Source organism: Dokdonia sp. PRO95 (assembly GCF_000355805.1).
Lineage (GTDB): Bacteria > Bacteroidota > Bacteroidia > Flavobacteriales > Flavobacteriaceae > Dokdonia.
Window position 1 is genome coordinate 1,105,764 of the sequence record NZ_CM001837.1, and the last position, 57,671, is coordinate 1,163,434.

Consider the following 57,671-nt stretch of genomic DNA (forward strand, 5'->3'; position numbering starts at 1 on the left):
GCTCCACTTGGCTCACATTAGAATCATTGTTATCAAAACGTAAGACATAAAAACCGTCTTCTATTTCAATCTCTTTAAGCAAACCTTGAGCGTTACTTTTTTTATTTAATTCCATTTTATTGATCTCTTTTTTATTTAGAATCACTCTAAATTAAGATGAGGGTATTCCTTTGCCACTAGCAGTCATAACGATAGCTTACACAAATTTACGGTTTATTACAGACGTGATAAACCGCTCTCGACACAAATGATTCTTCTAGCGTTATTTTTTAAGGAGAGTGACCTTTATTTTTGCACTCCCTCATATTTGGGATACAAATAGAATTATACTTTTGAATAGAGAGCAACAGTTTTATGCCATAGGTCTGAGTTACAAAAAAGCAGACGCGACCACGCGTGGGCATTTTGCAATATCAGAAACAGCACAAGCCGCCATTCTTAATGGCGCTCGCGATGAAGGCGTTACGGCTCTTACCGTAATATCTACTTGTAACCGTACAGAGTTATACGGCTTTGCACCAGACGCGATTACACTAGTAAAAATTTTATGCGAGCATACGCACGGAACTATAGAAGAGTTTCTAGACGTAGCATACTTGCACAAGGGAGATGACGCGATTGCCCACCTCTTTAAAGTAGGTACCGGTCTTGATAGCCAGATACTAGGCGATTTTGAAATTATAGGTCAGCTTAAGATTGGTTTTAAGCGTTCTAAAAAACTGCAACTTATTAATCCTTTTATGGAGCGATTAGTAAACGCCGTTATACAAGCCAGTAAGCGCATTAAAAATGAAACCGAGATTTCAAGTGGTGCAACTTCGGTGAGTTTTGCAGCAGTACAATATATAATGGCACGTGTGCCTTATATGTCAGAAAAGAATATTCTTCTTTTTGGTACTGGTAAAATAGGTCGCAACACTTGTGAAAACTTAGTGAAGCACACTAAAAATGAGCACATCACCCTCATTAATAGAACTAAAGAAAAGGCAGATAAAATCGCTGGTAAATTTAACTTACTAGTAAAAGAGTATGCCCAGATAGAAAGTGAGATTGCACAAACAGATGTACTCGTTGTAGCCACAGGAGCTCAAAAACCTACGGTAAGCAAAGAGATTATCCATTCTAAAAAGCCACTTCTTATACTAGATTTATCGATACCTAAAAACGTATCTAATGATGTAGAAGAGCTAGAGAATGTCACACTCATACATCTAGATCAATTATCAAAAATGACAGACGCCACACTTAAGCGTCGTCAAGGATATATCCCACAGGCAGAAGCCATCATAAAGGAAATTACAGATGAGTTTAACGCCTGGTTACAAACCAGAAAGTTTGCTCCTACCGTAAAGGCTCTCAAGGCTAGACTTAAAGAAGTACAAGCCGCAGAGCTAGAAAATGTACGCAAGAAAACTCCAGATTTTAGCGAGGCGACGGCAACAGCTATGAGTGATAAAATCATTCAGAAAATTACAAACCAGGTAGCACATCACCTGCGTCACGCAAATGGAGAAACCGAAGAAAGCATTGCCTTAATTTCCACTATTTTCCAACTAGATCAACATAATGTCTAAAACGATACGAATAGGCACTCGAGACAGTGAGCTCGCTCTCTGGCAGGCAAAAACAGTTCAAAAACAACTAGAAGATCACGGCTATACCACAGAGCTCGTACCTGTAAAATCTACAGGGGACCTCATACTTGATAAGCCGTTATATGAACTAGGTATCACTGGCATTTTTACAAAAACACTAGATGTTGCAATGCTCAATGGTACGGTAGATATTGCCGTGCATAGTATGAAAGACGTCCCTACGGCATTACCTATAGGGATTGTGCAAGCTGCAGTATTACCTAGAGCAGAGACCGAAGATATTTTAGTACACAAAGGCGCGCCAGATTATAAGCAAGCCTGCACCATCGCGACAGGTAGTTTAAGAAGGCAAGCCCAGTGGCTCAATCGCTACCCTAACCACAAAACCACAGATATACGTGGTAATGTAAACACACGCTTACAAAAGCTAGAAGAAAGTGACTGGACGGGCGCCATTTTTGCAAAGGCAGGCCTTAAACGCATTAATGTACTTCCAGAAAATTATGAAGTACTTGACTGGATGATTCCTGCGCCGGCACAAGGAGCTATGCTCGTGGTAGCAATGGAAGAAGATACATTTTCTAAAGAAGCTTGTGCAAAGCTTAACGATCGCACGACAGCATTGTGCACCCATATAGAACGCGAGTTCTTACGCACGCTAGAAGGCGGTTGTACCGCACCCATAGGTGCACTAGCACAAGAAATAGATGGAGCCATACGTTTTAAGGGAGTCCTTTTTTCACTAGACGGCGCGACAAAGATTGAAGTTGAGCAAGTAGTCTCAACAGAAAATGCACTAGGTTTTGGTACAGACTGTGCGCTAGAGGTTCTTGATAATGGTGGTAGAGCATTAATGAAGGAAATCAAGAGTAGCTTGAAAAAATGACCGTGCTATCCACAAAAAAACTAAAGCCTAACCAGCGAGAGCTACTTCTCAATGCAGGCTTACAATTTGTGGAATATGATGCGATACGCACACAAGAGGTTGCTTTTACGCTTTCGCGAAAGCTAAAAAATATCATTATCACCTCTCAAAATGGAGTACGCGCTTTATGTACGAACCTTTCTAGTGAGCAAGTAGAAAGTATAAAAAGTTGTTTTGTTGTTGGCATAAAAACAACAGCACTTCTAGCCGAAAATGGCATAAAAGTGACAAAAACAGCTCAAAATGGAGAAGAATTGGCTCATTTTATAGCCAAAAACCATAAAAACGAATCGTTCACTTACTTCTGCGGGAGACAGCGCAGAGATGAGTTACCTACATTACTCAAAGAAAATAATGTAGCGTGCGAAGAAGTGATGGTTTATGAAACTCATCAAATAACACAGTCTTTTGACCGTACATTTGATGGTATATTGTTTTTTAGTCCGAGTGGTGTGAACGCTTTCGCGAAAGCGAACAAAAACACACGAGCAATAGACAGCACAGCGTTTTGCATAGGCGAGACCACTGCCACAACGGCAAGATTACACTTTAAAAAAGTAATCGTGTCTAATGCAACAACTATAGAAAGCACCATTGCTAAAGCGGTGAAAATATTGAAAGAATAATCTAGAACATAAGCATCTAGAAAAACATAAAATTGTCCCCTCGAGCGCAGTCGAGAGGTTCATTATAAGAGTACAATTAAGTTCTCGACTGCGCTCGAACAGACCTAGAGATATGAGCATAAAAAACGACCTATTTTTAAGAGCACTTAAAGGAGAAACTGTAGACCGTCCACCAGTATGGATGATGCGTCAGGCTGGGAGATACCTTCCAGAATTTATGGAAATCAAAGCAAAGTATGACTTCTTTACACGCTGCCAGACTCCTGAGCTTGCGAGTGAGATTACCGTACAACCTATACGTCGTTATGGGATGGATGCTGCTATTTTATTTTCTGACATCTTAGTGATCCCACAGGCAATGAATATTGATGTAGAAATGAAGCCTAATGTAGGACCGTGGCTACCTAACCCTATACGGTCTGCAAAAGATGTGGAGCAAGTAATTGTTCCAGATATCGATGAGACGCTAGGCTATGTGATGGATGCCATTAAGATGACTAAGGAAAAACTCAATGACGAGATTCCGCTTATAGGTTTTGCAGGATCACCGTGGACGATACTTTGTTACTGTGTACAAGGTCAAGGGTCAAAAAACTTTGACAAGGCAAAAGAGTTTTGTTTTACACAACCACTAGCCGCGCACGCTTTACTTCAAAAAATCACAGATACTACCATTGCTTATCTTAAGAAAAAAGTAGAGGCTGGTGTAAATGCAGTACAAGTTTTTGATAGCTGGGGAGGAATGCTCTCACCAGTAGATTATCAAGAATTCTCGTGGCAATACATACAGCAAATTATAGACGCACTTAAAGATGAGGCTCCCGTAATTGCCTTTGGAAAAGGGTGCTGGTTTGCACTTGATAAAATGGCAAAATCTGGAGCATCTGCACTAGGTGTAGACTGGACGTGCTCTGCACGCAACGCTCGCTACCTTACTGGTGGTAATATCACGCTGCAAGGTAACTTTGACCCTACTCGATTATTCTCACCTCCTAGCGAGATCAAGAGAATGGTGCACGAGATGATTAATGAATTTGGCAAAGACAAGTATATTGTAAATCTTGGTCACGGTATTTTACCTAACATTCCTATAGAAAATGCTGGTGCATTTATAGAAGCAGTAAAAGAGTACAAAGCATAATGAACGTCTGGGCTGTTGTCAAATCTATGGATTTTAAACAGCTGTGGAGCCTTTTTTGGCTCAGTGCACGCCACCCTAGATTTGTGATTCCTACTATAAGAGGAACTCGCAAAACGGTTGCTATATGTAATAAACATTATGGCAAAAAACAGCACCTCAACGGCCCAGAAAATGCTTTTAGACACGCCCTGTGGAATATGCTTATCGTACACCTTAGTGTGCAACGAGGCTTGCCACTGCAGCGCTCGCTGGCGTGGGCAAAACGGTTTACAGACTGGCACGAAGATTTCTCTCCTAACGCACCTTTAGAACGTGCGATGGACTTGCATAATAACCGCGTGGGGCGCGACCTCATCACTAGTCTTTGCGGGCAAGACGAAGAGCAACTGGTGACACAATTGCTGGAAATGGTCCCGCTTTCGCGAAAGCGTACTACTCTAAAAGAAATCAAGCGTTGTGATACAGTACTAGTTCACTTAGGGTGATAATTTAACCATATGTAAACAGGCTATGGAGGGCAAAACAAATACTTTTGAGTATAATTTCTAGCTATGAGAACATTCTACAACAAGCTGAGTTTACGATACACCGCACTTAAAAGGAGTTGGACGCCGCAGCAAAATTTATTTTATGGTTTTCTCACATATGTTTTAGTAGGAACTTTACTCCTGAGCTTGCCTTGGTTACAAAAGACGAGTGCCTCAATACTAGATCATCTATTTATTGCAACCTCTGCAGTGAGTACTACGGGGCTGGTTACGATGTCTATTTTTGACTCATATAACATAGGAGGACAATTTGTTATAATGGCACTTTTCCAGCTGGGAGGTATAGGTTACTTGACCTTTACTACATTTATGCTGCTATCTACTACCCATAAAATAACACCCTGGCATAAAAGTATTCTCAATACAGAGTTTACATTACCCGTTACTATACGTATCAAAGACTTTTTAAAATCTGTAGTACTATATACGGTAATAATGGAAATTCTAGGTGCCATATTATTCTTTATTGCTTTTAAGTCAGATGGTATGGGAACGGGAGAGGCAATCTGGTCATCTATTTTTCATAGTATAAGTGCTTTTTGTACCGCTGGTTTTAGTCTTTTTAATAGTGGATTTACACCTTACGTAGATAATGGACTCATAAACTTTACCATATCAATGCTCGCTATTTGCGGTTCTCTAGGTTTTATTGTGATTACAGACGTGGGCTTATGGTTAAAAAACAGAACACACTCGCTTAGCTTTACAACAAAGATTGTCGCAATAGGTTCGCTTATACTTCTAGCTTTTGGATACTTATTTTTTTACTTCTTAGAGCCGTCCATCTCAAGCCTGAGTGGGTCAGCTCGAGTGAGTGCTGCATTTTTTCAATCTATGACCGCAATGACTACAGTAGGTTTTAATACTGTTGACTTTGGTACTTTTGTATTACCTATGTTACTTGTAACTATATTTTTGATGTACATAGGTGCCTCTCCTTCTGGTACAGCTGGAGGTATGAAAATTACGACACTTACTGCCGTATTTGCCATAATGAAAAGCCGACTCAAAGGACCTAAAAACATCACCTTCTTAGGAAAACGCATTCCTTATGAGCGACTATACGTGGCAACATCATCTTTTATATTTTATACAACACTTATTTTTGTAGGGACGTTTATACTCACATTTTCAGAAGATTTTGATTTTGAAAATATTTTATTTGAAGTGGCCTCTGCACTTGGTACTGTGGGTGTGAGTACTGGGATTACTGGAGATTTAAGCAGTATAGGTAAGATTATTATCATAATCCTTATGTTTATAGGTCGACTAGGTGTACTTACCTTTGGCCTCGCCATTTGGTCAAAAGGAATCACAAAGGAAGATAGAGAAGTTCTCAAAGAAGATATAGCAGTATAATATGATAAAAGGCATCTTAAACGGATTACAAACGTATAGAACATCATTTGGGTTAATCTCAAAGCTGGGGCTTTGGAAGTATTTTGCCATCCCAATGGCTATAAGTCTTATTACTGCCTCGATGATTGCAGCATCTGCCTGGGGTTTTTCTGATAATATAGGTCACTGGGTAGAGCAAATCTGGCCTTGGGAAACGGGAAGACACGCCTTCTTTATATTTGCAGAGATAGTAAGCGCACTACTCATTATCGCCATAGGCCTTATCTTATATAAACACATTATAATGGCACTGAGCGCTCCATTTATGAGCCCTGTTTCAGAAAAAATAGAAGCTCACCTTAAAGGAGAAAATCACACCCATAGAGACACCTCAAACACCGAACAACTTATACGAGGCATACGCATAAACGTGCGTAACTTGGGACTAGAATTGCTTATCACACTACCTATCTTACTACTCAATTTTATCCCAATTATAGGGAGTATTGCTGCCACTATTTTACTATTTCTCACGCAAGCATACTACGCAGGTTTCGGTAATATGGACTACACACTAGAACGTCATTTTAAGTATAGAGAAAGCGTAGATTTTGTAAAAAGAAACAAGGGCCAAGCCATAGGTAACGGTATTGTATTTATGCTGTTTCTTATCATCCCTCTTGTGGGAATTATACTCGTTTTACCCATATCTGTAACTGCAGCGACGGTACAAACCATAAAATTACTTGACAAGGATCATCACACTAGCCTGACTGCATAGGTCACCACCTAAAAAACATATAATGAAAGAACAATTTGTAAACTACATACTCAACCTTCAAGATCAAATTACTAGCACACTAGAGCAACTAGATGGTAAGGCCAGCTTTCAAGAAGATAACTGGAAACGCCCAGAAGGTGGTGGTGGTCGCACACGCGTGATTGAAAACGGAAATATCTTTGAAAAAGGAGGTGTAAACACCTCACAAGTACACGGTGAGTTACCAGAAGCAATGCAAAAATACTTTGGTGTAGAAGATGCAAACTTCTTTGCCTGCGGTCTATCTCTAGTGCTTCATCCTAAGAGCCCTATGGTGCCTACGGTGCACGCAAACTGGCGTTATTTTGAGATGTATGATAAAGAAGGAAACATTGTAGACCAATGGTTTGGTGGAGGGCAAGACCTCACTCCTTATTACCTTTTTGATGAAGATGCAACGCACTTTCACCAGACGTGTAAAACCGCTTGTGATGCACACGATGCCGATTTTTACCCAAAATACAAAGCACGTTGTGATGAGTATTTTTACAACACACACCGCAATGAAGGTCGCGGTATAGGAGGTTTATTTTTTGATTACTGCAAAGCTACCGAAGAGCGCTCTATGCAAGACTGGTACAACTTTGTGACCACTGTGGGCGACAGTTTCTTAGAGGCATACGTTCCTATTGTGGAGCGTAGGAAGGATACCGCTTTCGCGAAAGAACAAAAAGACTGGCAAGAGGTACGCCGTGGTCGTTACGTAGAATTTAATCTTGTACACGATAAAGGAACCCTCTTTGGGCTAAAAACTAATGGCCGCATTGCAAGTATTTTAATGAGCCTACCACCCGTAGTACAGTGGAAATATGATCACCACCCAGCACCTGGAAGCGAAGAAGAACGATTAATTAAAGTGCTGCAGGAGCCGAAGGAATGGGTTTCTTAATAAAACTATCCGAACTATTTAACGGACAACAAGATAATTATAAGAAAACAATCTTAAGAAGATGATTCAAAACATTCAGAAAATCCTATTTCTACTATTAATATTCTCTTTTAAAGTACATTCCCAAATCACAATAGAACAGTTAGTAGACAATTCGCTTTATTCATCAAACGTCGGGGTTGGCCAAATATTTACTGTTTCACAAGAAGCAGCAATTACTAATTTAACTATCTACTCAGATGAAGATCAATCTAAAAATTTATTTTTTAAACTATTGCAAGGTCCTAACTCTGATATTATTTACGAACATGACCTAGTGGCTATAAATAGTAGTCCAAATGAAACTTCCATAAGCATAAATGAAAATATAATACTCCAACCCGATAATCAATATGCTTTCCTCTTCTGCCTGAATCAAGAATGTGAAATAGCCGGGAGTAATACCATTAGGTTTAAAGCAGGGTGCATAAACCCTACTGGTGAATTTTATCAAAACGGTTACGCTATAAGCTCAACTGATCTAGATGAATTTGACGCTAATGCAAGTTTTAACCATTGTGACTTAACTTTTATAATAAATTTAGAAGAAACAATTTTAAGCAACAATAATGGGGTTACTTTAAATACTAAGAGCATCTTTCCTAATCCAACGTCAGGCTTTTTAAAATTACCAGAAAATATTGAAAGTATAGTTTTAATATCAATGACCGGTCAAATAACAAAAATGCAAGCAATTGATAACGAATTAAATATTTCTTTTTTAGAAAGTGGACTGTATTTTATACGTTATAAATATCAAAATTCAATTATAACAAATAGGATAGTTAAACTTTAAAAAATTAAAAAAATTAAAATTTTTATTAAGCCCATTTTCGCGAAAGCGAAAAACCTCTTATCTCCAGATAGCAGACGTTTTTGTCTTGAGGCCATTCTCGGTATTCAAATAGTGAAAACGTGCTTTGAGTAATCGCTTACGACCATCGCGGGTTCTTGTAAAGTTGAGTGTTGCCTCTTCACTCACAAAAATCTTCCAGTACTTGAAAAATAAGGCAGCATCTTTCTTGTTGGTTGTAAATATAGAAGGCACACTATAATAACTCGCTAACCCAAATTTCTCTTGAAACCAACCCGATTGTTCAATCATATAGCGTGCATTATCTACGGGTTCTAGAAGTTCTTGCAGGCAGTTTACAAAAAGTATTTCCTCCTTTGCCGTAGCGCCTGTGAGAAAACAAGCAATCTCTCCGTTTGGTAAATACTCTACGCCAAGCTTCAGTTGTTGTAGTTGGGTGGTAATGAGCAATTGCTCTCTCAATGACTTTAATACCACTTGCCCCATTTTATACACTTGCTTATCGATACGCCCAAATTTAAGATACTTGACAATCGCCTTATAAGTTTTAGGTGCTAACACGAGAACAATGGAGCCAAGAGTAGCGTAAATAAAAAACAGCATCCCTTTAGAAAAATAGCTTCCTACATTGTTAATAATCACCTCTGGAATAGTCATAGTTATGACAGCCCCCAGCTGCATGAAACTATACTTTACAGCATCTTTGTAATAAACCTTTTGTGTTTGGGCTTCTTTCTTCTTGCTACTTGGGCTAAAATCAAACTTTAGTTCTCTCACAAGTAACTTTCCAGTCCCTATGGCTTTATTCCAGCGCTCTTTAATATGGCTTCTGTTTGCTGCTAGCTGAAGCATTTTTTCATTAATCGTCTCCTTGTTGATTGTGGTTGCAGGAAGTGCAAATCGGTCGGCGCCATTTTCTATAAAAGGATCATTTTCAAGGGACACTCCACAAAAGGCGTCAAAACGTTTTACGAGTTTTGCCACGTCTTCACCACCGCCATCTATGGTAGGATCTATACATGCGAGATGCCAGATGGACGCCACTTTATCAGGATTACCAGATTGCACGCGTATCGCACGACCACGCATCTGATTAGACATTACAAAAGAGCTCACGTAAGAACCAAGTACTAAAGTATTAATAGCGGGAGCATCCCAACCTTCCCCTAGCAGAGCTGCGGTACCTACTAGAATTTGTATGTGACCATCTGTAAATAACTGAGTAATCACACTCACAATTACATTTTTTGCACGCTCCTTTGTTTTTACAACAAGAAATTGAGTTCCATCAAGAGGCGTGATGGTATAATCATCATTTGAAAGTACTTTGATGATTTCGCTTTCTAAGCCTTTATGTATAATAACAAGTGTACCTGTGAGAACAGCCAGTTTATCTAATTTGTTTATTCCGTTAGAGCTTTCTACTACTTGTGCAAGCGAGTGTCGTAGGTGATGAAAAATAGGAACTACACCAAGTTTATTTACATCTGCTAAGTCTTCATTTACGCTTTCTAAGAATTCTTTACGTACATAATCCGTGAGGATTACTGCACGTAAATCTTCACCCATTTCTTGGGATTCAAAATCTATAATCTCACAAATACTTTTAAGCTTGTTAGGACTTTGCGCAAGTGATTTATAGAGCTGTCGCTCTCCTTTAAAATTCACTCGGTCATTATCAAAGGCGCCAACTCTACGCAGCTGCTTTTCTACATCCATTAGCATCTCCTCATCTTCTAGAAAAAGCTCTCTGTCTGTAACAAGTATAGGCTGCAATAATCGCTCTGCCCATTCTTGATTAAAAAGTGGTAATTGAGCCTTCTCGGTATCTACTCCCAGTACCTCTATTTTCTCTTTTGGGATCTCATGACCACGCGCTTGAAGATACACGAGAATGGCAACGTAAAAATCTGGTTTCTCATAAATAGGATCTAGTAATCCATCTGTCAAAGTGTACAAAGTATGTTCTAAAACGAACGTTCCAAAATATTCGTTTTCAACTAGAGAATCAATGAAACCCTTTGATTTTACTCGGTATTTGAGAATATATTGAATTTGAGCTTCGTCTGGTTCGGAGAAATAAATGTAATCTTGATGTGCACATAGATTTCCTTCTCTCACTAATTCTGGAACGCTTATTTCAATATCTATCGGGCCGCATAATTGGAAGTATTTGGCTATTTCTCGTTGCTCACTATCATAGGGTGGTGTGGCGGTCAATGCGGTGAGCGTTCCTTCCAGTTTTTTGAGTGCAAAAAGTGGTTTCCACCACTCATTTTTAAGGTGATGTGCTTCGTCTAATACAATATGTTTGATGCCCGCTTCCGCGAAAAAAGCTACCAGCCGATCCATGTCGCCTTCCATTTCATTTTTTGAAAAAGCATGTAGTGATTGATAAGTAGCAAAAGTGATGTGTGCAGGCTCTTTTATATTTCGCGAAAGCGGAATAGTACAATCTTCCTCGCTCACAAAACACTCAAACATACGTTGCTCCCACTGGTTTCTTATTGTAATTGTAGGTGCAAGTACAAGCGTCTTCTGGTTAACACGGCGCATCATCTCAAGGCCAAGCACCGTCTTTCCAGAGCCTGGAGGTGCGACTACGTGCAAATGATCATCTGAAGCATGGCTTTTAAAATCCTTTAAAAATCGCTCCTGGTAGGTGCGCCACGGGTATATGAAATGAAAGGCTTCTTTAAGCAAAGGGAGTGGAAAATTAATTGGTAAATTTGTTTAAATATAAGACACACTATTCGAAGTACGAACGACTATTTGTAAAAGAGTTGTGGTCACCTAACGAGACGATTATAAATCTATATACCTCTTTTTTTATGCTACGCAGAAATCGCAGACTACGCACCTCAGAAGCTATACGTTCTATCGTGCGTGAGACATACATCACTCCTAATGATTTTATTGTTCCACTTTTTGTGGTGGAAGGCAAGGGTGTGAAAGAAGAAATCAACTCTATGCCTGGATATTATAGGTACAGCTTAGAGCTCATAGCCAAAGAAGTAAAAGAGCTGTGGTCAATGGGATTAAAATCTGTACTGCTTTTTGTAAAAGTGCCAGATAACCTTAAAGACAACTCTGGAACAGAGGCTCTTAATAGTGACGGACTTATGCAGCGTGCAATTAAGACGGTTAAGGATGCATGTCCAGAAATGGTTGTGATGACAGATGTGGCATTAGATCCCTATTCGTCTTTTGGCCACGATGGGATTGTAGGAAGCGGAGAAATTGTAAATGATGACACCGCCGCTGTTCTTGCCGAAATGGGACTAAGCCACGCTCGTGCAGGTGCAGATATTCTTGCGCCAAGTGATATGATGGATGGTCGTATTTTTGAAATGCGCACATTGCTAGAAGATGAAGGTTTTTATAACACTGGTATTATGAGCTATAGCGCAAAGTATGCAAGTTCCTTTTATGGCCCTTTCCGCGATGCACTGGATAGTGCCCCTGTTGATCTCAAAGATGTTCCAAAGGATAAGAAAACATATCAGATGGATTTCGCAAATCGTGATGAGGCGATTAAAGAAACGCTCATGGATATAGAGGAAGGAGCAGATATAGTGATGGTAAAACCAGGCCTTTGCTACCTAGATATCGTGCGTGACCTACGAGAAGCAGTAAATGTACCTATTGCCGTATATCAAGTGAGTGGCGAGTATGCAATGCTCAAAGCCGCTGCCGAAAAAGGTTGGTTAGATCATGATAGCGTGATGATGGAGCAAGTAATTGCCATTAAACGTGCTGGAGCAACCATGATGGCGAGTTACTTTGCAAAGGATGTCGTGAAGCTGATTAGTTAATTGTTAGGTTAAAACATACTCAAACTAATGTTGAAATTAAGGGCTATATCTTTTTTGGTAGACTATCTTATTATGATAGGTATAGGAGGTCTAATCATGTTGTTAACCTCAGACTTAATTATAACAATGCTCCTTATTTATCCAGCTGCAATTAATAAAGATTTTCTAAACGGTAAAAGTATAGGAAAGAGGATTTTTGGGATACAAGTCCAAGATTTACAATCTAAAAGTACCTCTGAATGGAAAGGCGCACTTAGAAATATATTACCAATAATACCGATAGATCTTTTGTTTACAATACTCAATCCAATGCGAAGAATAGGTGATTATATAGCCAGAACTCAAGTTGGATATAATGATCAATTCACACTACGCACAATCGGTTCAGAATTAAAAAATTATAGCGTAAACAAGGAGCTTATATTTGGTTTAATTTTCGGGATTATAAATATCTATGCTGTTTTAAGTCTTTACGCAATGATATTACCAATATGATTACAGTTTACCACCTCGCTCAAGTAAACGTCGCCCGAATGAAAGGGGTCTCTATAAATGATCCTGAGATGAAGGATTTTAGAGATCATACAGATGAGGTAAACGCGCTTGCAGAACAATCTAAAGGTTTTGTTTGGCGGGATGTTTTTGATGAGAATGCCGATCCTAAACCCAATGCGCTGGCAGATGAGCAGGTACTTATAAATTTCTCCGTGTGGGAAGATGTTGAGTCGCTTAGAGCGTATACTTATAAGACGTTCCACACGGCTATTATGAAACGCCAGAAGGAATGGTTTCAAAAGTATGGTGAAGCACATTATGCGCTATGGTGGATAAAGGCTGGAATTACTCCCACAGAAAAAGAAGCGATCGAAAGACTTGCTTATCTCCAAAAAAATGGTGCTAGTGAGCATGCATTTACTTTTAAAGAAGTTTTTGAAAAGCCTCATTTTTAATGAAAAGTAATACGTCTGTAATATATGCTGTAGCTCTTCTAGGATTTTTCTTACTAGGGATTATTTTATGGAATATAGATTACGATGAAGAAAGTTATGTAGAATGCTCAACACCGCTACCTCCTGTGCTATTTTGCGGCACTGTGAGTCCGTACAATAAAGATCTTTCAGACCAAGAGCTTGCTGGAGAGGCTATTTATCACGCAAATTGTGCCGCCTGCCATAAAGTGCAAAAAAGGATGACTGGACCTGCTCTTTCAAAAGTATTGCAGGCCTATCCTTCTGATTCATTATTTCACAAATACCTGATCAAATCTAAACCGTTAGAAGGCAAAAGGTGCTTTCAGTTTGAAAAACTAACCCTAGAGAATGCTTCTCAGTTGAGAGATTTTATCGCCGCTTATAAATAATTCCGCTTCCGCGAAAAAATGAGTTTCTAGAAAGAAAAACGCGATTCAATATGTGCTCGTGCTTCTCTTAAATCTGTGTAGAGTGAATCTGCTCTTTGCAACCTCTTATGTTGTGTAATGTCGTGTTGTACTATTAAACACTGCAATCCTGCGTCTTTTGCAGAAGTCATACCGCTATGTGTATCTTCTATAGCGATACAATTTTTTGGCTGGAGACCTAGATCACTAAGTGCTTTGAGATAAGATTCTGGATTAGGTTTTGTATCCTTTACATCTGAGGAAGTCACTGTAATCTCAAAAAAGTGTGCGAGATCTTCCTTACCAAAAATAATATCTACCATCTCACGATCACTCCCTGTGACAAGTGCTAGGGTAATCCCTTTGTCTTTATAATAATTGAGCGTCTCTATTGCATGAGGCATAAATGTAACTGGTGAGTTACGAAGATTTTTATAAGACAACGCTTCTTTTTTCTTAAGCGTTTCTTGAAAGGGAACATCAAGGTTATGTTCTTTGATAATTTGTTCTAATGCATAATACGCTGGTTTCCCAGCCATAGTAGCCGCATATTCTTCCCAAGTATATTTGATATTAAACGGCTCAAGAAGCTCATTAAATGCATCAAAATGAAGCGACTCCGAGTTTACTAAGGTTCCGTCAAAATCAAAAAGTACTGCCTTTAATTCTTGCTTTTTCATATCTAATTATAAGAGATGCGAACCTACCCAAAAATCAAGTGTTTGGTCTTAAATTATTGTTATGATTTGAGGGCGGTTTGATTAATTACGCTTTCGCGAAAGCGTAACTACCTATAAAGTACGTCTCACACCACTAAAGTATCGTCGCTTTTTCCATACATTTACATAAAACAATTACATTATTATGGGTCAATTACTGTTGTGGGCAACTATCTCAATCTTTTTTTCATTCTTGTGTTCTATACTTGAAGCTGTTCTTCTAAGTGTGACACCTACATTTATAAACATCAAGAAAAACGAAGGAAAAGCCTATGCCGAAACTCTTGAAGAACTTAAAAAAGATGTAGATAAACCGCTTATCGCAATCCTTACCTTAAACACACTCGCACACACAGTAGGTGCAATGATGGTAGGTACTGTAGCTGCAGATTTATACCCAGAGTTTGTTATCAACTTAGGCTTTACAGAGATTAATTTTCTTGGTTTTGTCTCTGCTATAATGACGTTACTTATCTTAATTGCTAGTGAGATTATACCTAAAACTATAGGTGCAAAATTTTGGAAGTCTCTGGCCAACTTCTCTGCAAAGACACTTAAAATAATGGTCTTACTCTTAAAGTACACAGGTATTTTATGGTTACTACAGCTTTTTACGCGCATGGTAGGTGGTGGCGGTCATCACGAGAGTGTGTTGAGCCGTGAAGACTTTACTGCAATGGCACAAATGGCGGGTGAAGATGGTGTTTTTGAAGAAAGCGAATCAAAAATTCTTAACAACCTTCTCACTTTTAAAGAGGTACTTACTAAAGATATTATGACGCCACGTACGGTGATCAAAATGGCAGATGCAAACACCACCGTTGCAGATTTCTTTGCCGAAAATCAATCATTACGTTTTTCTCGTATTCCTATTTTTGAAGGAACGAGAGATCATATCACTGGCATTGTTTTAAAAAGTGAGGTATATCGAGAGATGGCTTTAGACAAGCACGCCACCACATTGAAGGAGATAGAACGTCCTATTCTTGTTACTAAACGCAATTTGCCTATTCCAGATCTTTTTGACCAGCTAGTTTCAACTAAAAATCATGTTGCACTAGTGGTAGATGAGTATGGAACTATGAGTGGTCTTGTTACTATGGAAGACGTGATTGAAACTTTATTAGGTCTTGAAATTATGGACGAGAGCGACAGCGTGGCTGACTTACAAACCCTCGCTAGAAAGAACTGGCAAAAGCGTGCAAAAACATTAGGCCTTTATGATGATTCTGACTCAGAAAATAAGCCTTCTGATGTTTAAATTAATTTAGAAACTCTTCACTTTCAGGCAATACTGTTTGTGCCTTCTTATTTTTAATATTACGGAGTATCACACTTAAAAATTGAGATACATCATAAGGTTTTACTAGGATATCATCCATGCCTGCTTTGTAAATTTTATGACGTATCTCATCAATCTCCACAGCTGTAAGTGCTATTATCGGGATGTCTGTATCAAACTTTCTAATGTCCTTAGTTGCTTCGACACCGTCTTTTTTAGGCATATGAATATCCATAAGGATTAAATCATATGCTTCCTTTTGAGCCATGGTTACTGCTTCTATACCGTCACTAGCGAGGTCACATGTAAACCCTTTGTTTTCAAGAAGTTTTTGGGTGATCTTTTGGTTAATGCGGTTATCATCTACTACTAGAAGATGTGCTCCTTGCAATGTATGAACACTTTCTATAGCGTCTAGTTGTTGTTGCTCTATAGCAGCAATTCCCGTAGCTTTCTCTAAATTAATTACAAATGAGAATGTCGCCCCTTTACCTTCCTCACTTACTAGTGTAATATCACTTCCATAAAGCGCTAGTAGTTTTTTTACGATAGGTAATCCTAATCCAGTACCCTGATAATTATAATTTTTATTTTCTACTTGAGAGAATTCTTCAAATACACTTTTCTGGCTGTTTTTAGGGATACCCATTCCGTCATCTTCTATAACAAAGGCTGTTCTATACAGTCCATCTGGGGTAATAGATTCCTTTTTAATACGAACCCATATATTTCCGTTTTCATTGAATTTGATAGCGTTTCCTATAAGATTCATTAAGATTTGTGAGAGCCTCACTGAGTCACCCACAAGTTGGTTAGGAAGGTCTTTGTCTATCTCTAAGTGTAATTTATTATTATTTTGCTCTAGACTAAATTCAAATGAATGCGTGATACTGCGCAAGAGTGTATTAAGTTTAAAAGGAGTATGCTCAAGCTTAATGTTTTTTGCCTCCATTTTACTCATAAGAAGCACATCGTTAATGAGTGCCAGCAGATAATCGGCAGAGAATTTGAGTGATCTTAAATCATGTCTATGTTTATTTACTTCTGTGTCTTCAAGTAAAATTGATGCAATTCCTATAACTCCATAAAGTGGTGTGCGCAGCTCGTGGCTTATAGTTGAGAAGAATTGTGTTTTAAGCTTTGAAAGCTCTTCGGCGTCATTCTTTGCTTTTTCTAGTTGCTTATTTTTTTCGCGTAAGCGTAAAAGGTTTTGCTTACGAGCTCTATACAATGTAAAAATTATAAAAAGCGCTACAAGTAATATCGATGAAGCAAAAAGGAGTGCTGTGGTAGTTTTGAGCGAGCTCTCGGCTACTTGATCCAAGAGTTCCTTTTCCTTTGTTGCTATCTCAAGATCTCGTTCATTCTCTCGAGAGTAAAACTGAGCACTCGCTATCTGTAGTTCTTTCTGGCTTTCATTTTTAAAGACTTCATTTGCGAGCTGCAATTGTCTTTGTGAGTGATAATATGCAGCCTCAAAATTTTCATTGCTTTCATAGTATTTTGCGAGATGTTTTTGGGCCTCCTCCTCTTCGGCTACTAATCCTTCTGAGAAGCTTATGTCTATCGCTTCCATAAAAGCATCTTCGGCGAGTGTTTCTTGTTTACTGCTAGTGTAGTATCTTCCTAACAATGTGAGTACTCGTGCACGACTTTTACGATCTAAAGAATCTCTTAAACTGGCAAATTTTGCTTGCATTAAAGCAGGGTAAGCTTCTTCAAAATTTTCTTGTTTTAAGTACAGTGTTGCGAGGTTTATGCGGGCTGCAAGTGACTTATCTGAGCCATCTAACTTCTCTATGAGTTCGATGTTTCTTTGCAAGTAGTTAATTGCCTTTTCTTGATATTCCTCAGAGGATGCATATAACTTTCCTAAATCGTTGTAGGAGGATGCTAGTAGTGTATCATTTTTAAGCTCTTGAGCTATCACTAATGCCTTCTCAAAAACATTACGTGACTTTGTGGTGTCTTGTAATGATAAATACACATTACCTAGAATGGAGTAACCACTATACTGCTTGTTTTTATCATCTTGATTTTGCGCTCTTTTAAGAACCTCATCGAGCGTTTGGATAGCACTTTTATATTCTTGATTCTGCAATTGGATAGCAGCAAGATCCAGAGTATTGCTTTGATAATTTTCTATGTTTTGAGATGGCGTTTGCGCCATTATTATGAAAGAAAATAAGCTGAAAATAAGATAAGTAAGGTGTTGCGCGAGCCGCATATGTAGTTATTATAATCCATAAAAGTACTGATTGGCAATAAGATAAACAACACCTTAAGTGGTATATTTGAGATAATGGAAAATGTAATCATAGCTACACCCATAGGTTTATTAGAGTTAAAAGGCTCCAGCAGCGGACTGTGTTCTGTGCTATTTATAGAAACAGGTGTAACGCCTTCTTCTATAGTTCCAGAAGTGCTTGAGGATGCTGTTACACAACTTCAAGAATATTTTGCTGGAAAACGAACTACCTTTTCCCTTAAAATAAGTCCGTTAGGCACAGATTTCCAATGTCGTGTATGGAAAGCACTAGAGGCGATTCCTTTCGGGAAGACAACCTCTTATCTTGCTATGGCGAAACAACTGGGTGACCCAAAAGTAATACGTGCAGCAGCCAGTGCAAATGGTAAAAATCCTATTTCTATCATCATCCCTTGTCATCGCGTGATAGGTAGTGATGGCTCTCTCACGGGCTACGCTGGTGGATTGCATCGTAAAAAGTGGCTCTTAGAACACGAGAGCCCAGTGACGCAAGGTTCTTTATTTTAGATGATAAAAATTAGATATAATGCAGTAAATAGAGCAGATAACATTCCGTAATGTGTTTTTCAACTATATACAAACAGAGCTTAAAATACGACTCAAAACACTGATTAACATAGAGTTCTATTAATTTATTGTATTTTTCAATACATTCAATCATCAATCAATGCGATTATTTTCCCCTTCAGAATTCATCATCAAGGCGCTTGCTGCCTTTAAGAGATTTCCGGTTACACTCATCTGGGTTATATTATTTACACTACTGCTAATAGTACTTGCCGAAAGAGATGTAGACGACATATTTGAAACCTATAACAACATTTCACTCACAGCAATATTAGGTGTGAGCTGGCTTATAGGGACTCAGTTTTACATCGAGCAGTTTAAAAGAAAAGGACTCTGGTGGATTAAAGTTATTATCATATTACTCCTTGTTGCATTCTATTTTACATTACCTGACTATGACTTTCAAAATAATAATGAGACCCCATATATAAGGTGGTTTGTACTACTTATAGTAGGGCATCTAGCGCTACTCTTTGCTCCTTTTATTACTGTATGGCACCCTAAAGCCTACTGGAATTATCTGGCAGATATGCTTATGGCAATCGCCAGGAGTGCCTTGTTTTCTGGAGTGTTTTATCTAGGTATTGTACTTGCGTTGCTAGCCATAGAGTATCTTTTTGATGTAAAAATAAATGGTAGGCGCTACTTCCAGTTGTTCCTGCTGTGTTTAGGAATCATAAATACGTGGGTATACCTATCAGATTTTCCTAAAGAGATACAACATAACATACACCTGCACTTTCATAAAGCTATTGAAGTTTTCGTAAAGTTTATACTCATACCGCTTGCCGCACTCTATATCACGATACTGTATGCCTATGCGCTTAAAATCTGTATACAGTGGGAATTACCTAAGGGCTGGGTGAGCTACCTTATTATCGCACTTGCTGGGCTTCTATTTATCATTCAGTTTATTATTCACCCATTAAAAGCAACTCATACCTCTAGGGTCTTTAAAAACTTTCAGCCGCTAGCATACTGGTTATTACTACCCCTGCTCATATTGTTTTATGCTGCGATTTATAAAAGAGTATCAGATTACGGCATCACAGAGCCGCGATATTTTCTTATTGTAATTGCGATTTTTATAACAGGCGCTACGCTTTATTTACTCTTCAGTCGCAAGCAGCAGCTTCGGTTTTTACCTATGGCTCTTGCGGTTATGGGTTTATTGAGCACTTTTGGGTTTTGGGGAGCCTTTTCTGTGAGTAAGCGCAGCCAGATGGACGAATTTGAAAAGATGTATACCGCTTTCGCGAAAGCGGAAAATAAAAAAAACTCAGACCCCGAATCTAATAGAAGATTTTCATCTATCACAAGCTACCTCGTAGAACACGATGCCGCAGAAGATCTAAAACCCATCATAGGTTACAACCCGGCAGAAAAACATACCGATGTAAACACCTGGAAGTTGTCTAACTATATTTTAAAAGACTTAGGGTATAAAATGACGGCTAGTGATATAGAGAAAAAACGCGTACACTTTAACAACGCCTCTAGCGCAGCATATAATATACGTGGCTATGACTGGAAGCAGGACTTTCACTTTAACCTCAACGGCCAGTCAGAATATATAGAAGAAGGCTTTTCTATGATGCTTAATGGGAAAGAAATTCTTATCACAACACAAGACAGCACAGCACTCACGATACCCACACAGGCATTTTTAAAACAACTAGAAGGTGAGGATATAAATAAACCCATTAACGACCGAGATAAACTTACACTCCGTAAAACAAATGATTTTGTGGATGTAAAAATAATATTCAACTCCATAAATTTAAAGGTTGATGGTGGTGGTCAACGTATTATAAATTATGCGAGTGGTAGTGTACTTTTAAAAGTAAAAAAATGATACAAAGGCTTCAACTAGAACATATCCTTTTTTTGGATATTGAGACGGTACCTCAACATCCAGATTTTTCTGATCTAGACGATGTAGAAAAGGCACTTTATGCAGATAAAACAAGATACCTACGCAAGGATGAGTTTACACCAGAAGACTATTATGAGCGTGCCGGCATTTGGGCAGAATTTGGAAAAATAGTGTGTATCTCTGTGGGCTATTTTAATACCAGTACAGATGGTAAACGCTTTAGAACCACCTCCTTTTTTGGTGATGATGAGACCAAGCTACTTAATGAGTTTAAAAATCTACTTGAAGATCATTTTAACCGCCGTGAGCACTTACTCTGTGCGCATAATGGTAAAGAGTTTGACTTCCCATATATCGCGCGACGTATGATTATAAATGGAGTTACGCTACCACAAAAGCTAAACCTTTTTGGTAAAAAACCTTGGGAGATTCCTCATATAGACACCCTAGATTTATGGAAGTTTGGAGACTACAAGCACTACACCTCTCTCAAGCTTATGACCAAAATTTTGGGAATCCCTTCTCCAAAAGATGATATAGACGGCAGCCAGGTGCGCCAGGTATATTATGAAGAAAATGACATTGATCGCATAGTCGTATATTGTGAGAAAGACACCGTTGCCGTGGCTCAAATTTTACTCAAGCTACGCAACGAGCGCTTGCTTGATGAAGATGAAATAATATCGGTTTAACAAATCCATAGTTATGAAAGTAAAACATATACTCGCTCTTTTTATTTTAGGTTTAATTTGTACCGTTCTGGGCGCATTATTTAAAATTATGCACTGGCCAGGAGCCCCAGAATTATTAACAGCTGGGACCTTCTTACAAGTTATCGCTGGCTTTTTGGGCATCTGGAAACTCTTTACTAACAAGGAGTTTAAGAACTTCTTAAATAAATAGTATTGCTTTATTTACGCTTTCGCGAAAGCGTAATAACCACAAAAAATCCCGACCTCATCTGAAGTCGGGATTTCTTATGTTTATAAATGACTGGCCTTACTTTTTGATAAAGCGTTTAATCATTTTTGAACCTTCAGCCTCTACTTGAATGACATAAACGCCAGCTTCAAGTCTCGACACATCAATTGTGTTTTCAAAATTACCTTTATGAACCGCTTGACCTAGAAGGTTAAATATAGTTACAGAGGTTGCTTCTGCTCCTTGTAAGCTTATATTTAATTCTCCACGAGTAACCGGATTAGGGAAGATTGAGAATTCTCCACTTCCCGTCGCTTCCGTAAGGCTGCTCTGAGCATCATTTGCTCCAAATCCAGCACTACTCACTACATTTACAATATAATCCTCTACTTCTCCATACTGGAAGCTTTCACAAGCAGTAGGGATACCATTATACTTCATAGAGACTCTCATTCTCGTTAGTCCTTGAGATGCTCCTGAAGGCACGCTAAATGTTCCCGTTATAGGAGTAGCAGAAGTTGCTGCTCTCGTGTATACGGTCTCTCCTGCATCTGTAAAATCTCCATCACGATTCCAGTCTACAAATACTGCATAACCTTCGTTGTATATAGTCCCTGTCCATCTTGGAGTAATTGTTATGGTATTACTACTTCCTAGTGTTGTAGAAAGGTTTGTAAAATCACCATAACCTCCACCAGATGCTCCGGTTGCATTATTAATGCTTCCTATTTGCACTCGTTGTATATACTCGTCATTTGTATTATTTCCATTTGATGCACAGTATCCAGATGGTGCTCCTGTATCACCTCCATCACTTCCGGCAGATAGCGTAATATCATCGATAGCAACGTCAGATTGCCATGTACCACCGGTGATACGGTTAAAACGTAATTGCACTGTCCCGCCAGTGTAACTATCAAGATTGATTGTGACAGCATTCCACTGGTTGCCTTGGTTTCCTGTCTGGTTCCATAGGCTTGTCCATGTCGTTCCACCATCTGCACTTGCTTCAAGATCTATGCGACCACCGTCTGTAGATCCAAACATATGATAATCAAAAGTGAAGTTTGCCTCTGTTTCTCCTGTTAAATCAAAACAAGGTGAGTTTATAATCGCTCTTTTATTAGGGAAACCTGTTCCATTACCTGACGCTTCTACATATAAATAGAAAGATCCATCAGCTCCAGAACTTGGCCCTGTATTATTAGATGGCGTTCCTGAAGCATCACGTGTCCAATTTATATCATCTCCTGTAGCTTGTGACCACTGGCCTAGTCCTGACTCAAAACTCTCACTGTATGGAGCACTCGCTGTGCCCACACAGCCACTAGGTGGTGCAGTAACATCAGTTGTCGCACTCACCGTATTACTATTCCCTGAGGTATTACCTGCTTCATCTTTTGCACGAACCGTAAATTGATAGGTAGTTCCTTCTACCAATCCAGTAATATTTGCCGAAGTAGCTGTTACCTCTCCTAGGTTATTAGTTCCTTGGAAGACATCATATGCAGTTACTGCTACATTATCTGTAGCTGCTGTCCATGATAAAGCTACAGATGTTGTAGTAACATCTGTTACTGCAAGATTAGTAGGCGCAGTAGGCGCTTGTGTATCTGCTGGAGCAGTACCATCAATAGCAAAGCCATCAATAGCAATATCCCCCTGCCAAGAAGTTCCAGTAGTAGCACGGAAACGTAATTGTGTAGCGCTATCATAAGATGCAAGACTTACGGTTGCATCTAACCACGCCGCTCCTTTATCTCCTGATTGCACCCATAATTCATCCCATGTTTGAGATGCATCATCTCTTGCTTCAAGGCGTACCGTTCCCACAGCATTACCCGTCATCTGGTAGCTAAATGTAACTTCGGCTGCGTTTACTCCTGTTAAATCAAAACAAGGAGAATTTAAAATTGCAGTTTTAGTCGGGAATCCTGCACCGTCACCAGATGCTTCTACATAGATGTAAAATGATCCTTCATTTGCTGCTGCTGGTCCTGTACCAGAAGATGGCGTACCAGACGAGTTTACTGTCCAGTCAATATTATCTGATGTGTCTTGAGACCAAGATCCAATAGTATTTTCAAAACCTTCAGAATATGGGAAAGAACTCACAGTAGAGTTACAAGATGCTGGCGCTGGTGGTCCAGAACATCCACTTGTAAATGATACTACTTGATCTGAGTTAGTATTTGTTCCTCCGTTGCTATTTTCTACTGCATCTACACCTACTCCACGTCTAGCAAAAGCATCCCAAATTAAACAGTTGTACTGCCCTCCATAAAGATCTTGGTCTGCTTGTAGGATTCCATTACGACCAGAAACGTACCCTGGATTATTTGCAGTATTTTTAAGTCCTTCTATTACTAGTGACATTGCGATATTATTACCACCATTACCACTGTATTGGTTAGGATCATATCCCTCTTGATCGATAAGATCCCAAGTCATGTCCCAAAGAATAGTAGCAAATCCATATCCCACTCCGTGTGGTGCTACTAGACCTGGAACGTCGCTATATGTTGTACCATTTACCGCAAGGTCTGTAGCATATCTAGTAGGGCGTATTCCTGCACCTGTGGTAGGCTGTCCTATAGCATATGTTCCTACTCCTCTCGCAGTATCTCTGGTATCTCCTGGGCGTATAGTCATCACTAGACCTAACCAGTCTGACCATCCTTCACCCATTTGTTCTGAACCTCCTAATGCGTTTGTGCTAGGACCACCTACAAGACGTGTAGAAATACCATGACCATATTCATGTGCAATAATTACATTGTCAAAGTCACCATCACGAGTAGGATTTGTAAATAAAAACATTTGCATTCTAGGGTTTTGACCATCTGGTGGTGTTGCAAAGTTTGCATTATTTGTACCACTTCCATCCTGAGCATCTGCATTTACAGAATCACTTCCTGCACCCCCTTTACCATAGTTATTTTCTTGAAAGTTACCTGCTGCCTCTGTAAAACCGTACTGGTACCATACATCATGCATAATATTATTCCAGTAAAATAAATTTGTAGTAGCTGCTGGTAAGAAAGTAGATGGGCTATTATTTAAATTAAGGCCAAAATCAAAATTAAGAGCGCTCCCACCATTAGGGCTTGTACCTGATCCATTATTACCATTAGTATCATCTTGCGCGAGTACATTATTACCACGCGTTGTTGTAAACTCTGCACCAGCAGATCCGTTTGTGTCATGCCACCCATAAGGAGAAGCATTAGCATTTGCTGGATCTGTTACTACAACACGGCTACCGTGACTAGGGCTTTCAATCCCTAGCGGAAATACGTTATAAGAACCACCTCCTACTGCAGCTGCTGTATAGCTCGCTTCAGTAGCGCTACGCGGTCCAAATACTTCTACTGGTTCATTTGTAGCCGCATGACCATGCTCTGTGTGATTAGGATCGTCAAAAGAGCAAGAAATCACCCAGTCTGTGGTTTTAAGAATTTCTCCAGTAGATGCATCCACATTTACATTCCACCAGTGCTTTGCATCCAGTTGATAAAGAGATACATTCCAAGTGAGATGCATTTTATCACCTATTGCTAGAAAAGTTTTTTCAACTTTAATAGGCTCAAGGCTTATCCCAGAATTTGCATATTCGAGAAGGTTTCCAGCAGATCTTGTAGCTCTTAGATTGCTAGGAGTCTTAAGACTATGAGCATTTACAACCTTGAGGATTGCGTTTTCTGGAGATACTGATAGTGATGTTTTGGCAGCTTTCTGAGCAACGTCTTTTGCAAATTGATTTATCTCGTAGGTTACTTTACCATCTTTTACAGTCAGTTTATAAGTTCCGTTTTGAATTGGGATACCTTGATACATTTGCTTTACATAAACGTGTTGTATCTCAGGATTTAAAGAAGGTACGACATCTGTAATCTTCCATTGTGCAACGTCTGTTGATTTTAAGCCAACTTCTTCTGCATTGCCACTTAGATATTTTTGGACGATTCCGTCCACACTGGTCTGTGCATAAACGGTGGTTCCTAATAGAAAGGTCATTAGGAGAAAGGAGTAGATTTTTTTCATACTGTAGTTTTAAATTATTTATAGGGAAATATTAATAAAACATATTTTTTATCAGCTATTATGCTAAAATTATATGCTTACACAGTAAATGACGTCATTTCATTGAAGAAAACATAATTTATTCGACGAACTACACAAAAGTTTTTAAGATTTTTTTAAGAAATATAATTTGTGTGAAGAACTGGACAAATGCCTAAACAAGAACTACGTATTTTTAATGCTAATTACATTTAATGATATTTAAAATATTATGACCACGCATCATTGCAAAAAAAAAGACTCCAATAAAGCCCGCTTTTTACGTGAAAAATTGAAATGCCACCCTGTAAAAACCGACCGTAAGAAATCGTATTTTTGAAATATGCAGCCACAAAAAATCCTTTCTGTAAACCAACTATCTATATCCTTTAAACAGCAGGGAGAGGTACAAGAAGTTATACATGACATTTCATTTGATCTTTATAAAAATGAAATTCTTGCCATTGTGGGTGAGTCAGGCTCTGGGAAAAGTGTATCATCACTCGCCATTCTAGGGCTTTTACCAAAAACAAATGCGCTCATTAAAGGCTCCATCATTTTTGAAAATCAATCATTACTAGAAGCGAGAGAAAAGGATTTTCAGAAAATACGAGGTAATGAAATCTCTATGATTTTTCAAGAACCTATGAGTAGCCTCAATCCATCAATGCGCTGTGGTGAGCAAGTAGTCGAAATTCTTTTGCAACACACTTCACTCAACCGAAAGTTTGCCAAGGAAGAAACCCTACGCCTATTTGAAAAGGTAAAACTGCCTACGGTGGAGAAGATTTTTAGTTCCTATCCTCATGAGATTTCCGGAGGCCAGAAACAGCGCGTGATGATTGCGATGGCTATTGCTTGTAAGCCTAAAATCCTTATTGCAGATGAACCCACAACAGCGCTAGATGTTACCGTTCAGCAGGAGATTATATTATTACTTAAGGAATTGCAGTTAGAAAATCAGATGAGTATTATTTTCATCTCTCATGACCTTTCTTTGGTAAGCGAGATAGCAGACAGGGTTGCTGTGATGTATAAGGGAGATATTGTTGAGTACGCTTTCGCGAAAGCGTTATTTTCAAATCCACAACATGAGTACACAAAAGCATTGTTAAGCGCAAGACCGTCTCTGGATGAACGCCTTAAAAAGTTACCAACGATAAAAGATTACCTAGATAAAAAGCCACTCTCTAAAGCCGAAACAAAATCTGAAAGAGCCGAACATCTAAGAAATCTGTATGCTCATCCACCTTTACTGGAGGTTATTAATGTAGAAAAATCATACTTCTCTAGTGCCGGTATATTCGCCGAAGATATTGCCTTTAAGGCCGTAGATGATGTTTCATTCTCCATTTATGAGGGAGAAACTCTTGGTCTAGTAGGCGAGTCTGGTTGTGGTAAGTCTACCTTGGGAAATGCCATCTTGCAATTAGATAAAGCGACTGCAGGAACCATTTTATATAAAGGAATGGCTATTAATAAGATGCGTGGAGCAGCGCTGAGAAGTTTAAGAAAGGAAATACAAATTATTTTTCAAGACCCTTTTGCCTCTCTTAATCCCAGGCTTACTGTAGGTCAAGCCATTATCGAGCCCATGGAAGTCCATAAACTTTACGATTCTAAATTTATGAGAAAGCAGCGCGTGCTAGAGTTGCTAGAACGCGTAGGTCTAGAAGCATCGCATTATGATCGTTATCCTCATGAGTTCTCTGGAGGGCAGCGACAACGCATAGGGATAGCGCGTACTATCGCTGTAAATCCAAAATTAATTATTTGTGATGAGTCTGTAAGTGCCCTAGATATATCTGTACAAGCACAGGTGCTTAATTTACTTAATGAACTTAAAACAGATTTTGGCTTTACCTATATTTTCATCTCGCATGATCTTGCGGTGGTAAAATACATGTCTGACCAGCTAGTGGTTATGAATAGAGGGAAAATAGAAGAGATAGGTGATGCAGACCGTATTTATGAACAGCCAGAAAAAAAGTATACTCAAAAGCTTATTCATGCCATTCCAAAAGGAATGTAAGCGTTACTAGATCATAAATAGAAACACTTTCTTTGCTAGTCTAGCACAATTTGTAGTAAAATCTGCAGCATGTTTTACACCAGAAACAAATGATCTCGTGGAGTTTGTTATTTTTTCCATAGTAGGGATGAAAGACAAATGAGGTTTAAAACAAAATCCGCAGGGCTCCCCCCGCGGATTTCTAACAAATCATAACTTAAAACACTCTTATACGTTTAAGTCATACTATAAAACTAAATTACAACGTTAGTTAACGAACTTACTTAGCATTTAATCGAAATCAATTACTTGATTTGGGGGACTGCTAAAGTACTATAAAATTATACATCTGCAAGCATTTTGATTGGGAAATTTTGTGTGAATGTTAAAATTTAGTGTATTTCATCGAAATATTATGTTTTTAAACGTCGCTAATTGATGTTTTTAAATTTTCGCGCAAAAATCCTCTTGCTAATTTTGATGAATATAAGACGATTCATATTGTAGGATTTTTCTTTATATGTATTAAGTCCAGGAAGAAGTACCCTCTTTTTATGACAACTAATAAATAGAAAAAGAAAAGCCCAATAAAACCTTTTTGAAAGAAGCGTTCTACAAGAGTATATTAGTTATTAGAGCCCCTATATGTCCACCACAAGACAGAAGATGGTATATGAGGCGAAAACAGAGCGTAAAAAGTGTAAAACATGTATAATCTCAACCAGAGAGTATCACCACAAGGTATCTTAAAAATAAAAATCTCCAACTACCACAAAAACCATTTTTACTGGCTTGTGCGATAGTTGGAGACTATGTTTTACTCGATTAAAGTATATTAAAACTTCATTTCTGGGATATCCCCATCTACGATTAGTGTTCCTTCGGTGGCTGCTTGAATCTCTTCTACAGAAACTCCTGGAGCTCTCTCAAGTAGTTTAAAGCCATCATTAGTGACTTCTAATACCGCTAGGTTACTTACTATTTTTTTTACGCATCCTACACCAGTAAGCGGCAAGCTACATCTTTTTAAAAGTTTTGACGCACCAGCACGATTGGTATGCATCATGGCTACAATAATGTTCTCAGCACTAGCCACGAGATCCATTGCTCCTCCCATACCTTTAACCATTTTACCTGGAATTTTCCAGTTTGCGATGTCACCATTTTCTGCAACTTCCATAGCACCTAGAATGGTAAGGTCTACATGTTTACCACGTATCATACTAAAGCTAGTAGCACTATCAAAAAAGCTAGCGCCAGGCAAAGTTGTGATGGTCTGCTTTCCAGCATTAATAATATCTGCATCTTCTTCTCCATCGTACGGAAAAGGTCCCATACCTAAAACTCCATTCTCACTTTGAAATTCTACGTCAATGTCTTCTCGTACATAGTTTGCAACAAGTGTAGGGATACCTATTCCTAGATTGACATAATATCCATCTTGTACTTCTCTTGCAATGCGTTGTGCAATTTGATTCTTATCTAAAGCCATAATTAATCTCTTGTTCTAACGGTGCGTTGTTCTATTCTCTTTTCATACGTTTCTCCTTGAAAGATACGTTGTACAAAAATCCCTGGGATGTGTATTTGATTAGGATCTAGCGTTCCTACTGGCACAAGCTCTTCCACTTCTGCAACAGTAATGGTAGCTGCACCGCACATATTAGGATTAAAGTTTCTTGCAGTTCCTTTAAAGATTAAGTTACCAGCAGCGTCACCTTTCCAAGCCTTTACAAAAGCAAAATCTGCTTTAAAAGCATGTTCTAGCACATACATTTTCCCGTCAAATTCTCTAGTTTCTTTTCCTTCGGCTACTTCTGTTCCGTATCCTGCTGGTGTATATATTGCTGGAAATCCTGCTTGTGCAGCCCTGCATCGCTCTGCGAGAGTTCCTTGTGGTATAAGCTCTACTTCAAGCTCACCACTAAGCATCTGGCGTTCAAACTCGGCGTTTTCACCCACATAGCTAGACACCATTTTCTTTATTTGCTTTTTCTGTAATAACAGCCCTAGGCCAAAATCATCCACACCAGCATTATTAGAAATACAGGTAAGATTATTAACGTTAAGAGCTACTAGTTTAGCTATAGAATTTTCTGGAATACCACTGAGACCAAAACCTCCAAGCATCATTGTCATTCCACTTTCAACACCTTCTAGTGCGGCATCTACTCCAGTCACTTTCTTTGTTATCATATTCTTAGTTTATAAGTACTAAAAATACGGATTTTGTATTGAATTACGCTTTCGCGAAAGCGTAATTGAACATCTAAAAATGATTCCAAAAAAAAGAGTGCGATTGCTCGCACTCTTTTTAATTATATATGTACAATATTCTTAAAAATCTAACTCATCTGGCAGCTCATCACTTACACCAGAACTTTTATAATCATCACAATTTGTAGTTATCGTTAAGTTACTTGGCTTTGAGAATTCACTTTTTGAGATTTTTAGATCTTCATTTTTATATACTTCTTTCATATACATTCCCCAGATAGGAAGTGCCATGGTTGCTCCCTGACCATAACCAATGCCTGGGAAGTGTACAGCACGATCATCTCCTCCTACCCAAACTCCAGTTACAAGATTAGGTACAATACCCATAAACCATCCATCACTTTGATTTTGTGTAGTACCCGTTTTACCAGCAATAGCATTATCAAAACCGTATGGGTAACCCGTTACGGCATTACGATAGACAGCATCTTTATGCCATGTATGACGCAATCTTGCACCAGATCCTGAGCGCGTTACACCTTCCATTAATTGTAAAGTTACATATGCACTCTCTGCACTTAAGACATCCCTAGTCTCTGGTACATGCTGGTATAAAATAGTTCCATTTTTATCTTGTATTGTACTTACAATTTGTGGCTTTACATAAACCCCTTGGTTTGCAAAAGCGCCGTATGCAGATACCATCTCATAGACGCTTAGATCTGCTGTACCCAGAGCGATAGAAGGCACTGCTGGAATATCCTTTGTATCAACACCTAATTTACTTACAAGATCAATAACTGGTCGCGGCCCTACCTTATCCATAAGCCTCGCAGAAATTGTATTTATAGACCGAGCAAGTGCTTCCTTCATAGTTAACATACCTCCCATCTCTCCTCCAGAATTTTCTGGAGTCCAGTTTTTTGTATTACCGTGAGCTCCCGCAGGTATTGTGTAGAGCGTATTAGGCAAAGTATCACATGGGGATAAATGTAATTGATCTACTGCTGTTGCATATAAGAAAGGTTTGAAGGTAGATCCTACCTGGCGTTTTCCTAATTGTACGTGATCATATTGAAAGTGGTTCATATTAATACCACCTACCCATGCGCGCACTTCCCCAGTTTGAGGTACCATAGACATCATCCCTGTACGTAAAAATTTCTTATAGTAACGTATAGAATCGCGCGGAGTCATTAATGTATCTACCTCTCCAGCCCATGTAAAAATGGTCATGTCTGTTTTTACATCAAATGATTTTCTGATTGCATCTTCTGTTTTCCCTTGCGCTTTAAGTTTGCGCCAGCGAGATGAGCTTTTTATAGCATTATTAAAAATGCGCTCCACATCTTCCTCTTCAATATCTCTAAAAGGAGCTGTTTTGTTTTTCTCGTTTTGTCTATCAAACTCGGCTTGCAACCTTGGCATATGTGCAGCAACAGCATCTTCTGCCATTTTCTGCATACGAGAATCTATAGTTGTCGTTATCGTAAGGCCGTCACGGTAGATATTATAATACGTGATATTACCCTCTGCATCTTCTCCTTTAGGATTCTCTTTAATCCATGAAGCCATGAATTTCTTGAGGTTTTCTCTAAAGTACGTTGCCGTACCATCTGCATGCCCTTCTGGAGTAAATTTTACTTCCATAGGTAATGCTGTGAGGGAATCTTTTTCGGCAGTAGTAATCATACCGTTTACTTCCATCTGTTTGAAGACTTGATTGCGTCTACTTAAAGATTTCTCCTTAGAAATCTCACGATGTGGATTATATTGCCTTGGATTCTTAAGCATAGCCACAAAGACTGCGCTCTCATGCAAATCAAGATCTTTTACATCTTTATTAAAGTAAATACGAGCAGCAGAGCTTATACCAATGGCGTTAAATAAAAAGTCAAATTTATTGAGATACATCGCAATGATTTCTTGCTTTGTATACTGGCGCTCTAACCTTGTTGCAATTACGTACTCTTTTGCCTTTTGAAGAAGACGCTCAAATGTAGAGCTAGGAGGGTTTGAAAATAACAATTTAGAAAGTTGTTGTGTTACCGTACTTGCCCCACCATTTTTACCCAAATATGCAATGGCTCTAGCCGTCCCTCTAAAGTCTATGCCAGAGTGCTCATAGTAACGCTCATCTTCTGTAGCGACAAGAGCATCTACAAGGTTTTGTGGTAGTTGCTCATACTTGATAGGTGTTCTATTTTCGTTGTAATAAGTACCCAGCTGCTTTCCATCTACAGAGATAATTTTTGTAGCAAGATTGCTTTCTGGATTTTCAAGTTCTTCAAAGGTGGGGAGCGTTCCAAAAACATTCCAACTCGCAAGTAAGAATAATAGAACTACTAGTGTGACTCCTCCTGCAAATAGTCGCCAAAACCAAGAAATATATTTACTGTAGTCTCCTTCGCTTTTTTTTGTAGCTTTTTTTGGAGGTGTTTGTTTTGCCATTATGATGTGTTTATTCTTGCTTTTCAATACGTAATCCTACTTCGGTAATTCCTTCTAGATAAGCATCTCCAGCTATGTTTCCGTTTTTTCTAACTGCATGTTTTATAGTAAAGGTATAGGTTCCGCTTTCGCGAAAGCGTACTCCTTCTCTATACAACAATTTACTTTCTTTAATATCTCCAAAACCAGTACCCATCCACGTTCCGTCTGGATTTGCCATTTCGTACTCGAGTGTATCTGTGTATGTACGCCCCTTCGGAAACTGCATCTCTGTAATCAAAAACAGATTACTGTAAGGATACTGATTGTTATTACGAACGGTGATAAATGCGTCATACAAAGGCACACTATCAAGCTCGTTAACCTCTAAAACCACAGGTTCATTTATATCCCATGAGCTACCTAACGAAGTATATGAATGATACACTTGTTTTGAATCACATGAAATACATACTACAATGAGTATACCTAGTAATACGTTACGCATTAGGTTTTGGTTTTTGAGGACGCCTTTTATTTTTATTTGCTGGTTTTGATCCCCCACCTTTTTGACCTTCTTGAGCTGGTTTCTGACTAGCACTACCTTTTGTGTTATCACCCTTACCCTGCGGCCTTGGCCCTCTCTTTTTTGGTCTAGGACCCTTACCTTCTGGTCTTGGTCCTTTACTTTCTGGCCTAGGTGCCTTGGCCTGTGGCTTTTGACCTTTCTTTGCTACGGGTCTTGGACCTTTTACACCATCTTGATTGGGTTTTCTAGGTGTGCGCCCTTTAGATTTTGATCTATCTCCTTGAGGCTTGTTTCCGTTGCCAGAAGATTTTCTTTTACGGTTATTGCGGCGCTTGTTTGTAGTTTTAGGCTTATCAAAACGAGTAAGACTATCCTGCCCTACCACATTCCCAAAGTCTATTACTGTTTCTTCTATAAGTTCGGCAGCAAATTCTTCTAGGCTGGCTACTGGTTCTTTCTTTTTATTTGCAGCAATAATCTCGTTTGCATGATCTGTAGTAAGCTTGTGCCAGTTCATCCATTCCCCCTCGTAGGCATACCATAAGTGTCCTTGAAAAATGTCAATTTTCTGGCAAACTGCAGTTCCTTTTTGAGTATATAATTTTGTCTCACTTTTTGGAAAGCTTTTAAGCGCATCCATGTAAGCATCTAGCTCATAATTGAGACAGCATTTTAATTTCCCACACTGTCCAGCGAGCTTTTGTGGATTAAGAGACAACTGTTGATATCTAGCTGCGCTCGTAGTTACAGATCTAAAATCTGTTAACCACGTAGAACAACATAACTCACGACCACAAGAACCTATACCACCTAGACGAGCAGCTTCCTGACGTAGCCCTATCTGTCTCATCTCAATACGAGTACGGAAATCTTGAGCAAATTCTTTTATGAGTTGACGAAAATCTACACGATCCTCTGCTGTATAGTAAAAAGTTGCTTTAGATCCATCTCCTTGAAATTCAATATCAGAGATTTTCATTTGTAGGTTGAGACGTATCGCTATCTGTCTAGCACGCACCTTCATACTTTCTTCCTTCTCACGCGCGGTGGTCCAGATATCAATATCTCTTTGTGTTGCTTTACGGTAAATTTTGAGTGTATCTGGGGTGTCTGGTTTTACCTTCTTGCGTTTCATTTGTACACGCACAAGCTCACCAGTAAGTGTTACCATCCCGATATCGTGACCAGACTCTGCTTGAGTAGCTACAATATCACCTATGCTTAGCGTAACGTTTTCTGCGTTTTTATAGTAGTTCTTACGTCCGTTTTTAAAACGTACCTCTACGTAGTTAAAAGCTTCTTGTCCATCAGGAAGGGACATATTAGAAAGCCAGTCAAAGACTGTAAGTTTATTACATCCGTCGGTTCCGCAGGTTCCATTGTTCTTACAACCTTTAGGAGATCCGTCTTCACCTGTGCCACAACTGCCACATGCCATATTTTGTATATTTAAATGTACATCGCTCTATATCAATCGTTAAGAGAGTAACAGCCGCGTGTACGCGTTATATTTATGTTCAAAATGAACTATCGATAAAGATAGGTAATCTATAGCGCCTTTTCCAAAATCAAAAATAACAGATTCTTTTTCTGCTGTTTACTTCTTAAAAGCCAGCTTTTCTGATCTACCTTTCTTAAAAATCTTATTACTATTTCCTTTACCAGAACGTAATTTCTTTTGCTCTTCGTATGGCAATGCATTAATCTCTGCGCACTCTGTAGAGCAGCAGTTTTCATTAGCCTTTGCACATTCCTCACATTGTATAAAGAGTAAATGGCAAGCTTCATTTGCACAGTTTACATGCTCATCACAAGGAGTTCCACACTGGTGGCAGTTTGAGATAACATCGTCTGAGATACGCTCCCCACGACGGTGATCAAAAACAAAATTCTTTCCCTTAAACTTATTATCAAGCTTTTCTGCTTCCACCTGACGGGCGTACTCGATGATTCCTCCCTCTAGCTGGAAAACATTTTTAAAGCCTTTATGTTTAAAATAAGCACTTGCCTTTTCGCAACGTATTCCACCTGTACAGTACATCACAAGTTTTTTATCCTCCTTATGATCTTTTAGATCTTCTTCTATAATATCAAGACTATCTCTAAAGGTATCTACGTCTGGAGTAACTGCGTTTTTAAAATGCCCTATCTCACTCTCATAATGATTACGCATATCAACAAGTACTGTATTCTCGTCTTCTATAAGTTCATTAAAAGTAGAAGCGTCTACGTGAACTCCTTTGTTTGTTACATCAAAAGTATCATCTACCAGTCCATCTGCCACAATCTTCTTACGCACTTTTACCTTGAGTTTTAAGAACGACTTATCGTCTTGCTCTCTCGCAATATTGAGGCGTACATTCTCTAGGAAGTTTATACCGTCCAGAAATTCCTTAAATGCTGTAAATTTTTTGGCTGGAACAGACATTTGGGCATTTATACCTTCATTTGCGACATAAATACGACCCAAGGCTTCCATTTCATCCCAAGCTACAAAAAGGTGGTTTCTAAAAAGTTCTGGATTTCCAATCTTGTGATACTGGTAAAAAGAGAGTGTAAGACGTTCTTCTCCCGCCTCTTCTATAAGCTGTGCTCTCTCTTTTGCGCTTAATTTGTTGTACAGTTGCATGCTATACTTTCGTTTTAAGTTAAAAGAATTATTTCTTCCGGCAAATATAAGTCTTTGAATTAAGGGCACAAAAAATGCCCGGAGGTCTATCCTGCGGGCATTTTTTTGTGAATTTTGGCTAATTCAGGTTTACATTTTATTTAATGTCGTCGTAATTTTTTTAATACTTTGTAGCTGTGGCCTTCCTAATTTTAGTAAAGATTCCAAATTTTAGTATCTTTGACAAAACGTCGGGAATAATGTGTTTGGTGTGCGTTAGACTTAATCTCGTTGCTAAGATGCAATAATAATTAATTGGTTGCGTCTACATCGATAAGAATTATGTTAAAATTTTTACGCTTTCGCGAAAGCGCACCTTGTTTACCCATTATTTAACAATTAAATTTACAATACAAAACTGAAGATATGAGTAGTGAAAAAGATGCAAAATTAAAAGCCCTTAAACTCACCCTAGATAAGCTAGACAAGACTTACGGTAAGGGAGCCGTGATGAAGATGGGAGATCAAGCTATCGTGGATGTAGAGTCCATACCAACAGGTTCTCTAGGGCTAGATGTTGCTTTAGGTGTAGGAGGATATCCTAGAGGTCGTGTTATTGAAATTTATGGCCCAGAATCTTCTGGTAAAACCACCTTAACGCTACATGCCATTGCTCAAGCACAAAAAGCTGGAGGTATTGCTGCATTTATTGATGCAGAGCACGCTTTTGACCGTTTTTATGCAGAAAAGCTAGGAGTAGATATTGACAACTTAATTATATCACAACCAGATAACGGTGAGCAAGCTCTAGAAATTGCAGACAATCTTATACGCTCGGGAGCTATTGATATTGTTGTAGTCGATTCGGTTGCAGCACTTACTCCTAAAAGTGAGATAGAAGGCGAGATGGGAGACTCAAAAATGGGACTTCACGCTCGTTTAATGTCTCAAGCGCTTCGTAAACTTACTGGGTCTATAAGCAAGACTAACTGTACGGTGATCTTCATTAACCAACTCCGCGAGAAGATTGGGGTAATGTTTGGAAACCCAGAGACTACAACAGGTGGTAATGCTCTTAAGTTTTATGCTTCTGTACGTTTAGACATACGACGTTCTACACAGATCAAGGATAGTAATGCAAACGTGATAGGTAACAAAACTCGAGTTAAGGTTGTAAAAAACAAAGTTGCACCACCGTTCCGCATGGCAGAATTTGATATTATGTATGGTGAAGGAGTATCAAAAGTAGGAGAGATTATTGATATAGGTGTCAACTATGAGATTGTAAAGAAAGCTGGATCATGGTTTAGCTATCAAGATACTAAGCTAGGGCAAGGAAGAGATGCTGTAAAGGCATTATTACTAGATAACCCAGATCTTATGGACGAGCTAGAAACGAAAATTCATGAAGCAATCAAGTTATCAAACCAGTAAGCAATTATATCATATTGATAATAAAAACCTCCTTTATGGGAGGTTTTTGTATTTTAAACGCAACCTTTTTATTATTTAAGCATCTGTAAAGAGTTAACTAAATAAAAATTAAGGCATATAATATACGTAAACATCCATCTTAGATATCGAAAGCTTGCATAAGCAAATTTCATAGTTGATATCTGTTCTTATTTTAGAATAAGAATTTAAAAACGAACCAACGGTTGAGTCAAGACCAACTTATAAAGAACTGCAAGAAGAAGCTACCTAAAGCTCAAGCAGAATTATACAATCGCTACGCTAGCGTTTTGTTTTCTGTATGCTTAAAGTATGCTCCTAATTATGCAGAAGCAGAAGATATTCTGCAAGATGCCTTTATAACCATCTTTGACAAAGTAAATCAGTATAAGAATAAAGGTTCTTTTGAGGGATGGCTTAAAAGAATAGCTATAAATACGGCCTTACAGCGCTATCGAAAACCAGGTGTTTTTAATCTAGTTAACGAAGAGAATATAAAAGAAGTAGAAGTTGAGATAGAAGAAGAAAGTATTCCTCTTGATTTCTTACTTAAGATTATACAAGAGCTCCCAGATAGATACAGAATGGTTTTTAACCTATATGTGATGGATGGGCACTCACACAAAGAAATATCAACATTGCTTGCAATTTCTCAGGGCACCTCAAAATCAAACCTTGCACGCGCCCGAGGAATATTAAAAGAAAAAATTGAGATGAGCCAGTTTAACCCCAAAAGCAAATCTCACATACAATAATGAAGGAGAAGAAGAACATAGATAGATTATTTCAAGAGAAATTCAAAGATTTTGAATCGCACCCTAGTGATCGTGTGTGGAATAACATTCTTGCAGAACAAGAAGAAAAGGAAGATAAAAAGATAATCCCATTCTGGTGGAAGTTAGGTGGTCTTGCTGCGGCATTCCTATTACTTTTTGGTATAGGTAGCTTATTTTTTAATACTGACAATCAAGATAATATCCAGATTGTAGATGTACCAAGCATCGATAATAAAAACAACGTTTCACAAGAGGATAAAACCACAAGCTCTGGCGTTACTCAAGTAACAAAAAATAATGAAGAAGGTAATAAGCTTGTGACTCGTAACGACTCTCAGACTACTTCGAGTATAAAAAACAATGCGACGCCAAGAAATTCAAAAAATACTTCCCTGGCGTCTAGAGGAAACAAGAATGGACCTGAAAATGCACATCAAAGCAGTCCAAACAAATCAAGCGTTACAAAAGAACAAACAAATAGTGAGGAAATTGCTCATCAAGCACATTTACCTCAACCAAGCACAGCAAATTCAAATAGCCAGCTTTATGTAGAAAAACCTGAAGTTGATAATAATGAATCCATACAAAAAAGCACTAATGCGATTGCTCAAACAAACACACTAGACGAGAATACTAATAACAATAAAAACCTCATAAACGAAGCTCAGAAAATAGAAACCTTGCAACAGGAAGAGCTTGCTCAAGTAGTTGATAACACTACCATGAAGCGCTGGGATATTGGTGCCGTAGCTGCTCCCGTCTATTACGGCGATTTTGGAGGTTCTGGATTAGACAAACAGTTTGCAGATAATGATAAATCTGGTGATGTGAATTTAAGTTACGGGGTTCAAGTAAGCTATGCCATAAGTCCAAAATTTAAAATACGTACTGGAGTAAGCAATGTGGACTTAAGTTATAATACTAATGAAGTATCATTTTCTACTAATGGATTAGGACGCAGTGTACGAGGAATTTCATTTAATGACAATGTAAAAGCACTAGCCATTTTAGACAATCCGGCTACTCAACATAGTTTTACTGCAGATAATGCTATATCAAGAATAGGTGCAACTTCTAACGGCTCCTTACAACAGCAACTAAGCTACGTAGAAGTACCGCTAGAAGCTATTTATGTAATTTCAGATAAACGCGTTGGGCTATCGCTCATAGGTGGGGTAAGCACACTCTTTCTCAATGACAATAATGTTATCTTAAAATCATCAGAACTCAACACAAGTTTGGGTACTGCAAATGGTGTAAATGATCTAAGCTTCACAACAAATCTAGGTGTAGGATTAGATTATAAATTCACAAAAAAAATCATATTTAATCTAGAACCGTCACTTAAATATCAACTCAACAGTTTTGATAATACAGTGGTAGACTTTCAGCCGTATTACATAGGCGTGTATACGGGTGTAAGTTATAAGTTCTAGTAAAGAAGCTATGCCAAGTGTAGTTTACTTGGTATTAGGTTAGTTTTTTAGTTGGTTAGGTAATCGTTGCGCTTGCAATGATAACAAGAAAGGCTCCGCTGGTTACGGAGCCTTTTATTTTTTATGGTGGTTATTACGCTTTCGCGAAAGCGTACTTAAACCCCTTTCAATTCTTCTAAAATTATAGCTCTTGTTTGCTCCCTAAGCGGCTTTTTATCGTCTTGAGTCATTCCTTCTGTAGGTATAAATGAATGTACTTTTGCACGCATCACACCAGGCTCACCTTCAAAGAATGAATAAGGAAATCTCTTCTTATTGTCATAAAACGTCATAGGCACGATAGGCAGCTTATGATCTATAGCAAGTCTAAAAGCACCATCCTTAAAAGTGTCTAGCACGATAGAAGTATCATCTGGCACGCCACCTTCTGGAAAAATACAGATACTAAACCCCTGACTGAGCCTGCGCTGTGCTTGATCAAAAACCTGCTTGCGGCTACGCGCGTTACCTCTATCTACAAGAATACACGTACGTTTATAGAAAAACCCAAAAAGCGGGAGCTTTGCAAGCTCTGCTTTCCCCACAAATACAAAAGGACTTTTTGCAAGGTGCAACATAAGCAAGATATCCATCATAGAGGTGTGGTTACTCACCAGCATATATCCTTTGCCACGTACAAACTTTTCTTCACGAGTCACTTTTGGAAATAATCCCATAAGCAGCATAATTGTGCGTGCCCATATTTGAGCAAGTCTAAAAAACATACCATACCAGGTCTCCTTAAGAATACTTATAATAAGTAATGGGGATAATATGAGAATGACCACGAGCATCAAAAAGTAAAACCATACTTTCCAAAGTGCGACCGCTATTTTTCTTAATATGTGCATTCTTCCAAAAATAGGTAATTCAGCCTATGCAATGAACAGAAAAAGTTAACTTTGCTTTTTACTCAAATTTTATGTCAAGAATACTTACCGGAGTGCAAAGTACAGGCACACCACACTTAGGAAATTTACTAGGAGCTATTATACCAGCGATTGAGATGGCAAATAATCCTGCAAATGAGTCTTTTCTCTTTATTGCAGATATGCACTCGCTCACGCAAATAAAAGATGGAGCACAGCTACGTCACAACACCTACAGTACAGCAGCTACGTGGCTGGCCTTTGGTCTTGACATTAATAAAACGGTTTTTTACAGACAGAGTGACGTACCACAAACGGCAGAGCTTACTTGGTATTTGAGCTGTTTCTTCCCGTACCAGCGACTTACACTTGCTCACAGTTTTAAGGATAAAGCAGACCGTCTAGAAGATGTAAACGCAGGTTTATTTACCTACCCTATGCTTATGGCGGCAGATATCTTGCTGTATGATGCAGAGGTTGTACCCGTGGGTAAAGATCAAGCGCAGCATATTGAGATGACGCGCGACGTGGCAAGCCGTTTTCACGCAGCTACAAGAACAGAAGTTTTTGTGCTGCCAGAAGCAAGTCATAATGAGGAGACAATGTATATACCAGGCACAGACGGCGCAAAGATGTCTAAGTCTAAAGGAAATATTATAGATATCTTTTTACCAGACAAGAAGCTACGTAAGCAAATTATGGGGATAAAAACAGACAGCACTCCTATGGAGGAACCTATGGAAACAGAGGGCTGTAATGTATTTAACCTTTATAAATTACTAGCAACTCCAGAACAAGTAGAACGCTTACGCGAAAATTATAAACGCACAGATTTTGGCTACGGTCACGCAAAGCAAGCTGTATATGAAGTAATCATAGAGAAGTATGCTGCACAACGCGAGAAGTATGCGTACTATATGAATAACCTCAACGAGATAGATGCTGCATTAAAAGTAGGAGCAGAAAAAGCGACCAAGGTTGCAAATGGAGTGATAGAAAGAGTTAGAAAAGTTGTGGGGTATTAATGAAAAAGACTAATACATATTTGTTCTTTTTAACCACACTGCTATTTTTATTTTTGACTATTGGAGTGTTTAAAATAAGTGTTTTTGAAAATGACACTCTTGATATAAACGTTCACGACACTTACTTTATAATAGACCAAAGAATAATATTCATTTTATTTGCAGTATTAACATTTTGTCTCGTTTTTCTAACTAGAAGTCTAATTAGAAAATTTAAAGACAATTTTGCAAATTATATATACCTTTCATTTAGTGTAGTTGGAATTCTGACTTTTTCTTACATAATATATTTTGTGCGAGATTTAAATTACTTAGCAAAACACACAGAGGCGTCACAGGAGATAATTACTGCAAATAGCACACTCATTAATCTTAGTTGGATTTTGCAAATATTTCAGGTCCTGTGGATGATTTATATAATATTTGTGAGTATACAAATAGGTAAAAACTCAACAATTAAAAACAACTAATTATGGACATTATGAGCTTTTTAAGCGGTAACGGTTTGTTCCTCATCTTGGGACTTGTATTGATTATCGTAGTTTTGTACAACAAATTTAGAAACAGACGTTAAGTCGTATAGGTTTCAATTTTCGCGAAAGCGAAAACCAATAATACAGTATGTCAAAAATTAGAATTACAAAACAGTTTACCTTTGAGACAGGTCACGCGCTTTATGGCTATGACGGCAAGTGCAAGAATGTACACGGGCACAGTTACAAACTTAGCGTTACCGTAATAGGAGAACCTATTACAGATATGGGCAACGCAAAGCTGGGAATGGTTATCGATTTTGGTGACTTAAAGAAAATTGTAAATAGAGAGATTGTAAACGTTTTTGATCACGCTACCGTTTTTAATAAAAACACACCGCACGTAGAGCTTGCAAAAGAACTATCTGATCGTGGTCACGATGTACTACTTGTAGATTACCAGCCTACAAGTGAGATGATGGTGATAGACTTTGCTGCAAAGATTCAATCATTTTTACCAGATACAATAAAATTACACTCACTACGCCTTTCTGAAACAGCAACAAGCTATGCAGAGTGGCACGCGGCAGATCAACTCTAGATGACTATTAACCTCCCAAAAGGAAAGAAAATATACTTCTCAAGTGATAACCACTTGGGCGCTCCCACTATGGAGGAAAGTAGACCGCGAGAGCGCATATTCTTGCAGTGGCTAGAGATGGCTCGCAAGGATGCACAGGCTATTTTCTTAATGGGTGATCTTTTTGACTTTTGGTTTGAGTATAAAACTGTAGTGCCTAAAGGTTTTGTGCGCACACTAGGCAAACTTGCCGAGATGCGTGATGAGGGCATCGAGATTTATTTTTTTGTAGGGAATCACGACCTATGGATGAACGGCTATTTTGAAGAAGAGCTGGGCATTCCCGTTTATCACGACCCTAAAGTGTTTACCATAGATGATAAGAAGTTCTTTTTAGGTCACGGAGACGGCTTAGGCCCTGGAGATAATGGCTATAAGCGTATGAAGAAAGTCTTCCGTGGTAAGTTTTTTCAGTGGTTATTTCGCTGGGGACATCCAGATATTGGGATGAAAATTGCTCAGTATATGTCTGTAAAAAACAAGCTCATCTCTGGTGATGATGATCACGTGTTTCTTGGGGAAGAAAATGAGTGGCTTGCAGCTTATGCAAAGCGCAAACTTGAGACTGCTCACTATGATTATTTTGTTTTTGGGCACCGTCACTTACCTATGACCATACAGGTGGGAGAAAACAGCACCTATTACAACATAGGTGACTGGATTGCGCACTATACTTATGGAGTGTATGATGAGAATGGCTTTAAACTCGAGGAGTTTCTCAAGAAATAAGGCCTCAAAATCAATTTCATAGTAGACTTCGCTATCTTTAGAAAAACTTTTTGATGCGATTTCTAGTTCTTACTCTCTGTGCTATTGCACTTTTTTCTTGCAAACCATACCAATCTACCACTGCTCGTAAAGGGCAAATAACGTATGATGGCTTTCGCCAAAATCAGAAAACTTTCAACACTAGTGATGGCGCTATCGCTTATATAGATAAGGGTAAAAGCGATAAAGTGATTGTGCTCTTACACGGCGTACCTACATCTGGCTGGCTTTATCGAAAAATGATAGACCCACTTGTAGATGCAGGCTACCGAGTGATTATTCCAGATATGCTGGGTTACGGAAGCAGTGACAACCCTAAAGGCTACGACATCTATTCTGAAGAAAATCACGCGCAACGATTACTCGAGCTACTAGATAGTCTCAACATCACAACCTGGTCTCACGTGATGCACGACGCTGGCGGTCTTTGGACCTGGGAGTTGCTCAAAAAACAACCACAGCGCATTAATAATCTCATACTTCTCAATACCATTATTTACGAAGAAGGTTTTGATCCTCCCGTACGATTTAAGGAAGGGTTTATGGCTCGCACGGCTATGTGGGGTTACCGTAATGGCATTACCACAAATGTGATGCTCAGAAATTTATTTAAATCGGGAATCTTACAAAACAATCTCAACGAGATAGACGTGACAGGATATAAAACACCATTACGAGAAGGTAAAACAAGAGGGATGTATTACTTCTTTACGCAAACTTGCAACACCTTACCAGATTACACCTCACTCACTAAAAGTCTTGATATACCAACCACAGTGATTTGGGGAAAAGAAGACACCTTCTTACGCATAGAACCTCAAAAAACCCAACTACAATCTTCTCTAAATATAAAAGAAGAAAATATACACCTACTAGAAGCCAAGCACTTTATTCAAGAAGAAAAACCAGAGGAGGTTGTCAAGTTAATCTTGGATTTTTTGAAATAAAACTTAAAAAGTAAAAATCCCTTCAATTGAAGGGATTTTTACTTTTTAAAAGATATGGAGCCTTTTAATTATTTATTGTGCTCGTTATTTGCTTGTCCCAAGTATCCATAGAAATTGCAAAAGATGAGTGAGCATCTTCAATAGCATTTGTATCATGATATTGATAAAATACAATCATTACTATGGCCAAACAAAAGGTCACTAATGCTACTTCAATGATTTCGTATATCTCATTGTTTGATTTTTTTGTGGTTGCCATAGGGTGTATTTATGTTGAGTGTTAACATAAATTTAAGAAAACACAACCCATATCACAAATTTTTAACATACTTGTCGAATAATAGTCTAAATGAAGCAAGAAAACCTCCTACACTGGACAAGGCATAGACAAGCTCTTTTATTTTAACAATTATGCGCGCAGATTAATTATTCCTTATCAAATGAAAAACTTGATCTCAAGCTTTAATATCTTTTAATCGCAACTGCAAACTCACATTACCATTCCACTCATTTTCATCTATAGCGTAGGCTGCCATAAATGCCTTTTTATTTGTAATTAAATCATACTTATCGCCTAGATTAAAACCTATACAACCTATCTGTGAACCTCTGCTGTTTTGAACAACAGCCGCTTTAAGATGTGTTTGATCTGCTCCTACTTTTTTACCATAACCAGTATCTGTCAAGTTTTTAGTCATAAATGTAGGTGACATATTACGTGGCCCAAACGGCGCAAACTGCTTTATAATACGGTGAAACTTAGGCGTAATATCTACGAGGTTTATCTCACTGTCTATAGAAATTTCTGGCACTAGCAAGCGCTCATCGCAACTAGCGGCAACCACCTCCTCAAACTTTGCTTTAAAAGCCTCATATTGCTCTGGTAACAAAGTAAGTCCTGCAGCATACTTATGTCCACCAAACTGCTCTATATGCTCCGCACACTCGTGTAGGGCATTATATACATCAAAACCTTTTACAGATCTAGCAGAGGCTGCATACTTATCACCACTTCTTGTAAAAACAAGCGTAGGTCTGTAATATGTCTCAATAAGTCTAGAAGCCACAATCCCTATCACCCCTTTATGCCAGTCTTCTTGAAAAACAACTGTGGTTTTATTTCCCTCCTCTTGATTCTCTATAATTTGATCTAGAGCTTGCTGAGTAATACTCTTATCTGCTTCCTTTCGGTCGGAGTTATATTGCTCTATCTCTGATGCAAACTTGGTTGCTGTCGCTAGATCTGTCTCTCGTAATAAGATCACCGCGTGGTTACCGTGTACCATTCTTCCCGCAGCATTTATACGTGGGCCTATGATAAAAACAACATCTGTGATGGTAAGGGTTTCCTTTTTGACTTGCTTTATAATGGCTTCAAAACCTGCTCGAGGTGCTTGATTTATCACATTAAGTCCGTGATAGGCAAGTATTCTGTTTTCTCCTGTGATAGGTACAATATCTGCGCCTATTGCGGTGGCAACAAGATCTAGGTAAGGAAGAAGCTCTTCAAAGTTTTGCTTTCGCGAAAGCGCAATTGCACTTATTAATTTAAAACCTACACCACACCCGCATAACTCATCATAAGGATATGAGCAATCTTCTCTTTTTGGGTCTAAAATAGCAACCGCATCTGGCAGCTCATCACCGGGTCTGTGGTGATCACAAATAATAAAGTCGATTCCTTTTTCTTTTGCATAAGCTACTTTCTCAATCGCTTTCACACCACAATCTAGTGCGATAATGAGTGTCATATCATTATCTGCCGCAAAGTCTATACCCATATAAGAAACACCATAACCCTCTGCATAGCGATCTGGAATATATGTTGCCACCTGCGGGTGAATGGTATCGAGATAAGAACTCATCAAGGCAACACTCGTGGTACCATCTACGTCATAATCACCAAAAACGAGAATATTTTCGCCTTGAGCTATTGCCTGCTCGATACGTGCTACAGCTTTATCCATATCTTTCATCAAGAATGGATCGTGCAAAGCATCTAGCGAGGGTCTAAAAAAGTTTTTTGCTTTCTCAAACGTGTCAATATCTCGCTGTATAAGGAGTGTTGCAATAGGAGCTTCTACTCCCAGCTCTTGTGCTAGTTTTGCTACTTTTTGTGCTTCTGGTTTTGGTTTTAAAGTCCAGCGCATTAATCAAGGTTAATTTTGAGCATCCATGCTTCTTTTAAGTCGGGCATTGTTCTTACTTCTTCTAATTTTTCATAAAGAGCAGAAGCATTCATTCCAGCATCTACAAAAACATAAAAGTAGTTGTTATCTGGACGAAAAAACATTTGAGGTTCGAGACCTTTATCAGTAAGAACACTCATCCAGTTTTCTGCATTTGTAGCATTTGAAAATACGTTAGTTACTATATAGTATCCCGCTCCAATATTTTCAACCTTAAGCGATGGCTTTTCCAGTAGCGAAGCAAGCTCTTTATTTACAACTTCTGGGGCAACATATATTGGCTTAGGATCCTCTGGAGCTGGTGGCGCTGCAATAGCAACTTGCTGATTTGTAATCACCTTCTTGGGTGGTTGCGCTGTTACCAATTGCTCACTAGAAGTAACACTGGCAACAATGTTATTTTTTTCTTTGTAAAAACGCTCACTTATCGTTGTTTGGAATGCAGTAAAGAATAAGAAAAATCGATCTGATCTTGTCTTAAATCTCATTTTCACCCCTCCTGTACTATTTGCTATAATCGTGTTCTGAGCAGTTGGGATTTTTATCTTTGCAAGATCAAAGCCTAACGTATTTAGACTATTAGGAATTCTATTTGTGGCTCTCTTGTCATTAATAGTTATGGTGCTATTAAAGAAATTACTTGATGCTCTCACGCTATTATCTAGCGTAACAAAAACCTTCGTTTTAGGATCAAAAATACCTATCTCATCACGACCTAGAGTCCCATCACCTTCTAAAGCTCCAATGGTAATCGCTGTTTCTAACTCTCCTTTTTCTGAAGATTGAAAATTACCAAAATCGACTTCGATAGCTTTTTTATTTACAAATTCAAATCCGTGAAAGGTAGTCACATATTGTAAGGGCTGTGTCTCATCTTCATACACCACATACAACAACCACCCAGCAGAGCTTCCTCCTATGATTTCACCTTGGGTTGCACTTACATTTGCTACAGTCACTTGGCCATTAATATCACCTTGTACTAATGCTGTAACGTCTGCCATGCATGCATAAGGCGCTCGAGAGCTTATAGAGTTATGTGTCGCATCCTCGCCATCATAAATGAGCGAGCCTTGTATATTCTCATACGTGCCACCAGGTAATTTTAATTTTACGGCTCTTATATCATGAGCACGATCGTCTAGTTTTTTGTGGTAAACCTGACCATCTTTGAGACGTTTTCCACTGCGCTCACCATGATAAGTTCCCGACCAATACAATCCAGCATACACAACCTTTACTCCTTCTCTCAACGCTAAGTGAGCGCTACTTGAACTCCATGTGCTTTGATCATTATCAATATCCACATAGCGCATTTTGAACTCATCGTTTATTTTCTCGAGATCATTAAATGGTTTTTCTGAGTCTTTGCTTAATATATTATTACCCACCACGGCAGTGTTGCCACGTATGTAAAATTCTTTATCTCTAGTAAAAGTTTTTGAATCCTGAGCAGACGCTATTATTGGAAGTATGCACAGGAAACTCAATAGTTTTTTCATTGTTCTAGTTTTCGCTCTCTTCATTTAATTCAGAAAGTGCGTGAAAGTGTACGCCTACTTTTAAATCGGCAAATTTTCTAAACATTTCCATCACTCCACAGTATTGCTCTTCAGAGAGTGTTACTGCTTTTTGGATTTTTTCTTCATTTAAGTCATCACCATAAAAGTGATAATCTAGCCATACGGTGTGATATGTTTTAGGGTGCTCCTCTGTGAGTTCCCCTTTTACAATCATTTTAAATTTAGGCACGTCTACCCTCATTTTATTTAGCACAAAAACAATGTCTAAACCAGTACATCCCGCAAGACCAGAAAGCATCATCGCCTTGGGACCCATTCCGTCGTTATTACCTCCGTTTTCTGGAGAGGTATCTATTAAAACTTTATAACCAGTAGGGCTATCTGTTTCAAATTGCATTCCTTGCTTATAAATTGTAGTTACTGTATGTCCAGCCATTTTATGTGTGTTTTGCTTGAAATATGAAGGTACAAAATTGGTAGATAAAATGCCTATATTGCTTTCGCGAAAGCGTAAATAAGAACATTAATTTAAAATATATACGATGCCATTAGTAACACCACTCTCTGCCGAACATGATGAGACAACCAAAGAACTTGCGCTATTTTTTAATGAGACGCTAGGTTTTTGTCCTAACTCTGTACTTACAATGCAGCGTCGTCCTGATATCTCGCGCGCATTTATAAATCTTAACAAAGCCGTGATGGCAAATCAAGGCCGAGTGACTTCTGCCTTGAAACGTATGATTGCTTGGGTTTCTAGTAATGCTACTGGATGTCGTTACTGCCAGGCGCACGCGATACGTGCTGCAGAACGTTATGGCGCAGAGCAAGAACAACTAGATAACATCTGGGAATACAGACATCACGCTGCTTTTTCTGATGCAGAGCGTGCTGCGCTTGATTTTTCACTTGCGGCAAGTCAAGTACCAAATGCCGTAGACGCAAAAATCAAGGAAGAATTATATAAATACTGGGATGAAGGTGAGATTGTAGAAATGCTGGGAGTGATTTCACTCTTTGGATACCTTAACCGCTGGAATGACTCCATGGGAACTACCCTAGAGGAAGACGCCATAGATTCTGGAAATCAATACCTCGGAAAGCACGGTTTTGAAGTAGGAAAACACGTGTAAGTTTATATTTGAAATTTAATTTAAAAGAATGAAAAAAATAATTTTCTCATTAACAATTTGTCTTTTTATAGTTACAGTTTCTTATGCTCAAAATGATATAAGTTATGGCATAAGAGGTGGACTCAATTACGCTAATCTCGTTTATGAATTTGAAGATTCAAATAATGATTTTTTAGATTTCAATGCCAAAGTTGGCTTTTATGCAGGTGGTTTTATAAACATTAGCCTCAGTGATAAGTTCTCGCTACAACCAGAATTGCTTTACAGCAGTCAAGGAGCTAAACTAGACATAGATTATAGTCAAATTCTAGTGTTTGACCAAAATGACCCTACATTTTTTGAGAATGAAGAATATGTAAATGTAAAACAGAGTAAGCTTCTGCTACCTATACTATTACAATATAAGATTGGTAGTGACTTTAGCTTATTTCTTGGTCCGCAAATTACCTACACACTAAACTTCGAAACAGAAGTAGAGAACGGTGATGAGCTAGTAGTATCTCGATTTCAAGATGATGATAAAATAGGGGTTGATGCAAGCGCAAGAATAGGCTATAAAGCTTCGGAGAATATGATGATTGAATTAGGCTACTTTAGAGGTCTTACCAATCAAAATTCTGTGAAGGCTTCAGTGTTTCAACTAGGGCTTGCTTACAAACTTTAGTCATTAATAGATTTCAAAGAAGTGCCTCAAGATGTTATCATCTTGAGGCACTTCTTTATTGCCTAAAAATCTCGTAAATTCGCGCACAACATTTAAAGACTACAAAATGAGCGCTAAGTTCACTGAATATAAAGGATTAGACCTTCCTAACATCGCTAGCGAGGTACTTGCCTACTGGAAAGAAAATGACGTTTTTGAGAAGTCGGTTACTTCTCGAGAAGGAGCAAAACCGTATGTGTTTTTTGAAGGACCACCTTCGGCAAACGGACTACCGGGTGTACACCACGTACTAGCACGTGCGATTAAAGATATTTTTCCTCGTTATAAAACGATGAAAGGCTTTCAGGTAAAGCGTAAAGCTGGATGGGATACACACGGACTTCCTGTAGAACTTGGTGTTGAAAAAGAACTTGGTATTACCAAAGAAGATATTGGCACAAAAATCACTGTAGAAGAGTATAACGAAGCTTGTAAAAAAGCCGTGATGCGCTACACAGATATCTGGAACGACCTTACAGAAAAAATGGGCTACTGGGTAGATATGGAAGATCCATACATCACCTACAAGGCCAAATATATGGAAACCGTTTGGTGGCTACTTAAGCAAATCTATAACAAAGATTTACTGTACAAAGGGTACACCATCCAGCCGTATTCTCCTAAGGCGGGAACGGGATTAAGCTCTCACGAACTTAACCAGCCTGGCTGTTACCGCGATGTGACAGATACTACGGTGGTTGCACAATTTAAAATTACAGATCAAGGTGAAAATCCACTTGCAAAAGAACTTGCAGACGGGAACACCTACTTTATCGCCTGGACGACGACTCCTTGGACACTACCTTCAAACACGGCACTTACCGTAGGGAAAAAGATAGATTATGTTCTCGTTGAGACATTTAACCAGTACACATTTGAGCCAGTAAAAGTTATCCTTGCTAAGAATTTAATCTCTAAGCAGTTTGACAAGAAATTTGTTTCCGCTTCCGCGAAAGAAGAACTAGACGCATACAATGCTGGAGATAAAAAAATACCATACTTCGTAGCTAAAGAATTTAAAGGAGCAGACCTTCTTGAACTTCGCTACGAGCAACTTTTTGACTTTGTACAGCCTAATGATAATCCTCAAGATGCTTTCCGAGTAATTGCGGGAGACTTTGTAACTACAGAGGATGGTACGGGTATCGTACACACAGCACCTACTTTTGGTGCAGATGATGCTTTGGTTGCAAAACTAGCTTCACCAGAAATTCCGCCACTTCTTATTAAAAATGAAGATGGTAACCTTGTGCCGCTTGTGGATCTTCAGGGGAAATTTCGCCCTGAGCTCAAAGAGTTTGGAAACAAGTACATTAAGAATGAATATTATGCAGATGGTGAGGCTCCAGAACGTTCTATGGACGTGGAACTTGCGATACGCTTAAAAGAAGAAAATAAAGCCTTTAAGGTAGAGAAGTACGTGCACAGTTACCCACATTGCTGGCGTACAGATAAGCCGGTACTTTACTACCCGCTAGATTCTTGGTTTATAAAAGTGACCGATTTTAAAGATCGTATGCACGAGCTTAACCTTGGTATTAACTGGAAACCTAAGTCTACAGGTGAAGGACGCTTTGGAAACTGGCTTGCAAATGCAAACGACTGGAATTTATCACGTAGCCGTTTCTGGGGAATACCGCTTCCTATATGGCGTACCGAAGATGGAAAAGAAGAAATACTCATAGGCTCTATAGCCGAACTTAAAGCCGAAATCCAAAAAGCACTTGACAAAGGTGTGATGGATGCAGATCCTTTTGAAGGGTTTAAAGTAGGCGATATGAGTGAGGAGAATTATGAGCTTGTAGATCTCCATAAAAACATTGTAGATAAAATTACGCTAGTCTCAGATAGTGGGCAGCCTATGACACGTGAAGCAGACCTTATAGATGTATGGTTTGACTCTGGATCTATGCCGTATGCACAATGGCACTACCCTTTTGAAAATAAAGAACTTGTAGACGACACTTGGCGCAAGGCAGATTTTATAGCCGAAGGTGTAGACCAAACTCGTGGATGGTTTTATACATTGCACGCTATTGCAACGATGATCTTTGATGATGTTGCTTATAAAAATGTAGTTTCTAACGGACTTGTACTTGACAAGAATGGGCAAAAGATGTCTAAGCGTCTTGGTAATGCGACAGATCCTTTTGAGACCTTAGAAAAATACGGGCCAGATGCAACGCGCTGGTATATGATTTCTAACGCAAACCCTTGGGATAACCTTAAGTTTGACTTAGAAGGAATAGAAGAAGTTAAGCGTAAGTTCTTCGGGACGCTTTACAACACATATAACTTCTTTGCGCTGTATGCAAATCTTGATAATTTCTCTTTCGCGGAAGCAGAAATAGAACTTTCTCAACGACCTGAAATAGACAGATGGATACTATCAGAACTTCATAGTCTTATCGCAACTGTAGATAAGTTTTATGAAGAATATGAGCCTACCAAAGCAACTAGAGCCATTGACACCTTTGTACAAGAAAATCTGTCTAACTGGTTTGTAAGATTAAGTAGAAGACGTTTCTGGAAAGGTGAATATGCCACAGATAAAATCTCTGCATATCAGACATTATATACGTGTCTTGAGACCGTAGCAAAGCTTAGTGCTCCTGTTGCACCATTCTTTATGGAAAAACTCTATAAAGACCTTAATGCTGCTACTGGAAAAGAAGATTTTGAAAGCATACACCTTGCAGAATTCCCCGTGAGTGATGCAACTTATATAGATGCTGCTCTTGAGCATAAAATGCAAAAAGCACAAATAGTAAGCTCACTAACACTCTCATTAAGAGCAAAAGAGAAGATCAAAGTACGCCAACCTTTACAGCGTATTATGATCCCTGTGCTTAATGAAAATGATAAAAATGAGATACTTGCCGTAGCAGATTTGATTAAATCTGAGGTAAATGTTAAGGAGATTGAGCTTATTTCTGACGATTCTGGGATCTTAGTGAAGCAAATTAAGCCTAACTTTAAGGTATTGGGACCTCGTTTTGGGAAGGATATGAAGCTCATTGCTAGCAAGATAAACTCACTACAAGCTGAGGATATTGCAAAAATTGAGCAAGATGGAGAATTAACCGTCGAAATTAATGGAGAAAATACTATTTTGCAGGCTGGTGACGTTGAGATAACATCGCAAGACATTGAAGGGTGGCTAGTTGCAAGTAATGCTGGAGTAACGGTAGCTCTAGATGTTACGATTAGTGAAGAGCTCAAAAAAGAAGGTGTGGCACGAGAATTGGTTAACCGTATACAGAACCTACGTAAGGACTCTGGATTTGAAGTGACAGATCGTATCCATATACAGCTACAAGAAGAGCCGTCAATTGCTCAGACAGTACTGACTAACGCAGACTATATTAAAGCAGAAACACTAGCAGATTCTCTAGAACTAGTACCTACATTAAGTGATGGACTGGAGATTGCTTTTGACGACATAACAACATTTTTATCCATTTCAAAACACTAGTAATGGCAGACGATATACAAGAAAGGTTTAATGATGCGCAGCTTGAGGAATTCAAGCAGCTCATTCTTAAAAAGATAGATAAAGCGCAACACGATCTTGAGCTTATCAAAAGTGCTTATCTCAATGATGGAGATAATGGTACAGACGACACCTCTCCACAATTTAAATCTTTTGAGGAAGGTAGTGCGACGATGAGTAAGGAGGCAAACAGTGCTCTTGCCATACGTCAAGAAAAATTTATACGTGATCTTAAAAATGCACTTACACGCATACAGAACAAGACTTACGGGATTTGTCGTGTGACTGGTAAACTTATTAATCCAGAGCGATTAAAGTTAGTACCGCACGCTACATTGAGTATTGAGGCTAAGAATATGCAGGCTTAAATGCTTTCTTAGATTAAAATCACAAAGTACTCCATTCTCAAAAGGATGTTATAAAAAAGCGCTCTCTGAGCGCTTTTAATTTTTACAAAGTTTTTATAATGAGAATATCTCTCGCTTTATTACTTACCTTATTTACTACTGCTATGGTTGCCCAAAAACGACTGTCGCAAACCTATGATGCTGCGAGTATAAAAGAATTATATATTAACAGTAATGAGATTTTTGAGATTACAATTACCGCTGCAGATACTGATCAAATTACAGTTCATACCATTATAGACGGAGAAATATTTGCTTCTACCTTGTTAAACACTGCTATCGCCAAAAACGTGCTTAAAATTACAACGGGCAAGACACCAGATTACGAGCCTTTTAATGATAAACTCTCTGCGCATAAAGTGATGGCTATTGAGCTTGAAATAACTGTTCCTGTGGGACTAGACGTATCTGTGTATAGTACACTTGCAGGCGTAGATACGCATGGAGCCTTCGGGCAAGTACACATGGATTTGGGAAGAGGACACTTTAAGGGAGAAGGATTCCGCTTTCGCGAAAGCGCAACTATAAACACCATCTCTGGAAGTATCTATCTTGATACTGATAAAGCAAAGGTCACTGCACAATCTCGTAACGGAACTATCGTTATATCGCCAGAAATCACACTAGGATCACCTATTACACTGGAAAGTATACATGGTGACATCACGATAGTAAAATCGTTGTGAATAACCTATTTTTGTCCCTTGTCAAAAAATAATTATGTCTCTTAAGAAAGTTGCCCTTATTGTTTTCCTGATTTTATTAGTAGATCAGGTATTGAAGGTTTATATAAAAACTAACTTTTACTTGCGTGAGAGTATACAGGTTTTTGGTTTAGACTGGTTTCAAATCTTTTTTGTTGAAAATCAAGGAGCTGCATGGGGAGTTGAGTTGCCTGGCAAATATGGTAAGATTACCCTATCACTTTTTAGACTTATTATAGCGCCTGTAATAGGGTACTACTTATACAAATCTGCAGTAAATAACGCACCTAAGCTTCTTGTGATTGCACTATCACTCGTCTTTGCTGGAGCAGTAGGTAATATTATAGATTCGCTTATCTATGGATCTATTTTTAGCGAGAGTACCACGAGTCAGATTGCAACTTTTATGCCTGATGGTGGTGGGTATGCAGACCCTCTCTTTGGAAAAGTAGTAGATATGCTCTATTTCCCGTTTATTCAAGATGCAATGTGGCCAGAATGGGTTCCATTTTTAGGTGGTAAAACATTTACTTTCTTTAATGCTATCTTCAACATAGCAGATATGGCAATAAGCACTGGAGTAGGAATACTGCTTGTATTTAATAAAAGAGTATTTCCTCAGGACGAGAAAGATAATAAGATTGAAGCTTAAGCCACTTCCTTTTTAAAGACCGCTGCTAGGTCGTCAAGGCCAATAGGTTTTACTAAGAAGTCTTTTACTAGATTAAATTCTTGAGATCGCTTTATATCAACCGGATTTATAGAGGAACTTACAATATATAGCGTGCTATTTTTAAGTGCTGGAAAGTTGTACTTGCTGAGCTCTTCTAGAAACTTCCAACCATCCATTACCGGCATGTTGAGATCCAGCAGGATTATTTGCGGGATAGCTTGTTCCTCCTTATGTAAGAATGTTTTGACGAAGTAATCAAGAGCTTGTTCGCCATTTTTAAAAACGATAAGATTTTTTGCAAGTTTACGTATGTCTATCACCTTTGTGATTAAACTAACGTACATCTCATCGTCGTCAATTATACATGCTATTTCTATCGGATATTCTGCCATTGTTAATGGTGTGTGCTGGTTTATTATAACGTTACTATAAATTTTGATCCCTTACCTACTTTACTTTCTACGTTGATTTCTCCACCCATTGCCTCTACTTCATTACGAGTGAGAAACAAGCCTAGACCCAAGGCATCATCATTACCGTGAAAAGTTTTATAGATTTTAAAAAGCTCTTCTCCATGCTTCTCTAAGTCTATTCCTAATCCGTTGTCTTTTACAAGAAGGTGTACTTTTCCATTCTCCTCATAGGTATATAAAGAGATTTCTGGATCACGCTCTGGATGCTTATATCGTATTGCGTTTGTAATTAAGTTTTGCAAAATACTTTCTAGATACGCTTCGATGTATGGGATCTCCTCTACTTCTGAGAAATCTGTGTACATCATAACCTTGTTTTCTCTAATTGTTTGCGATAACCCAGCAACGACACGGTTATATGCATCTTGAATTACCACCGTATCTCGTGATGTACTTGCAACATTATGCACACTTACTATCTTATTGAGATGTCTTAAGGTTACATCTAGACTCTTTCCAATTTTAGTAAAATTATCAAGTAGCTCATTTTGGTCTGTACTTAAGCTTGAGCTATCAAATAGCGCTGCAGACATTTGTAAATTTCCAACTTGAGACCTTAAATTATGAGAAATAATATGGGCAAAGTCGTACAACCTCGAGTTGTGACCTTGTATTAATCTAAAAGACTGTTCTAACTGTTCTTCACGGATCTTCTCCTCATGAATATTTTGAAAAACTCCTCGTATACCTATAATCTCCCGTTCATTATCCCTAAGAGGGCGTCCGATCGCTTTTGCCCAAAATATTTCTCCATCATAGGTTCTCATCTTTATATGAGTAGAAAAAGGTTTGCCTTGTGCACAATCAAAAAAGAGTGCTGTGGCTTTGTCCATATGCTCCTCTGCATAAAAATTGAAACCAGTATTTAGCGTAGGCTTGAAGTCTTTAGGTACATTGAGTATCCTTCTTGCTTGTTCATCAAAGAAGCTCTTTTTATTCTCAAAATCGACACTCCAGCCTCCTGCTCCTGTAAGCTCGGAGATTTGTTTGTAGTAGAAATTATCCATCGAGAAATAATCATAACTGCTTGTAGCATTTTTTTCTACGGCACCGTTACTTTTCTTCTTTAAAGATAATCTAGATAAATTCATCACTATGAGTTATATAGTGTTGAATATACCATAATATTCATAATTTTTTAAAAACTAAATATTTTTTTCGGTGAAATACAGTGATTTATGCCGACATCTTGTGAGTTTTTATCGATTAAGTGCTCTTCCGGCTCAAAATAGCTAAGACCTATTTTTATAACATCTGGTTTGCATTGAGCGAGAAAACGGTCATAAAAACCCTTACCATACCCTATACGATTGCCCTGCTTATCATAAGCAAGAAGTGGGATAAATACAACATCAAATTTAGATGCAGGTATCTCAATCCCGTCTTCGGGTTCTGGTATCCCATACTCGTTAACTACTATTTTAGTACTGTCTGTGAGCAAATAGTGAGACAAGGTATTTTCCTCAAAATTTGACTTTGAGATTATAATATTCTTGTCTTTTCCTCCTAGAATGGAGAGTAAGTACTGAGTGTCTATTTCGCGTAAGCGGTCTATTGGTAGGAAAATATGATAGTAATTATGGTTCCAGATATCCATAGAGAGCGCTTGATTTGCGATTTCTAAGCTCTTCTCATCGCGCTCATCTTGTGTGAGCGCCGCTCTTAAGTCTTTATATTTTTTTCTAAGCTCCTGTTTGGTCATCGTTAGGCGTGCGGTCTATAGATATATTAAAAATTGCATCTCCTTGATAGACTAGTGATGCCTCGTTTACATTAATCACATAGCCATCGTTTTTTGCCTTTACTACATGACGAAACTTACCGTAAGGATCTGTGATAGTAGCTATATGCTTCCCTACAGACACGTGCTCACCGCAACTCACCTTAGTGTGTAATAGTCCAGAAAATTGTGCTCTATGCCATTTTCTAGTATCTATAGTTATAGATTTTTCTAGAGCCTCCGGCACTTCAAAATTAGCACCCAGCATTTCTAAGTACTTTAATATTCTCATGGTTCCTAAAACACCTAATCGTGCGATTTCTTTGTCGCTTACTTTAGACTTCCCGCCTTCAAAAAGTATAACTGGTTTTCCCATTCTTGCACAGGTGGCTCTGTATGATTTTGGTATCATTTTAGAATGAAGTGTAAAAGGTGCATCAAAAATAGCTGCATACTTTAATGATAACTCATCTGAGGGTTCTATACGCACTTGAGCAACATTAAATCTAGATGCTCCACCAGTGTGAAAATCTAAACAAATGTCTGCTACTGGCAATATCTTTTTTACAAACTGATATGCAAATCTGCTCGCTAGTGATCCTCTGGGATTTCCTGGAAATACTCGGTTAAGATCTCTTCCATCTGGAAAAGTGCGTTTCATATCTAAAAACCCAAAGATATTTACCACCGGCACACAGATGATGGTTCCTTTCTTAGGTTTATTTATTTTTCTTGCAATAAGCTGCCGTACGATTTCTACTCCATTAATTTCATCTCCATGAATTCCCGAAGTAATTAAAATTACTGGT

The 57,671-nt window shown here is 38.5% G+C and carries 52 protein-coding genes (2 of these 52 cut by a window edge); 32 read left to right on the plus strand and 20 right to left on the minus strand.

Annotated elements, in window-relative coordinates; all coding sequences use genetic code 11:
• Positions 1-115, minus strand: the 5' end (the start) of a protein-coding gene (locus D017_RS04775) for an AraC family transcriptional regulator (RefSeq protein WP_035334964.1). The gene continues 776 nt to the left of window position 1, outside the view; the window shows 115 of its 891 coding nt (coding positions 1-115); the start codon lies at positions 113-115; its stop codon lies off the left edge, out of view.
• A gap of 217 nt (positions 116-332) precedes the next feature.
• Here D017_RS04775 and hemA point away from each other — a divergent pair, with 217 nt between their 5' ends.
• The 9 genes from hemA (at position 333) to D017_RS04820 (ending at position 8,717) form a co-directional block, all read left to right on the plus strand.
• On the plus strand, positions 333-1,574 hold the full coding sequence (gene hemA, locus D017_RS04780) for a glutamyl-tRNA reductase (protein WP_225969333.1): 1,242 nt from the start codon (positions 333-335) through the stop codon (positions 1,572-1,574).
• Positions 1,567-2,481, plus strand: coding sequence for a hydroxymethylbilane synthase (hemC, locus tag D017_RS04785; protein WP_035334965.1), 915 nt, complete (start codon positions 1,567-1,569; stop codon positions 2,479-2,481). Before hemA ends, hemC begins: the two co-directional genes overlap by 8 nt.
• Positions 2,478-3,146 (plus strand): uroporphyrinogen-III synthase, encoded by a 669-nt coding sequence (locus D017_RS04790; RefSeq protein WP_035334966.1) that lies wholly within the window; start codon positions 2,478-2,480, stop codon positions 3,144-3,146. The genes hemC and D017_RS04790 overlap by 4 nt, the downstream gene beginning before the upstream one ends.
• Before the next feature lie 112 nt (positions 3,147-3,258).
• Positions 3,259-4,287: a uroporphyrinogen decarboxylase gene (gene hemE, locus D017_RS04795; RefSeq protein ID WP_035334967.1), complete on the plus strand. Its 1,029-nt coding sequence runs from the start codon at positions 3,259-3,261 to the stop codon at positions 4,285-4,287.
• 26 nt (positions 4,288-4,313) lie between these two features.
• Positions 4,314-4,772 (plus strand): hypothetical protein, encoded by a 459-nt coding sequence (locus D017_RS14925; RefSeq protein WP_160164958.1) that lies wholly within the window; start codon positions 4,314-4,316, stop codon positions 4,770-4,772.
• A gap of 66 nt (positions 4,773-4,838) precedes the next feature.
• A complete protein-coding gene (locus D017_RS04805; RefSeq protein WP_035334969.1) occupies positions 4,839-6,194 on the plus strand; it encodes a potassium transporter TrkG in 1,356 nt (451 codons plus the stop codon).
• 1 nt (position 6,195) lies between these two features.
• Complete coding sequence (locus D017_RS04810; protein WP_035334970.1) at positions 6,196-6,954, plus strand: EI24 domain-containing protein; 759 nt, start codon at positions 6,196-6,198, stop codon at positions 6,952-6,954.
• A 22-nt stretch (positions 6,955-6,976) separates the two neighbouring features.
• Positions 6,977-7,882, plus strand: coding sequence for an oxygen-dependent coproporphyrinogen oxidase (gene hemF / locus D017_RS04815; RefSeq protein WP_035334971.1), 906 nt, complete (start codon positions 6,977-6,979; stop codon positions 7,880-7,882).
• A 61-nt stretch (positions 7,883-7,943) separates the two neighbouring features.
• The gene (locus D017_RS04820) at positions 7,944-8,717 is read left to right on the plus strand and encodes a T9SS type A sorting domain-containing protein (RefSeq protein WP_035334972.1); all 774 of its coding nucleotides are present in this window, start codon (positions 7,944-7,946) and stop codon (positions 8,715-8,717) included.
• Positions 8,718-8,774: 57 nt separating this feature from the next.
• Here the strand turns inward: D017_RS04820 and D017_RS04825 are convergent, their stop codons facing one another.
• Positions 8,775-11,438, minus strand: a complete 2,664-nt coding sequence (locus D017_RS04825; protein ID WP_035334974.1) for a DEAD/DEAH box helicase family protein — start codon at positions 11,436-11,438, stop codon at positions 8,775-8,777.
• 128 nt (positions 11,439-11,566) lie between these two features.
• Between D017_RS04825 and hemB the strand changes: the two genes are divergently transcribed.
• From hemB to D017_RS04845, 4 genes are all read left to right on the plus strand, one after another.
• The gene (hemB, locus tag D017_RS04830; protein WP_035334975.1) at positions 11,567-12,550 is read left to right on the plus strand and encodes a porphobilinogen synthase; all 984 of its coding nucleotides are present in this window, start codon (positions 11,567-11,569) and stop codon (positions 12,548-12,550) included.
• Between the two features lie 72 nt (positions 12,551-12,622).
• Positions 12,623-13,045, plus strand: coding sequence for an RDD family protein (locus tag D017_RS04835; RefSeq protein ID WP_160164959.1), 423 nt, complete (start codon positions 12,623-12,625; stop codon positions 13,043-13,045).
• Positions 13,042-13,500: a DUF3291 domain-containing protein gene (locus D017_RS04840; protein ID WP_051583804.1), complete on the plus strand. Its 459-nt coding sequence runs from the start codon at positions 13,042-13,044 to the stop codon at positions 13,498-13,500. Before D017_RS04835 ends, D017_RS04840 begins: the two co-directional genes overlap by 4 nt.
• On the plus strand, positions 13,500-13,910 hold the full coding sequence (locus D017_RS04845) for a c-type cytochrome (protein WP_035334977.1): 411 nt from the start codon (positions 13,500-13,502) through the stop codon (positions 13,908-13,910). Before D017_RS04840 ends, D017_RS04845 begins: the two co-directional genes overlap by 1 nt.
• Before the next feature lie 26 nt (positions 13,911-13,936).
• Here the strand turns inward: D017_RS04845 and D017_RS04850 are convergent, their stop codons facing one another.
• Complete coding sequence (locus D017_RS04850) at positions 13,937-14,608, minus strand: HAD family phosphatase (RefSeq protein WP_035334979.1); 672 nt, start codon at positions 14,606-14,608, stop codon at positions 13,937-13,939.
• A gap of 184 nt (positions 14,609-14,792) precedes the next feature.
• Here D017_RS04850 and D017_RS04855 point away from each other — a divergent pair, with 184 nt between their 5' ends.
• Positions 14,793-15,908: a hemolysin family protein gene (locus tag D017_RS04855; protein WP_035334982.1), complete on the plus strand. Its 1,116-nt coding sequence runs from the start codon at positions 14,793-14,795 to the stop codon at positions 15,906-15,908.
• 1 nt (position 15,909) lies between these two features.
• Here D017_RS04855 and D017_RS04860 read toward each other — a convergent pair whose 3' ends face one another.
• Positions 15,910-18,099: a response regulator gene (locus D017_RS04860; protein WP_051583805.1), complete on the minus strand. Its 2,190-nt coding sequence runs from the start codon at positions 18,097-18,099 to the stop codon at positions 15,910-15,912.
• A 132-nt stretch (positions 18,100-18,231) separates the two neighbouring features.
• Between D017_RS04860 and D017_RS04865 the strand changes: the two genes are divergently transcribed.
• The 4 genes from D017_RS04865 to D017_RS04880 all read left to right on the plus strand — a co-directional run bounded on the left by D017_RS04865 (position 18,232) and on the right by D017_RS04880 (position 21,544).
• On the plus strand, positions 18,232-18,705 hold the full coding sequence (locus tag D017_RS04865) for a methylated-DNA--[protein]-cysteine S-methyltransferase (RefSeq protein ID WP_035334984.1): 474 nt from the start codon (positions 18,232-18,234) through the stop codon (positions 18,703-18,705).
• Between the two features lie 160 nt (positions 18,706-18,865).
• Entirely contained in the window at positions 18,866-20,620 is a 1,755-nt protein-coding gene (locus D017_RS04870) for a DUF4153 domain-containing protein (protein ID WP_035334985.1), read from the plus strand.
• Positions 20,617-21,333 (plus strand): 3'-5' exonuclease, encoded by a 717-nt coding sequence (locus tag D017_RS04875; protein WP_035334986.1) that lies wholly within the window; start codon positions 20,617-20,619, stop codon positions 21,331-21,333. Before D017_RS04870 ends, D017_RS04875 begins: the two co-directional genes overlap by 4 nt.
• 13 nt (positions 21,334-21,346) lie before the next feature.
• Positions 21,347-21,544 (plus strand): gliding motility protein GldL, encoded by a 198-nt coding sequence (locus D017_RS04880; protein WP_035326085.1) that lies wholly within the window; start codon positions 21,347-21,349, stop codon positions 21,542-21,544.
• 96 nt (positions 21,545-21,640) lie between these two features.
• Here the strand turns inward: D017_RS04880 and D017_RS14930 are convergent, their stop codons facing one another.
• Entirely contained in the window at positions 21,641-25,606 is a 3,966-nt protein-coding gene (locus tag D017_RS14930; protein WP_081804635.1) for a M36 family metallopeptidase, read from the minus strand.
• A gap of 361 nt (positions 25,607-25,967) precedes the next feature.
• On the opposite strand from D017_RS14930, the gene D017_RS04895 reads away from it, so the two are divergent.
• Complete coding sequence (locus D017_RS04895; protein ID WP_035334988.1) at positions 25,968-27,656, plus strand: ABC transporter ATP-binding protein; 1,689 nt, start codon at positions 25,968-25,970, stop codon at positions 27,654-27,656.
• An 814-nt stretch (positions 27,657-28,470) separates the two neighbouring features.
• Here D017_RS04895 and D017_RS04900 read toward each other — a convergent pair.
• The 6 genes from D017_RS04900 to D017_RS04925 all read right to left on the minus strand — a co-directional run bounded on the left by D017_RS04900 (position 28,471) and on the right by D017_RS04925 (position 35,440).
• On the minus strand, positions 28,471-29,127 hold the full coding sequence (locus D017_RS04900) for a CoA transferase subunit B (protein WP_035334990.1): 657 nt from the start codon (positions 29,125-29,127) through the stop codon (positions 28,471-28,473).
• 2 nt (positions 29,128-29,129) lie between these two features.
• Positions 29,130-29,831, minus strand: coding sequence for a CoA transferase subunit A (locus tag D017_RS04905; protein WP_035334991.1), 702 nt, complete (start codon positions 29,829-29,831; stop codon positions 29,130-29,132).
• 141 nt (positions 29,832-29,972) lie between these two features.
• Positions 29,973-32,303, minus strand: a complete 2,331-nt coding sequence (locus D017_RS04910) for a transglycosylase domain-containing protein (protein WP_035334994.1) — start codon at positions 32,301-32,303, stop codon at positions 29,973-29,975.
• A gap of 10 nt (positions 32,304-32,313) precedes the next feature.
• A complete protein-coding gene (locus D017_RS04915) occupies positions 32,314-32,790 on the minus strand; it encodes a gliding motility lipoprotein GldH (protein ID WP_035334995.1) in 477 nt (158 codons plus the stop codon).
• Positions 32,783-34,249 (minus strand): regulatory iron-sulfur-containing complex subunit RicT, encoded by a 1,467-nt coding sequence (gene ricT, locus D017_RS04920; protein ID WP_035334996.1) that lies wholly within the window; start codon positions 34,247-34,249, stop codon positions 32,783-32,785. Before ricT ends, D017_RS04915 begins: the two co-directional genes overlap by 8 nt.
• Before the next feature lie 159 nt (positions 34,250-34,408).
• On the minus strand, positions 34,409-35,440 hold the full coding sequence (locus D017_RS04925; protein WP_035334997.1) for a rhodanese-related sulfurtransferase: 1,032 nt from the start codon (positions 35,438-35,440) through the stop codon (positions 34,409-34,411).
• Positions 35,441-35,845: 405 nt separating this feature from the next.
• On the opposite strand from D017_RS04925, the gene recA reads away from it, so the two are divergent.
• From recA to D017_RS14935, 3 genes are all read left to right on the plus strand, one after another.
• Positions 35,846-36,853, plus strand: coding sequence for a recombinase RecA (gene recA / locus D017_RS04930; RefSeq protein ID WP_035334998.1), 1,008 nt, complete (start codon positions 35,846-35,848; stop codon positions 36,851-36,853).
• Between the two features lie 224 nt (positions 36,854-37,077).
• Positions 37,078-37,626 (plus strand): sigma-70 family RNA polymerase sigma factor, encoded by a 549-nt coding sequence (locus D017_RS04935; protein ID WP_035335000.1) that lies wholly within the window; start codon positions 37,078-37,080, stop codon positions 37,624-37,626.
• Positions 37,626-39,083: an outer membrane beta-barrel protein gene (locus D017_RS14935; protein ID WP_051583807.1), complete on the plus strand. Its 1,458-nt coding sequence runs from the start codon at positions 37,626-37,628 to the stop codon at positions 39,081-39,083. Before D017_RS04935 ends, D017_RS14935 begins: the two co-directional genes overlap by 1 nt.
• Positions 39,084-39,238: 155 nt before the next feature.
• Here the strand turns inward: D017_RS14935 and D017_RS04945 are convergent, their stop codons facing one another.
• Complete coding sequence (locus D017_RS04945) at positions 39,239-39,973, minus strand: lysophospholipid acyltransferase family protein (protein WP_035335003.1); 735 nt, start codon at positions 39,971-39,973, stop codon at positions 39,239-39,241.
• Between the two features lie 71 nt (positions 39,974-40,044).
• On the opposite strand from D017_RS04945, the gene trpS reads away from it, so the two are divergent.
• The 4 genes from trpS to D017_RS04970 all read left to right on the plus strand — a co-directional run bounded on the left by trpS (position 40,045) and on the right by D017_RS04970 (position 43,844).
• On the plus strand, positions 40,045-41,016 hold the full coding sequence (gene trpS, locus D017_RS04950) for a tryptophan--tRNA ligase (RefSeq protein WP_035335005.1): 972 nt from the start codon (positions 40,045-40,047) through the stop codon (positions 41,014-41,016).
• 621 nt (positions 41,017-41,637) lie between these two features.
• Entirely contained in the window at positions 41,638-42,090 is a 453-nt protein-coding gene (locus tag D017_RS04960; RefSeq protein ID WP_035326104.1) for a 6-carboxytetrahydropterin synthase, read from the plus strand.
• Between the two features lie 6 nt (positions 42,091-42,096).
• Entirely contained in the window at positions 42,097-42,858 is a 762-nt protein-coding gene (locus tag D017_RS04965; RefSeq protein ID WP_035328878.1) for a UDP-2,3-diacylglucosamine diphosphatase, read from the plus strand.
• Between the two features lie 53 nt (positions 42,859-42,911).
• Positions 42,912-43,844 carry an alpha/beta hydrolase gene (locus D017_RS04970; RefSeq protein WP_035335008.1) on the plus strand — a complete coding sequence of 311 codons (933 nt, stop codon included), beginning with the start codon at positions 42,912-42,914 and terminating at the stop codon, positions 43,842-43,844.
• A 64-nt stretch (positions 43,845-43,908) separates the two neighbouring features.
• Here the strand turns inward: D017_RS04970 and D017_RS04975 are convergent, their stop codons facing one another.
• From D017_RS04975 to D017_RS04990, 4 genes are all read right to left on the minus strand, one after another.
• On the minus strand, positions 43,909-44,103 hold the full coding sequence (locus D017_RS04975) for a hypothetical protein (RefSeq protein ID WP_035335011.1): 195 nt from the start codon (positions 44,101-44,103) through the stop codon (positions 43,909-43,911).
• Between the two features lie 196 nt (positions 44,104-44,299).
• The gene (gene recJ, locus D017_RS04980) at positions 44,300-45,994 is read right to left on the minus strand and encodes a single-stranded-DNA-specific exonuclease RecJ (protein WP_035335014.1); all 1,695 of its coding nucleotides are present in this window, start codon (positions 45,992-45,994) and stop codon (positions 44,300-44,302) included.
• Positions 45,994-47,535: a hypothetical protein gene (locus tag D017_RS04985; RefSeq protein ID WP_035335016.1), complete on the minus strand. Its 1,542-nt coding sequence runs from the start codon at positions 47,533-47,535 to the stop codon at positions 45,994-45,996. The genes recJ and D017_RS04985 overlap by 1 nt, the downstream gene beginning before the upstream one ends.
• Positions 47,536-47,539: 4 nt before the next feature.
• A complete protein-coding gene (locus D017_RS04990; RefSeq protein WP_035335019.1) occupies positions 47,540-47,992 on the minus strand; it encodes an OsmC family protein in 453 nt (150 codons plus the stop codon).
• Between the two features lie 106 nt (positions 47,993-48,098).
• Between D017_RS04990 and D017_RS04995 the strand changes: the two genes are divergently transcribed.
• The 6 genes from D017_RS04995 (at position 48,099) to D017_RS05020 (ending at position 54,648) form a co-directional block, all read left to right on the plus strand.
• Complete coding sequence (locus D017_RS04995; RefSeq protein ID WP_035335022.1) at positions 48,099-48,689, plus strand: carboxymuconolactone decarboxylase family protein; 591 nt, start codon at positions 48,099-48,101, stop codon at positions 48,687-48,689.
• Between the two features lie 28 nt (positions 48,690-48,717).
• The gene (locus tag D017_RS05000) at positions 48,718-49,353 is read left to right on the plus strand and encodes a porin family protein (RefSeq protein ID WP_035335025.1); all 636 of its coding nucleotides are present in this window, start codon (positions 48,718-48,720) and stop codon (positions 49,351-49,353) included.
• 106 nt (positions 49,354-49,459) lie between these two features.
• Positions 49,460-52,867: an isoleucine--tRNA ligase gene (ileS, locus tag D017_RS05005; protein WP_035335027.1), complete on the plus strand. Its 3,408-nt coding sequence runs from the start codon at positions 49,460-49,462 to the stop codon at positions 52,865-52,867.
• A 2-nt stretch (positions 52,868-52,869) separates the two neighbouring features.
• A complete protein-coding gene (locus D017_RS05010) occupies positions 52,870-53,253 on the plus strand; it encodes a TraR/DksA C4-type zinc finger protein (RefSeq protein WP_035335029.1) in 384 nt (127 codons plus the stop codon).
• Between the two features lie 98 nt (positions 53,254-53,351).
• Entirely contained in the window at positions 53,352-53,978 is a 627-nt protein-coding gene (locus D017_RS05015) for a hypothetical protein (protein ID WP_035335031.1), read from the plus strand.
• A gap of 34 nt (positions 53,979-54,012) precedes the next feature.
• Positions 54,013-54,648, plus strand: a complete 636-nt coding sequence (locus tag D017_RS05020) for a lipoprotein signal peptidase (protein ID WP_035335033.1) — start codon at positions 54,013-54,015, stop codon at positions 54,646-54,648.
• Here D017_RS05020 and D017_RS05025 read toward each other — a convergent pair.
• The 4 genes in view from D017_RS05025 to D017_RS05040 are tightly spaced (at most 47 nt apart) and all read right to left on the minus strand, a layout consistent with a single transcriptional unit that may run on beyond the window.
• Entirely contained in the window at positions 54,645-55,061 is a 417-nt protein-coding gene (locus tag D017_RS05025; protein ID WP_035335035.1) for a response regulator, read from the minus strand. The genes D017_RS05020 and D017_RS05025 overlap by 4 nt on opposite strands.
• 23 nt (positions 55,062-55,084) lie before the next feature.
• The gene (locus D017_RS05030; RefSeq protein ID WP_051583808.1) at positions 55,085-56,233 is read right to left on the minus strand and encodes a PAS domain-containing sensor histidine kinase; all 1,149 of its coding nucleotides are present in this window, start codon (positions 56,231-56,233) and stop codon (positions 55,085-55,087) included.
• Between the two features lie 47 nt (positions 56,234-56,280).
• Positions 56,281-56,844, minus strand: coding sequence for a 5-formyltetrahydrofolate cyclo-ligase (locus D017_RS05035; protein WP_035335036.1), 564 nt, complete (start codon positions 56,842-56,844; stop codon positions 56,281-56,283).
• Positions 56,825-57,671, minus strand: partial view of a succinylglutamate desuccinylase/aspartoacylase family protein gene (locus tag D017_RS05040; RefSeq protein ID WP_035335037.1) — the 3' portion only. 152 nt of this gene lie beyond the right edge of the window; the window shows 847 of its 999 coding nt (coding positions 153-999); its start codon lies off the right edge, out of view; the stop codon is at positions 56,825-56,827. The genes D017_RS05035 and D017_RS05040 overlap by 20 nt, the downstream gene beginning before the upstream one ends.

Bases quoted from the DNA above. Each gene is read 5' to 3' on its own strand.
- hemC (WP_035334965.1), top strand. From the start codon at position 1,567: ATGTCTAAAACGATACGAATAGGCACTCGAGACAGTGAGCTCGCTCTC.
- D017_RS04790 (WP_035334966.1), top strand. From the start codon at position 2,478: ATGACCGTGCTATCCACAAAAAAACTAAAGCCTAACCAGCGAGAGCTA.
- hemE (WP_035334967.1), top strand. From the start codon at position 3,259: ATGAGCATAAAAAACGACCTATTTTTAAGAGCACTTAAAGGAGAAACT.
- D017_RS14925 (WP_160164958.1), top strand. From the start codon at position 4,314: ATGGATTTTAAACAGCTGTGGAGCCTTTTTTGGCTCAGTGCACGCCAC.
- D017_RS04805 (WP_035334969.1), top strand. From the start codon at position 4,839: ATGAGAACATTCTACAACAAGCTGAGTTTACGATACACCGCACTTAAA.
- D017_RS04810 (WP_035334970.1), top strand. From the start codon at position 6,196: ATGATAAAAGGCATCTTAAACGGATTACAAACGTATAGAACATCATTT.
- hemF (WP_035334971.1), top strand. From the start codon at position 6,977: ATGAAAGAACAATTTGTAAACTACATACTCAACCTTCAAGATCAAATT.
- D017_RS04820 (WP_035334972.1), top strand. From the start codon at position 7,944: ATGATTCAAAACATTCAGAAAATCCTATTTCTACTATTAATATTCTCT.
- hemB (WP_035334975.1), top strand. From the start codon at position 11,567: ATGCTACGCAGAAATCGCAGACTACGCACCTCAGAAGCTATACGTTCT.
- D017_RS04835 (WP_160164959.1), top strand. From the start codon at position 12,623: ATGATAGGTATAGGAGGTCTAATCATGTTGTTAACCTCAGACTTAATT.
- D017_RS04840 (WP_051583804.1), top strand. From the start codon at position 13,042: ATGATTACAGTTTACCACCTCGCTCAAGTAAACGTCGCCCGAATGAAA.
- D017_RS04845 (WP_035334977.1), top strand. From the start codon at position 13,500: ATGAAAAGTAATACGTCTGTAATATATGCTGTAGCTCTTCTAGGATTT.
- D017_RS04850 (WP_035334979.1), bottom strand. From the start codon at position 14,608: ATGAAAAAGCAAGAATTAAAGGCAGTACTTTTTGATTTTGACGGAACC.
- D017_RS04855 (WP_035334982.1), top strand. From the start codon at position 14,793: ATGGGTCAATTACTGTTGTGGGCAACTATCTCAATCTTTTTTTCATTC.
- D017_RS04860 (WP_051583805.1), bottom strand. From the start codon at position 18,099: ATGGCGCAAACGCCATCTCAAAACATAGAAAATTATCAAAGCAATACT.
- D017_RS04865 (WP_035334984.1), top strand. From the start codon at position 18,232: ATGGAAAATGTAATCATAGCTACACCCATAGGTTTATTAGAGTTAAAA.
- D017_RS04870 (WP_035334985.1), top strand. From the start codon at position 18,866: ATGCGATTATTTTCCCCTTCAGAATTCATCATCAAGGCGCTTGCTGCC.
- D017_RS04875 (WP_035334986.1), top strand. From the start codon at position 20,617: ATGATACAAAGGCTTCAACTAGAACATATCCTTTTTTTGGATATTGAG.
- D017_RS04880 (WP_035326085.1), top strand. From the start codon at position 21,347: ATGAAAGTAAAACATATACTCGCTCTTTTTATTTTAGGTTTAATTTGT.
- D017_RS14930 (WP_081804635.1), bottom strand. From the start codon at position 25,606: ATGAAAAAAATCTACTCCTTTCTCCTAATGACCTTTCTATTAGGAACC.
- D017_RS04895 (WP_035334988.1), top strand. From the start codon at position 25,968: ATGCAGCCACAAAAAATCCTTTCTGTAAACCAACTATCTATATCCTTT.
- D017_RS04900 (WP_035334990.1), bottom strand. From the start codon at position 29,127: ATGGCTTTAGATAAGAATCAAATTGCACAACGCATTGCAAGAGAAGTA.
- D017_RS04905 (WP_035334991.1), bottom strand. From the start codon at position 29,831: ATGATAACAAAGAAAGTGACTGGAGTAGATGCCGCACTAGAAGGTGTT.
- D017_RS04910 (WP_035334994.1), bottom strand. From the start codon at position 32,303: ATGGCAAAACAAACACCTCCAAAAAAAGCTACAAAAAAAAGCGAAGGA.
- D017_RS04915 (WP_035334995.1), bottom strand. From the start codon at position 32,790: ATGCGTAACGTATTACTAGGTATACTCATTGTAGTATGTATTTCATGT.
- ricT (WP_035334996.1), bottom strand. From the start codon at position 34,249: ATGGCATGTGGCAGTTGTGGCACAGGTGAAGACGGATCTCCTAAAGGT.
- D017_RS04925 (WP_035334997.1), bottom strand. From the start codon at position 35,440: ATGCAACTGTACAACAAATTAAGCGCAAAAGAGAGAGCACAGCTTATA.
- recA (WP_035334998.1), top strand. From the start codon at position 35,846: ATGAGTAGTGAAAAAGATGCAAAATTAAAAGCCCTTAAACTCACCCTA.
- D017_RS14935 (WP_051583807.1), top strand. From the start codon at position 37,626: ATGAAGGAGAAGAAGAACATAGATAGATTATTTCAAGAGAAATTCAAA.
- D017_RS04945 (WP_035335003.1), bottom strand. From the start codon at position 39,973: ATGCACATATTAAGAAAAATAGCGGTCGCACTTTGGAAAGTATGGTTT.
- trpS (WP_035335005.1), top strand. From the start codon at position 40,045: ATGTCAAGAATACTTACCGGAGTGCAAAGTACAGGCACACCACACTTA.
- D017_RS04960 (WP_035326104.1), top strand. From the start codon at position 41,638: ATGTCAAAAATTAGAATTACAAAACAGTTTACCTTTGAGACAGGTCAC.
- D017_RS04970 (WP_035335008.1), top strand. From the start codon at position 42,912: ATGCGATTTCTAGTTCTTACTCTCTGTGCTATTGCACTTTTTTCTTGC.
- D017_RS04975 (WP_035335011.1), bottom strand. From the start codon at position 44,103: ATGGCAACCACAAAAAAATCAAACAATGAGATATACGAAATCATTGAA.
- recJ (WP_035335014.1), bottom strand. From the start codon at position 45,994: ATGCGCTGGACTTTAAAACCAAAACCAGAAGCACAAAAAGTAGCAAAA.
- D017_RS04985 (WP_035335016.1), bottom strand. From the start codon at position 47,535: ATGAAAAAACTATTGAGTTTCCTGTGCATACTTCCAATAATAGCGTCT.
- D017_RS04990 (WP_035335019.1), bottom strand. From the start codon at position 47,992: ATGGCTGGACATACAGTAACTACAATTTATAAGCAAGGAATGCAATTT.
- D017_RS04995 (WP_035335022.1), top strand. From the start codon at position 48,099: ATGCCATTAGTAACACCACTCTCTGCCGAACATGATGAGACAACCAAA.
- D017_RS05000 (WP_035335025.1), top strand. From the start codon at position 48,718: ATGAAAAAAATAATTTTCTCATTAACAATTTGTCTTTTTATAGTTACA.
- ileS (WP_035335027.1), top strand. From the start codon at position 49,460: ATGAGCGCTAAGTTCACTGAATATAAAGGATTAGACCTTCCTAACATC.
- D017_RS05010 (WP_035335029.1), top strand. From the start codon at position 52,870: ATGGCAGACGATATACAAGAAAGGTTTAATGATGCGCAGCTTGAGGAA.
- D017_RS05015 (WP_035335031.1), top strand. From the start codon at position 53,352: ATGAGAATATCTCTCGCTTTATTACTTACCTTATTTACTACTGCTATG.
- D017_RS05020 (WP_035335033.1), top strand. From the start codon at position 54,013: ATGTCTCTTAAGAAAGTTGCCCTTATTGTTTTCCTGATTTTATTAGTA.
- D017_RS05025 (WP_035335035.1), bottom strand. From the start codon at position 55,061: ATGGCAGAATATCCGATAGAAATAGCATGTATAATTGACGACGATGAG.
- D017_RS05030 (WP_051583808.1), bottom strand. From the start codon at position 56,233: ATGAATTTATCTAGATTATCTTTAAAGAAGAAAAGTAACGGTGCCGTA.
- D017_RS05035 (WP_035335036.1), bottom strand. From the start codon at position 56,844: ATGACCAAACAGGAGCTTAGAAAAAAATATAAAGACTTAAGAGCGGCG.